The 56,589-nt window shown below is 73.2% G+C and carries 55 protein-coding genes (2 of these 55 only partly in view); 22 read left to right on the top strand and 33 right to left on the bottom strand.

Annotated elements, in window-relative coordinates; genetic code table 11:
- On the bottom strand, positions 1-90 hold the 5' portion of the coding sequence (locus tag ACXJKA_RS06200) for a hypothetical protein (RefSeq protein WP_456824305.1). Its footprint begins 513 nt before the window's first position; 90 of the gene's 603 nt are visible here — the first part of the coding sequence; the start codon lies at positions 88-90; the stop codon falls past the left edge of the window.
- Positions 91-262: 172 nt separating this feature from the next.
- Here ACXJKA_RS06200 and ACXJKA_RS06195 point away from each other — a divergent pair, with 172 nt between their 5' ends.
- Together ACXJKA_RS06195 and ACXJKA_RS06190 are read left to right on the top strand one after the other, a co-directional pair.
- Positions 263-922 (top strand): response regulator transcription factor, encoded by a 660-nt coding sequence (locus ACXJKA_RS06195; RefSeq protein WP_456824304.1) that lies wholly within the window; start codon positions 263-265, stop codon positions 920-922.
- Positions 919-2,043 (top strand): sensor histidine kinase, encoded by a 1,125-nt coding sequence (locus ACXJKA_RS06190; protein WP_456824303.1) that lies wholly within the window; start codon positions 919-921, stop codon positions 2,041-2,043. Before ACXJKA_RS06195 ends, ACXJKA_RS06190 begins: the two co-directional genes overlap by 4 nt.
- 33 nt (positions 2,044-2,076) lie before the next feature.
- Here ACXJKA_RS06190 and ACXJKA_RS06185 read toward each other — a convergent pair whose 3' ends face one another.
- Both ACXJKA_RS06185 and gndA read right to left on the bottom strand, forming a co-directional pair.
- On the bottom strand, positions 2,077-3,312 hold the full coding sequence (locus tag ACXJKA_RS06185) for a carboxylate--amine ligase (RefSeq protein ID WP_456824302.1): 1,236 nt from the start codon (positions 3,310-3,312) through the stop codon (positions 2,077-2,079).
- Positions 3,309-4,763, bottom strand: coding sequence for an NADP-dependent phosphogluconate dehydrogenase (gene gndA, locus ACXJKA_RS06180; RefSeq protein ID WP_456824301.1), 1,455 nt, complete (start codon positions 4,761-4,763; stop codon positions 3,309-3,311). The genes ACXJKA_RS06185 and gndA overlap by 4 nt, the downstream gene beginning before the upstream one ends.
- A gap of 246 nt (positions 4,764-5,009) precedes the next feature.
- Here gndA and ACXJKA_RS06175 point away from each other — a divergent pair, with 246 nt between their 5' ends.
- The 5 genes from ACXJKA_RS06175 to ACXJKA_RS06155 all read left to right on the top strand — a co-directional run bounded on the left by ACXJKA_RS06175 (position 5,010) and on the right by ACXJKA_RS06155 (position 11,094).
- Positions 5,010-5,594 (top strand): DUF3000 domain-containing protein, encoded by a 585-nt coding sequence (locus tag ACXJKA_RS06175; RefSeq protein ID WP_456824300.1) that lies wholly within the window; start codon positions 5,010-5,012, stop codon positions 5,592-5,594.
- Between the two features lie 71 nt (positions 5,595-5,665).
- Entirely contained in the window at positions 5,666-6,184 is a 519-nt protein-coding gene (locus ACXJKA_RS06170; protein ID WP_456824299.1) for a helix-turn-helix transcriptional regulator, read from the top strand.
- A 110-nt stretch (positions 6,185-6,294) separates the two neighbouring features.
- Positions 6,295-7,578, top strand: a complete 1,284-nt coding sequence (locus ACXJKA_RS06165; RefSeq protein ID WP_456824298.1) for an HRDC domain-containing protein — start codon at positions 6,295-6,297, stop codon at positions 7,576-7,578.
- Positions 7,579-7,702: 124 nt separating this feature from the next.
- Positions 7,703-8,968, top strand: coding sequence for a thiolase family protein (locus ACXJKA_RS06160; RefSeq protein WP_456824297.1), 1,266 nt, complete (start codon positions 7,703-7,705; stop codon positions 8,966-8,968).
- Positions 8,965-11,094, top strand: a complete 2,130-nt coding sequence (locus ACXJKA_RS06155) for a 3-hydroxyacyl-CoA dehydrogenase NAD-binding domain-containing protein (protein ID WP_456824296.1) — start codon at positions 8,965-8,967, stop codon at positions 11,092-11,094. Before ACXJKA_RS06160 ends, ACXJKA_RS06155 begins: the two co-directional genes overlap by 4 nt.
- Here the strand turns inward: ACXJKA_RS06155 and pflA are convergent.
- The 3 genes from pflA to dxs all read right to left on the bottom strand — a co-directional run bounded on the left by pflA (position 11,091) and on the right by dxs (position 16,202).
- A complete protein-coding gene (gene pflA / locus ACXJKA_RS06150; RefSeq protein ID WP_456824295.1) occupies positions 11,091-11,957 on the bottom strand; it encodes a pyruvate formate-lyase-activating protein in 867 nt (288 codons plus the stop codon). The two genes, ACXJKA_RS06155 and pflA, sit on opposite strands and share 4 nt — an antisense overlap.
- 5 nt (positions 11,958-11,962) lie before the next feature.
- On the bottom strand, positions 11,963-14,236 hold the full coding sequence (pflB, locus tag ACXJKA_RS06145; protein ID WP_456824294.1) for a formate C-acetyltransferase: 2,274 nt from the start codon (positions 14,234-14,236) through the stop codon (positions 11,963-11,965).
- Positions 14,237-14,318: 82 nt separating this feature from the next.
- Entirely contained in the window at positions 14,319-16,202 is a 1,884-nt protein-coding gene (gene dxs / locus ACXJKA_RS06140; protein ID WP_456824293.1) for a 1-deoxy-D-xylulose-5-phosphate synthase, read from the bottom strand.
- Between the two features lie 179 nt (positions 16,203-16,381).
- Here dxs and ACXJKA_RS06135 point away from each other — a divergent pair, with 179 nt between their 5' ends.
- Genes ACXJKA_RS06135 through ACXJKA_RS06110 form a run of 6 tightly spaced genes read left to right on the top strand, consistent with a single transcriptional unit; the run spans position 16,382 to position 21,181 of the window.
- Positions 16,382-17,836, top strand: a complete 1,455-nt coding sequence (locus ACXJKA_RS06135; protein WP_456824292.1) for a GuaB1 family IMP dehydrogenase-related protein — start codon at positions 16,382-16,384, stop codon at positions 17,834-17,836.
- 5 nt (positions 17,837-17,841) lie between these two features.
- Complete coding sequence (locus tag ACXJKA_RS06130; protein WP_456824291.1) at positions 17,842-18,534, top strand: type 1 glutamine amidotransferase; 693 nt, start codon at positions 17,842-17,844, stop codon at positions 18,532-18,534.
- Positions 18,531-19,217, top strand: a complete 687-nt coding sequence (locus tag ACXJKA_RS06125; RefSeq protein ID WP_456824290.1) for an NUDIX hydrolase — start codon at positions 18,531-18,533, stop codon at positions 19,215-19,217. Before ACXJKA_RS06130 ends, ACXJKA_RS06125 begins: the two co-directional genes overlap by 4 nt.
- A gap of 1 nt (position 19,218) precedes the next feature.
- Complete coding sequence (locus ACXJKA_RS06120) at positions 19,219-20,091, top strand: aminoglycoside phosphotransferase family protein (protein WP_456824289.1); 873 nt, start codon at positions 19,219-19,221, stop codon at positions 20,089-20,091.
- Between the two features lie 40 nt (positions 20,092-20,131).
- Positions 20,132-20,740 carry an isochorismatase family protein gene (locus ACXJKA_RS06115; RefSeq protein ID WP_456824288.1) on the top strand — a complete coding sequence of 203 codons (609 nt, stop codon included), beginning with the start codon at positions 20,132-20,134 and terminating at the stop codon, positions 20,738-20,740.
- Positions 20,741-20,743: 3 nt separating this feature from the next.
- Positions 20,744-21,181, top strand: coding sequence for a DUF1801 domain-containing protein (locus ACXJKA_RS06110; RefSeq protein ID WP_456824287.1), 438 nt, complete (start codon positions 20,744-20,746; stop codon positions 21,179-21,181).
- 7 nt (positions 21,182-21,188) lie between these two features.
- Here the strand turns inward: ACXJKA_RS06110 and ACXJKA_RS06105 are convergent, their stop codons facing one another.
- The 6 genes from ACXJKA_RS06105 to ACXJKA_RS06080 form a co-directional block, all read right to left on the bottom strand.
- The gene (locus ACXJKA_RS06105) at positions 21,189-22,037 is read right to left on the bottom strand and encodes a hypothetical protein (protein ID WP_456824286.1); all 849 of its coding nucleotides are present in this window, start codon (positions 22,035-22,037) and stop codon (positions 21,189-21,191) included.
- A gap of 39 nt (positions 22,038-22,076) precedes the next feature.
- On the bottom strand, positions 22,077-22,805 hold the full coding sequence (locus ACXJKA_RS06100; protein WP_456824285.1) for a HEAT repeat domain-containing protein: 729 nt from the start codon (positions 22,803-22,805) through the stop codon (positions 22,077-22,079).
- Positions 22,806-22,881: 76 nt separating this feature from the next.
- Positions 22,882-25,626, bottom strand: coding sequence for an aconitate hydratase AcnA (acnA, locus tag ACXJKA_RS06095; protein WP_456824284.1), 2,745 nt, complete (start codon positions 25,624-25,626; stop codon positions 22,882-22,884).
- Positions 25,627-25,823: 197 nt separating this feature from the next.
- Positions 25,824-25,994 (bottom strand): translation initiation factor 2, encoded by a 171-nt coding sequence (locus ACXJKA_RS06090; protein ID WP_456824283.1) that lies wholly within the window; start codon positions 25,992-25,994, stop codon positions 25,824-25,826.
- An 81-nt stretch (positions 25,995-26,075) separates the two neighbouring features.
- Complete coding sequence (locus tag ACXJKA_RS06085) at positions 26,076-27,344, bottom strand: class I SAM-dependent RNA methyltransferase (RefSeq protein ID WP_456824282.1); 1,269 nt, start codon at positions 27,342-27,344, stop codon at positions 26,076-26,078.
- Positions 27,334-29,337 (bottom strand): APC family permease, encoded by a 2,004-nt coding sequence (locus ACXJKA_RS06080; RefSeq protein WP_456824281.1) that lies wholly within the window; start codon positions 29,335-29,337, stop codon positions 27,334-27,336. Before ACXJKA_RS06080 ends, ACXJKA_RS06085 begins: the two co-directional genes overlap by 11 nt.
- A gap of 95 nt (positions 29,338-29,432) precedes the next feature.
- Here ACXJKA_RS06080 and ACXJKA_RS06075 point away from each other — a divergent pair, with 95 nt between their 5' ends.
- Both ACXJKA_RS06075 and ACXJKA_RS06070 read left to right on the top strand, forming a co-directional pair.
- A complete protein-coding gene (locus ACXJKA_RS06075; RefSeq protein ID WP_456824347.1) occupies positions 29,433-30,080 on the top strand; it encodes a potassium channel family protein in 648 nt (215 codons plus the stop codon).
- The gene (locus ACXJKA_RS06070; protein ID WP_456824280.1) at positions 30,077-30,751 is read left to right on the top strand and encodes a potassium channel family protein; all 675 of its coding nucleotides are present in this window, start codon (positions 30,077-30,079) and stop codon (positions 30,749-30,751) included. Before ACXJKA_RS06075 ends, ACXJKA_RS06070 begins: the two co-directional genes overlap by 4 nt.
- On the opposite strand, the gene ACXJKA_RS06065 is transcribed toward ACXJKA_RS06070, so the two are convergent.
- From ACXJKA_RS06065 to dut, 4 genes are all read right to left on the bottom strand, one after another.
- Complete coding sequence (locus ACXJKA_RS06065; protein WP_456824279.1) at positions 30,684-31,442, bottom strand: DUF3159 domain-containing protein; 759 nt, start codon at positions 31,440-31,442, stop codon at positions 30,684-30,686. The genes ACXJKA_RS06070 and ACXJKA_RS06065 overlap by 68 nt on opposite strands.
- The gene (locus tag ACXJKA_RS06060) at positions 31,435-31,803 is read right to left on the bottom strand and encodes an OB-fold nucleic acid binding domain-containing protein (protein WP_456824278.1); all 369 of its coding nucleotides are present in this window, start codon (positions 31,801-31,803) and stop codon (positions 31,435-31,437) included. The genes ACXJKA_RS06065 and ACXJKA_RS06060 overlap by 8 nt, the downstream gene beginning before the upstream one ends.
- A complete protein-coding gene (locus ACXJKA_RS06055; RefSeq protein WP_456824277.1) occupies positions 31,800-32,561 on the bottom strand; it encodes a DUF3710 domain-containing protein in 762 nt (253 codons plus the stop codon). Before ACXJKA_RS06055 ends, ACXJKA_RS06060 begins: the two co-directional genes overlap by 4 nt.
- A 64-nt stretch (positions 32,562-32,625) precedes the next feature.
- On the bottom strand, positions 32,626-33,096 hold the full coding sequence (gene dut, locus ACXJKA_RS06050) for a dUTP diphosphatase (protein WP_456824276.1): 471 nt from the start codon (positions 33,094-33,096) through the stop codon (positions 32,626-32,628).
- 38 nt (positions 33,097-33,134) lie between these two features.
- On the opposite strand from dut, the gene ACXJKA_RS06045 reads away from it, so the two are divergent.
- A complete protein-coding gene (locus ACXJKA_RS06045) occupies positions 33,135-33,623 on the top strand; it encodes a DUF3093 domain-containing protein (RefSeq protein WP_456824275.1) in 489 nt (162 codons plus the stop codon).
- Positions 33,624-33,710: 87 nt separating this feature from the next.
- Here the strand turns inward: ACXJKA_RS06045 and ACXJKA_RS06040 are convergent, their stop codons facing one another.
- The 3 genes from ACXJKA_RS06040 to ACXJKA_RS06030 all read right to left on the bottom strand — a co-directional run bounded on the left by ACXJKA_RS06040 (position 33,711) and on the right by ACXJKA_RS06030 (position 35,659).
- Complete coding sequence (locus tag ACXJKA_RS06040; RefSeq protein ID WP_056090713.1) at positions 33,711-34,010, bottom strand: DUF4193 domain-containing protein; 300 nt, start codon at positions 34,008-34,010, stop codon at positions 33,711-33,713.
- A gap of 160 nt (positions 34,011-34,170) precedes the next feature.
- Positions 34,171-35,010 (bottom strand): inositol monophosphatase family protein, encoded by an 840-nt coding sequence (locus tag ACXJKA_RS06035; protein ID WP_456824274.1) that lies wholly within the window; start codon positions 35,008-35,010, stop codon positions 34,171-34,173.
- Positions 35,011-35,014: 4 nt separating this feature from the next.
- Positions 35,015-35,659, bottom strand: a complete 645-nt coding sequence (locus tag ACXJKA_RS06030; RefSeq protein WP_456824273.1) for a trimeric intracellular cation channel family protein — start codon at positions 35,657-35,659, stop codon at positions 35,015-35,017.
- Positions 35,660-35,780: 121 nt separating this feature from the next.
- Between ACXJKA_RS06030 and sepH the strand changes: the two genes are divergently transcribed.
- Entirely contained in the window at positions 35,781-36,821 is a 1,041-nt protein-coding gene (sepH, locus tag ACXJKA_RS06025; protein WP_456824272.1) for a septation protein SepH, read from the top strand.
- Positions 36,822-36,831: 10 nt separating this feature from the next.
- Here sepH and ACXJKA_RS06020 read toward each other — a convergent pair whose 3' ends face one another.
- The 4 genes from ACXJKA_RS06020 to ACXJKA_RS06005 are packed head-to-tail and all read right to left on the bottom strand — an operon-like array spanning position 36,832 to position 42,056.
- Positions 36,832-37,494 carry a thymidine kinase gene (locus tag ACXJKA_RS06020; protein ID WP_456824271.1) on the bottom strand — a complete coding sequence of 221 codons (663 nt, stop codon included), beginning with the start codon at positions 37,492-37,494 and terminating at the stop codon, positions 36,832-36,834.
- Positions 37,494-38,693 carry an alkaline phosphatase family protein gene (locus ACXJKA_RS06015; protein ID WP_456824270.1) on the bottom strand — a complete coding sequence of 400 codons (1,200 nt, stop codon included), beginning with the start codon at positions 38,691-38,693 and terminating at the stop codon, positions 37,494-37,496. The genes ACXJKA_RS06020 and ACXJKA_RS06015 overlap by 1 nt, the downstream gene beginning before the upstream one ends.
- Positions 38,690-39,265, bottom strand: coding sequence for a DUF5998 family protein (locus ACXJKA_RS06010; RefSeq protein WP_370503395.1), 576 nt, complete (start codon positions 39,263-39,265; stop codon positions 38,690-38,692). The genes ACXJKA_RS06015 and ACXJKA_RS06010 overlap by 4 nt, the downstream gene beginning before the upstream one ends.
- Positions 39,266-39,314: 49 nt before the next feature.
- The gene (locus tag ACXJKA_RS06005; RefSeq protein WP_456824269.1) at positions 39,315-42,056 is read right to left on the bottom strand and encodes a bifunctional acetate--CoA ligase family protein/GNAT family N-acetyltransferase; all 2,742 of its coding nucleotides are present in this window, start codon (positions 42,054-42,056) and stop codon (positions 39,315-39,317) included.
- A 104-nt stretch (positions 42,057-42,160) separates the two neighbouring features.
- Here ACXJKA_RS06005 and ACXJKA_RS06000 point away from each other — a divergent pair, with 104 nt between their 5' ends.
- Entirely contained in the window at positions 42,161-44,635 is a 2,475-nt protein-coding gene (locus ACXJKA_RS06000; protein WP_456824268.1) for a DNA gyrase/topoisomerase IV subunit A, read from the top strand.
- 10 nt (positions 44,636-44,645) lie between these two features.
- Here the strand turns inward: ACXJKA_RS06000 and ACXJKA_RS05995 are convergent, their stop codons facing one another.
- Positions 44,646-45,392 carry a lysoplasmalogenase gene (locus tag ACXJKA_RS05995; protein WP_456824267.1) on the bottom strand — a complete coding sequence of 249 codons (747 nt, stop codon included), beginning with the start codon at positions 45,390-45,392 and terminating at the stop codon, positions 44,646-44,648.
- Positions 45,393-45,511: 119 nt separating this feature from the next.
- Positions 45,512-46,543: an N-acetyltransferase family protein gene (locus ACXJKA_RS05990; RefSeq protein WP_456824266.1), complete on the bottom strand. Its 1,032-nt coding sequence runs from the start codon at positions 46,541-46,543 to the stop codon at positions 45,512-45,514.
- A gap of 83 nt (positions 46,544-46,626) precedes the next feature.
- Here ACXJKA_RS05990 and ACXJKA_RS05985 point away from each other — a divergent pair, with 83 nt between their 5' ends.
- Positions 46,627-47,106, top strand: a complete 480-nt coding sequence (locus ACXJKA_RS05985; RefSeq protein WP_456824265.1) for an AAA family ATPase — start codon at positions 46,627-46,629, stop codon at positions 47,104-47,106.
- A gap of 15 nt (positions 47,107-47,121) precedes the next feature.
- Here ACXJKA_RS05985 and ACXJKA_RS05980 read toward each other — a convergent pair whose 3' ends face one another.
- Positions 47,122-49,248 carry a DNA gyrase/topoisomerase IV subunit B gene (locus ACXJKA_RS05980; protein WP_456824264.1) on the bottom strand — a complete coding sequence of 709 codons (2,127 nt, stop codon included), beginning with the start codon at positions 49,246-49,248 and terminating at the stop codon, positions 47,122-47,124.
- A 118-nt stretch (positions 49,249-49,366) separates the two neighbouring features.
- Here ACXJKA_RS05980 and ACXJKA_RS05975 point away from each other — a divergent pair, with 118 nt between their 5' ends.
- The gene (locus ACXJKA_RS05975) at positions 49,367-49,621 is read left to right on the top strand and encodes a DUF7455 domain-containing protein (protein ID WP_456824263.1); all 255 of its coding nucleotides are present in this window, start codon (positions 49,367-49,369) and stop codon (positions 49,619-49,621) included.
- A gap of 60 nt (positions 49,622-49,681) precedes the next feature.
- On the opposite strand, the gene ACXJKA_RS05970 is transcribed toward ACXJKA_RS05975, so the two are convergent.
- The 7 genes from ACXJKA_RS05970 to ACXJKA_RS05940 form a co-directional block, all read right to left on the bottom strand.
- On the bottom strand, positions 49,682-49,960 hold the full coding sequence (locus ACXJKA_RS05970; protein ID WP_456824262.1) for a YciI family protein: 279 nt from the start codon (positions 49,958-49,960) through the stop codon (positions 49,682-49,684).
- A complete protein-coding gene (locus tag ACXJKA_RS05965) occupies positions 49,957-50,451 on the bottom strand; it encodes an SRPBCC domain-containing protein (RefSeq protein WP_456824261.1) in 495 nt (164 codons plus the stop codon). The genes ACXJKA_RS05970 and ACXJKA_RS05965 overlap by 4 nt, the downstream gene beginning before the upstream one ends.
- Entirely contained in the window at positions 50,438-50,791 is a 354-nt protein-coding gene (locus tag ACXJKA_RS05960) for an ArsR/SmtB family transcription factor (RefSeq protein WP_456824260.1), read from the bottom strand. The genes ACXJKA_RS05965 and ACXJKA_RS05960 overlap by 14 nt, the downstream gene beginning before the upstream one ends.
- On the bottom strand, positions 50,788-51,147 hold the full coding sequence (locus ACXJKA_RS05955; protein ID WP_456824259.1) for a VOC family protein: 360 nt from the start codon (positions 51,145-51,147) through the stop codon (positions 50,788-50,790). Before ACXJKA_RS05955 ends, ACXJKA_RS05960 begins: the two co-directional genes overlap by 4 nt.
- A gap of 357 nt (positions 51,148-51,504) precedes the next feature.
- Positions 51,505-53,091, bottom strand: coding sequence for an RNA polymerase sigma factor (locus ACXJKA_RS05950; RefSeq protein WP_456824258.1), 1,587 nt, complete (start codon positions 53,089-53,091; stop codon positions 51,505-51,507).
- A 227-nt stretch (positions 53,092-53,318) separates the two neighbouring features.
- Positions 53,319-53,714: a universal stress protein gene (locus tag ACXJKA_RS05945; protein WP_456824257.1), complete on the bottom strand. Its 396-nt coding sequence runs from the start codon at positions 53,712-53,714 to the stop codon at positions 53,319-53,321.
- Between the two features lie 96 nt (positions 53,715-53,810).
- Positions 53,811-54,914 carry a DUF4192 domain-containing protein gene (locus ACXJKA_RS05940; protein ID WP_456824256.1) on the bottom strand — a complete coding sequence of 368 codons (1,104 nt, stop codon included), beginning with the start codon at positions 54,912-54,914 and terminating at the stop codon, positions 53,811-53,813.
- A 144-nt stretch (positions 54,915-55,058) separates the two neighbouring features.
- Here ACXJKA_RS05940 and ACXJKA_RS05935 point away from each other — a divergent pair, with 144 nt between their 5' ends.
- Together ACXJKA_RS05935 and ACXJKA_RS05930 are read left to right on the top strand one after the other, a co-directional pair.
- A complete protein-coding gene (locus ACXJKA_RS05935; protein ID WP_456824255.1) occupies positions 55,059-55,610 on the top strand; it encodes a hypothetical protein in 552 nt (183 codons plus the stop codon).
- A gap of 9 nt (positions 55,611-55,619) precedes the next feature.
- Positions 55,620-56,589 carry the 5' portion of a polyprenyl synthetase family protein gene (locus tag ACXJKA_RS05930; protein ID WP_456824254.1) on the top strand. It continues 152 nt past the right edge of the window, so only the first 970 of its 1,122 coding nucleotides appear in the window; its start codon is at positions 55,620-55,622; its stop codon lies beyond the right edge, outside the window.

Genomic DNA, 56,589 nt, shown 5'->3' with positions numbered 1-56,589 from the left:
CGACGTGCACGCGGTCAGGGCGCCGAGCAGGCACGCGCCCGCGAGCGCCGCCCGCCCGCGACGGTGCGGTGCGGATCGAAGGATGGACATCGTCGTGCTCCTCGTCGTCGGTCAGCGGACGTGACCAGACCACCGCGGCGGGCGTTCGGGCAGCGTTGGCTCCCGGACCCCGCATGGTCCCGGCCCTTACGCTGGCTGAACACGGTGGGGCCGATCCTGCGCGGGACGGCACCGGCGTGCGGGGCCGGGACGGAGGCGCGTCGTGCGGGTGCTCGTGGCCGAGGACGAGGAGGTCATGGCCGACGCGCTCGCGCGCGGTCTGCGCCGGGCGGGCTACGCCGCCGACGTCGCCATGGACGGCGGCACCGCCCTCGAGCTGGCGGCGCTCAACCCGTACGACGTCGTGCTCCTGGACCGGGACCTGCCCGTGGTGCACGGCGACGACGTGTGCCGGACGCTGGTGGCCGCCGGGTCGCCGGCACGGATCCTCATGCTCACCGCGGCCGGCGGCCTCCAGCAGAAGGTCGACGGCTTCGGGCTCGGCGCGGACGACTACCTCGCCAAGCCGTTCGCGTTCGCCGAGCTGCTCGCCCGAGTGCGAGCCCTCGCTCGTCGCACGGCGCCCGCCCAGCCTCCGGTGCTGCAGGCGGGCCCGCTGCGGGTGGACGTCGCACGCCGGGCCGTGACGCGCGCCGGCCGGCCGGTCGACCTCACGCTCAAGGAGTACGGCGTCCTCGTCGAGCTCGTGCGGGCCGAGGGCGCCGTCGTGTCGGCCGAAGCGCTGCTCGACCGGGTCTGGGACGAGAACGCCGACCCGTTCACCAACGCCGTCCGCGTCACCATGGTCGGGCTGCGCCGCAAGCTGGGCGACCCGCCGCTCGTGGAGACGCTCCGTGGCGCCGGATACCGGGTGATCGCGTGAGGCGGTCGCTGAGCGTGCGCTGGCGGCTGACGCTCTTCTACACGCTGATCGTGGCCGTCTCGGGCGCGGTCCTGCTCGCGCTCGTCTACGGCCTGGTCACGCAGGACCAGAACCGGTCCGTCAGCGTCACCAGCCACACGCTGCCTGGCGGCAACGTCCCGATGCCCGGGCCCGCGGTGGTCCAGTTCCGCGACGAGATCGTGGGCTCGACGATGGCGCAGCTCGTGCGCAACTCGTGGCTCGCGCTCCTCCTCGTGACGCTCGCGTCGGTGGGGATCGGCTGGCTGGTCGCGGGTCGCGTTCTCGCGCCGGTGCACACCATCACGGCGCGCGCGCAGCGCATCTCCGCGGACTCGCTCGACGAGCGCATCGCGCTCGGCGGGCCTCGCGACGAGCTGCGCGCCCTGGCCGACACGTTCGACGCCCTCCTCGCCCGCGTGCAGAGCACGGTGACCTCCGAGCGCAGGCTCGTCGCCACGATGTCGCACGAGCTACGCACTCCCTTGGCCAACCAGCAGGTAGCCCTCGACGTCGCTCTGGCCGACCCCGACGCCGACGCCGGCGAGCTGCGCGCCGCGGCGACGACGGCGCTGGAGCAGAGCCGTCGGGCGGCGCGGACCATCGACGCGCTGCTCGTGCTCGCCCGCGCGCAGTCGGGCGAGGCGACGGGGCCGCCGGTCCCTGTGGACCTGCGGGCGGCGGTCGCCGATGCCGTCGAGCAGGTGCGCGCCTCCGACGACGGGCTCACGTGGGACGTCCGTCTCGCGCCCGTGACCGTGCCGGGCGAGCCCGTGCTGCTCGGCCGCGCCGTGGCGAACCTCGTCGACAACGCAGCGCAGCACAACGTGCCGCACGGCCGGGTCGCGGTCCGGCTGACCGCCGAGCCGGCCGGCGCGCGGTTGGTCGTCGAGAACACCGGTCCGCCCGTGCCGCCCGAGTCCGCGGCGGACCTCGTCCTGCCGTTCCGACGGGCGGCCGCCGACCGGACCGCGACGGACGGCGGCGTCGGGCTCGGCCTCTCGGTGGTGCGGGCGGTCGCCGACCATCACGGCGGGACTCTGGTCCTCACCCCCCGACCGGACGGCGGGCTGGTGGCCGAGCTGTCCCTGCCGGCACGGTGACCGACCCGGCAGACGGTCGGTCACCGGGCATCGTCAGAACCCTGTCGACGTCACCTCGGGGTAGTACCGCCGGAACTTGCGCACCTGGTTGACAAGCGCCATCCAGACGTACAGCCGGCGGCGCGGCGACAGGTCCCCGCGGTACTCGAGCGGACGCGCCACGGCCTTCGCCTTGACCAGCCGACGGACCCACGCGGCGAGCTGCGGGTCGCGGACGTAGCGGAGCAGCAGGCGGTGGGGCACGACGGAGTAGAGGATCTCCTTCTCCACGACGACCGGCGGCACCGACCGACCCTCGACGGCGTCCTCGACCACGAAACGCATGGGGTTGGCCCCCGCCGCGGTCACGTAGTAGTTGTTCCGCCCGATTCTCGGGTTGACCTCGAAGAACCGGGACTGGCCGGTGCGCGGGTCCACCTTGACGTCGAAGTTGGCGAACCCGCGGTACCCGGTCGAGGCGAGGAACGTCCGCGCCTGCTCGAGCATGGCGTCGTCGCGCGTGGTGATCATGGCCGCCGGGTTCCCCAGCCCCGACGGCGTGTGCTCCTCGAGCAGCACGTGCGCCGAGCAGAGCAGGGTGATCTCGCCGTGCGTGTCGACGTACGCCGTGATCGACCGCATCTGCGTGTCGTCGCCCGGCACGAGCTCCTGGACGACGAACCGCCCGTGGAAGCCGGCCTCCCGCAGCGAGGTCCAGAGCCGCGCCAGCTCGTCGGGCGTCGCGATCTCGAAGACCTTCTTCTTGCCCTCGAACTCGATGTCCTGGTAGTCCGCGCTGCTGGCCGCCTTGGCGATCAGCGGGTAGTCGAGGTCGACCGGGGCGGCCTCCCAGGACGAGCCGCCGGAGAACTCCTGCACGATCGTGCGCGGCACCGAGATGCCGAGCTCGGTGCAGATCTCCGCGAACGTCGCCTTGTCGGAGATCCGGTCGAGCAGGTGCTCCGACAGGAACGGGACCACGTAGTACTGCTCGAGCAGCGCCCGGTGCTGCACGACGACGCGGACCAGCCAGTCCGAGTTCGCCATGAGCAGCAGACGCTTGTCGGGCATCCCCTGCGCGACCGCGACCAGCCGGTCCACGAGCTGGCGGGGGTCGTGCCCGTCGGCGACGATCTCGTGCCGCACGATCCGCGAGTGCGCGACCGGACCGAGCGCCGCGCCGGCCACGACGACGGACCTGACGCCGTAGGCCTCGTGGAACGACCGGGCCAGGGCGTACACGCCGATGTCGGCGCCGAGGATGACGGGCTGCAGCGGCGTCCCGCTCACGCGGGCTGCTCGGTACGGTCGCCCGACCACTGCGTGTGGAAGGTGCCGTCCTTGTCCGTGCGCCGGTAGGTGTGCGCGCCGAAGAAGTCGCGCTGCGCCTGGATCAGCGCGGCGGGCAGCCGCTCGGCGCGGACGCCGTCGTAGTACGACAGCGACGACGAGAACGCGGGCGTGGGCACGCCGTGCAGCGCGGCCCCCGCGACGATCCGGCGCCACGCCTCGACGCCGTTGCCGACCGCGCCCGTGAAGTACTCGTCGGCGAGCAGCAGCGGCAGGTGGGCGTCCCGCTCGTACGCCTCGGTGATGCGGTTGAGGAAGCGCGCGCGGATGATGCAGCCCCCGCGCCAGATGCGGGCCATGGCCCCGCGGTCGATGTCCCAGCCGAACTCGGCGCTCGCGGCGGCGATCTGGTCGAAGCCCTGCGAGTACGCGACCACCTTGGACGCGTACAGCGCGAGCCGGACGTCCTCGATGAAGCCGTCGCGGTCGGTCACGTCCCACGGGGTCGTGTGCGCCGGCAGGATGCCGAGGGCGGCGGTGCGCTGCGGGACCGAGCCGGACAGGGCGCGCGCGAACGTCGCCTCCGCGATCCCCGTGATGGGCACACCCAGGTCCAGCGCGTTCTGCACGGTCCAGCGGCCGGTGCCCTTCTGCTCCGCCTGGTCGAGCACGATGTCGACGAACGCCGAGCCCGTCTCGGCGTCGACGTGCTGCAGGACGTCCGCGGTGATCTCGATGAGGAACGACTCGAGGTCGCCCGTGTTCCACTCGGCGAAGATCTGGCCGATCTCCGCGGCCGAGGCACCCAGCCCCTGGCGCAGCAGGTCGTACGCCTCCGCGATGAGCTGCATGTCGGCGTACTCGATGCCGTTGTGCACCATCTTCACGAAGTGACCGGCACCGTCGGGCCCGATGTACGTGCAGCACGGCACGCCGTCGACCTTGGCCGAGATCTTCTCGAGGATGGGGCCGAGCGACTCGTACGACTCCTTGGTGCCGCCGGGCATGATCGACGGGCCGAGCAGCGCGCCCTCCTCGCCGCCCGAGACGCCGGAGCCGACGAAGTGCAGCCCCTTCTCGCGCAGGGCGGCCTCGCGCCGGATCGTGTCGGGGAAGTGCGCGTTACCGGCGTCGACGACGATGTCGCCCTCCTCCAGGAAGGGCACGAGCTCGTCGATGACCGCGTCGGTGGGGCCGCCGGCCTTGACCATGACGACGATCTTGCGGGGCTTGGCCAGCGACGCGACGAAGTCCTCGACCGACTCGGACGGCACGAACGCGCCCTCGTCGCCGTGGTCCGCCACGAGCGACTCGGTCTTCGCGTAGGAGCGGTTGTGGATGGCCACCGTGTAGCCGTTGCGCGCGAAGTTGCGGGCGAGGTTGCGGCCCATCACCGCCAACCCCGTGACGCCGATCTGCGCGGTTCCGGTGGCGGTTCCTGAGGCGACCATGCGGGGAGTGCTCCTTCTATCGACGGCCGGCACGCGCCGCGGCCGCGACGGCGACGAGCAGGTGCGGGGCACGTGCAGGCGCAGGTCGGGTGGGGCGACGTCCGGGGGTGCTGGGTGCGCGGGTCAGCCTAGTCCGGTGCGCCGCGGACCACAGAGGTGTGCCGGACGGCGAGACGGGCAGCCCCGCGCGTCGGCGGCGGCGTGCCGGACACCCGTTCAGCGACTGCCGTGCGTACGCTCCACTGCGTGACACCCGCTGGTCCTGAGGACGTCCCGGTCGAGTTCGTCAGTGCGCTGCGCTCGCTCCGCCGGGTGACCGTCCGCCCGGAGGTCATCCTCGACGAGGTGCCCGGTCCGGCGCGCATCGCACCCTTCTCGGCGGCACTCACCGCCGAGGTCCGGACGGCCCGACGCTCGGTGGCCGCGGAGGAGCTCGCGTCCGGCCGGTTCGTCGTCCTCTTCGACCCGGCGGGCCAGGAGGCCTGGGACGGCCACTTCCGCCTGGTCACGCTCGTGCGCGCGACGCTGGAGGCCGAGGTCGGTGCGGACCCGCTGCTCGCCGAGGTGGCGTGGACGTGGTTCACGGACGCCCTGGAGGAGTCCGGGCTGGACGCCCACGCGGCCGGCGGGACCGTGACCCGCGTGCTCTCCCAGTCCTTCGGCGCCCTCGAGCGGCGTTCTGAGCAGACCGAGCTCGAGATCCGCGCGTCCTGGACCGCGGCCGACGAGGATCTCGGGCCTCACCTGCAGGCCTGGGGCACGCTCCTGTGCACCGCGGCCGGCCTCGAACCCCTGCCCGACGGCGTCGTCGCCCTCGGGCCGAGGCGCTGACCGGAGGTCCGGGGGGGCCAGGTCGCAACTTCCACCTCAAGTCGACGCGCCACGATGCCGATGACTGGCACGTGACCATCGAGCCCCTGCGACGAGACGTGGCCCCGGTACGGCGGCCCGGGCTGCGGGCCGGTGTGCCGACCTCCCGGACGGTGTCGCCCCCGTCGACCCAGCAGATGTGCGTGGTCGTCACCGAGGTGGCCGACGGAGACGGCGCCCTGCTGGTCCGCAACCTGCGCCGTCGCGGTGCGCCGCGCGTCGTCGTGCTGACGCGTCGCGCCAGCCGTCCGGAGCTCAGCGTCCTCCTGCAGGGCGGGCTGCGCGGCGTCGTCGCCGGCGCCGTCGCGCAGAGCCTGCCGCGCACCGCCGTGGTCGCCGCCGCGCCGCCGCCCCTGCCCGAGCTCACCGCCCGGGAGATCAGCGTCCTGCGCCTGGTCGCGGACGGCCGCACGAACCGCCTCATCGGTGAGGACCTCGGCCTGTCCGCACTCACGGTCAAGAGCCACCTGGCCCGCATCTCCCGCAAGCTGGGCACGGGCGACCGCGCCGAGCTGGTCGCGATCTCGATCCGCGGCGGCGTCCTCGCCTGACGGGCCCGCCCGGCCTGGCACGGCGGGCGTACGGACGACCCCCCGACAGAAGTACGCGCCGCCCGCGCGGCCTGCGCAGATGCGTCCGGGTCGTCGCTTACCGTGGTCCCATGCGACCTGAGGCGACCCCCGGCGCCCCCGCCGGGGACACTGTGCCGCCGCCGACCCCCGAGGCCGACGCGGCCGCCGAGGTCGTCATGCTCACCGAGCCGGCCGACGGCATCCCGCCCGTGGTCGAGACCCCGGAGGCCCTCGCGGCCGTGGTCGCGGCGTTCGGCGCGGGCACCGGTCCGGTGGCCGTCGACGCCGAGCGGGCCTCCGGCTACCGCTACGGACAGCGCACGTACCTGGTCCAGATCCGGCGCGAGGGCGCCGGCACCGCGCTCATCGACCCCATCGCCGTCCCCGACCTCTCGTCGCTGTCCGACGCGCTGGTCGGCGTCGAGTGGGTGCTGCACGCCGCCTCGCAGGATCTGCCGGGGCTGGCGGAGCAAGGCATGAAGCCCAGCCGCGTGTTCGACACCGAGCTCGGCGCGCGCCTGCTCGGGCTCGAGCGGGTCGGGCTGGCTGCGGTCGTCGCGGACGCCCTCGGGCTCGGGCTCGCCAAGGAGCACTCGGCGGTCGACTGGTCCACGCGCCCGCTGCCCACCGAGTGGCTGCGCTACGCCGCGCTCGATGTCGAGGTGCTGGTCGAGCTGCGCGAGGTGCTGGCCGAGCGGCTTGCCGTCGCGGGCAAGGCCGAGTGGGCCGCGCAGGAGTTCGAGGCCGTGCGCACCGCCGCACCGCCCCCGCCCCGGGTCGAGCCCTGGCGCCGCGTCTCCGGACTGCACGCCATCCGCGACGCCCGCCGGCTGGCGGTGGTCCGCGAGCTGTGGCTCACGCGCGACCAGAACGCGCGCACCCGCGACATCTCCCCCGGCCGCGTGCTGCCGGACCACGCGATCGTCGCCGCCGCGCAGGCCCTGCCCGGGTCGCTGGCCGCGCTGACCGCCCTGCCCGCGTTCGCCGGCAAGGGCACCCGTCGCCGGGCCGCCCTCTGGCAGCAGGCGATCGACCGCGGCCTGGCGACGCCGGACGACCAGCTCCCTTCGGTACGCGGGCCCAAGAGCGACGCGCCGCCGCCGCCACGCGCCTGGGCGGAGAAGGACCCGGCCGCGGCCGCCCGCCTGGTCGCCGCCCGCGAGGTGGTCGCCGACCTGTCGAGCACCCACGACGTTCCCGCCGAGAACCTGCTGCAGCCCGACCTGCTGCGCCGGCTGTGCTGGACACCGCCCGAGGACCTGGACGCCGACGGGATCGCCGGATTCCTGCGCGCCGGCGGGGCCCGGCCGTGGCAGATCGAACTCGTCGCGCAGCGGCTGGCCGACACGTTCGAGGCCCTCCCGCGCGACTGAGCGCCGGTGTTACTCTTCGGTAACTTACGGCTGGCACCGCCCGGGCTCACCCGGGTAGCGTCGACCGTCGCGGGCCCGCTGCTGCGAGCTCGTCGGACACCGCCGTCCCGCCCCTGGAGGCTCGATGCCCACGAATTCGTTGCGGCCTGCCGCCCAATCCGCCCGGCCCGCCGCCCTCGTCCGGCGCGTCGTCTTCGTCGACGGGGTCCGCACCCCGTTCGGCCGCGCGCGCAAGGACGGGCTGTACGCCCACACGCGCGCCGACGACCTGTCGGTCAAGACCGTCCGCGAGCTCCTGCGCCGCCACCCCGAGCTCCCCCCGGAGCGCATCGACGAGGTCGCCATCGCCGCGACCACGCAGCAGGGCGACCAGGGCCTGACGCTCGGCCGCACGGTCGGCGTCCTGGCCGGGCTCCCCCGGTCCGTCCCCGGCTACGCGATCGACCGCATGTGCGCCGGCGCCATGACCGCGGTGACCAACACCGCCGCCGCGATCGGCGTCGGGGCGCAGGACGTCGCGCTCGCCGGCGGCGTCGAGCACATGGGCCACCACCCGATGGGCTTCGACGCCGACCCGAACCCCCGGTTCCTGTCCGAGCGCCTGGTGGCCAACGACGCCCTCAACATGGGTGTCACGGCCGAGAACCTGCACGACAAGTTCCCCGCGCTGACGCGCGAGCGGGCCGACGCGTACGGCGTCGCCAGCCAGGACAAGTACGCCGCCGCGCTGGCCGCCGGCAAGATCGAGCCCGACCTGGTCCCCGTGGCGCTGCGCGACCCGGAGAACGGCTGGGGCCTGGCGACGGCCGACGAGCCGCCGCGTCCCGGCACCACCGTCGAGGCGATCCGGAAGCTTCCGACGCCGTTCCGCGCGGGCGGTCGCGTGACCGCCGGCACCGCCGCGCCGCTCACCGACGGTGCCGCGTCCTGCCTGCTCGCCGCGGAGGACACGGCCGCCGAGCTGGGTCTGCCCACCCGCATGCGGATGGTGTCGTTCGCCTACGCCGGCGTGGAGCCGGAGATCATGGGCATCGGCCCGGTGCCGGCCACGGTCAAGGCGCTCGACCGCGCAGGCCTGTCCATCGAGGACATCGGCCTGTTCGAGATCAACGAGGCGTTCGCGGTCCAGGTGCTCTCCTTCCTCGACGCGTTCGGCATCGCCGACGACGACCCGCGCGTCAACCAGTACGGCGGCGCGATCGCCGTGGGCCACCCGCTGGCCTCCTCGGGCGTGCGCCTGATGACGCAGCTGGCCCGCCAGTTCGAGGAGAACCCGGACGTCCGCTACGGCCTGACCACCATGTGCGTGGGACTGGGCCAGGGCGGGACCGTCATCTGGGAGAACCCGCACCACGCCGACTACGAGGCCCTCGAGGGGGAGCGCAAGTGAGCACAAAGAGCACAGCGAGCACAGCCACCACCACGCGACCCGAGCGGGTCTCGCACGCGATCGCCCGCGACGTCACCCTGCCCGGCGGAGCCGGCACGCTCGCGCTCGTCACCATCGACAACGGTCTGGACCACACCAAGCCGACCACGTTCGGCGCGCAGGGCATCGCGGAGCTGACCGTGACGCTCACTGCCGTGCAGAAGCGCGTCGCGGCCGGCGAGATCGCCGCCGTCGCCGTCACCGGCAAGCCGTACTACCTGGCCGCCGGCGCCGACCTCACCCAGATCGGCACCATCGCCGGCCGCGACGTCGCCCTCGGCCTCGGCCGCGGCGGGCACGCGGCCTACGAGCTGCTGCACACGATGGGCGTCCCGACGTTCGCGTTCGTCAACGGCGTCGCCCTGGGCGGCGGCCTCGAGCTGGCGCTGAACTGCGACTACCGCACGGTCGCCTCCGACGTCCGCGCGCTCGCGCTGCCCGAGACCGGCCTCGGGCTGGTCCCGGGCTGGGGCGGCGCGTACATCGTGCCCCGGCTCGTCGGGGTCGAGAAGGCGCTCGACGTCATCCTCACGCGACCCGCGGCCAACAAGCCGTTCGCCGCCCAGGAGGCCGCCCAGATCGGCCTCATGGACGTCGTCCTCGACCCGGCCGACTTCCTCGAGGAGTCGATCCGTTGGGCCGCCCGCGTGGTGACCGGCGAGGTCGTCGTCGCGCGGCGCGAGCTCGACTCCGCCGAGGTCTGGGACGGCGTCGTCGCCGCCGCGCGCCAGCGCCTCGACGCGGTGATCAACCGCTCGCGTCCGGCGCCGTACCGCGCTCTCGACCTGGTGGCCGACGCCCGCACGGCGTCGCGCGCCGAGGCCTTCGCCGCCGAGGACGAGGCGCTCGCCGACCTCATCATGAGCGACGAGATGCGGGCGTCGATCTACGCGTTCGGCCTCGTCTCCGGCGGCAAGAAGCCTGTCGGGGCACCCGACCGGTCGCTCGCGCAGCCGGTCACGCGGGTCGGGATCGTCGGCGCCGGCCTCATGGCCGCGCAGATCGCGATGCTCTTCGCGCAGCGCCTGGGCGTGCCGGTCGTCATGCGCGACCTCGACCAGGAGCGCGTCGACAAGGGCCTGGCCGCCGTGCGGTCCTCCGTCGAACGCCTGACGTCGACGGGCCGGATGAGCGAGTCCGCCGCGTCCCGTCTGCTCGGGTCGATCCACGGCACGACGGACCTGGCCGAGTTCGCGTCGTGCGATCTCGTCATCGAGGCGGTCACGGAGATCCTCGACCTGAAGAAGAAGGTCTTCGCCGAGCTGGAGACGGTCATCTCCCCGACGGCCATCCTCGCGACGAACACCTCCGCCCTGTCTGTCTCAGCCATGGCCGCTGACCTGCAGCACCCCGAGCGCGTCGTCGGGCTGCACTTCTTCAACCCCGTGGCCGCGATGCCGCTGGTCGAGGTCGTGCAGGCCGAGCACACGTCTCTCGAGGCGCTGGCCACCGGATTCGCCGTCGCGGCCAAGCTGCGCAAGACGGCCGTGCTCGTGGCGGACCGCCCGGGCTTCGTCGTCAACCGCCTGCTCGTGCTGCTGCTCGGCGTGATCGTCGACGCGGTCGAGAAGGGCACACCGGTCGAGGTCGCGGACCGCGCGCTGCGCCCCCTCGGGCTGCCGATGCCGCCGTTCGAGCTGTTCGACCTGGTCGGTCCCGCCGTGGGCCTGCACGTGCTCACGTCGCTGCGCGAGGAGCTGGGCGATCGGTTCCCGCGCTCCCCCGGCCTGGAGAAGCTCGTGGCCGACGGCACGACCGTCGTGCTGCCCGCGAAGGCCAAGGGGCTGCCCAAGCCGGTCGACCCGGCCATCCAGGCCGTGTTCACCGAGGCGGCCGCAGGCACCCCGCTCGACGAGGCCGGCGTGCTCGACAGCGTGCTCACCGCCCTCACGGTCGAGGTCGGGCACATGCTGGAGGAGGGCGTCGTTGCCACCCCGCAGCAGATCGACCTCTGCATGATCCTGGGCGCGGGCTGGGGCTTCCACCTCGGTGGGCTCACGCCGTACCTCGACCGCACGGGCTACTCCGACCGCGTGCTGGGCCGTCGGATCCTGCCCGACGGCGTGGCGAACGTCCCGAGCGCCTAGTACACGGCCAGCCCCCGGTCCCGGAACGTCGCGCGCACGCGCTCGACGGCCTCCGGGGTCGGGGGTCTGGTGTCTCCCAGCTCGTAGCGCATCCCCAGGTCGTCCCACTTGTCCCGGCCCATCTGGTGGAACGGCAGGACCTCCAGGCGGTCGACGACGGGGCCCAGCGCCACGACGTGGTCAGCCACCGCCTCGACGTTCTCCGGGGCGTCGGTCAGGCCGGGCACCAGCACGAACCGCACCCACGTCCGGGTGCCGCGCTCGCGCAGCCGGCGGCCGAAGTCGAGCGTGGGCTGCAGCGCGCGCCCGGTGACCCGGCGGTAGGTGTCCGGCAGGCCGGACTTGATGTCGAGGAGCACGAGGTCGACGTCGTCGAGCATCTCGTCGGTGCACTGCGAGCCCAGGAACCCGGACGTGTCGATCGTGGTGTGCACGCCCATCGCCTTCGCGCCCCGCACCAGCGTCCGGACGAACGCCGGCTGCATCAAGGGCTCGCCGCCGGAGATCGTGAGCCCGCCGCCGGTCGCCGCGAACACCGTCCGGTACCGCGCGACGCGCGCCAGGATCTCGTTCGCGGTGACGTCGGTCCCCCGGCGCATCTGCATGGTGTCGGGGTTGTGGCAGTACAGGCACTGCAGCGGGCACCCGGCCAGGAAGACCGTGAGCCGCGTGCCCGGCCCGTCGACGGCCGTGACGAGCTCCCAGGAGTGGACCGAGCCGAGGGCGCCCGCCCGCACCGCGGCCATCTTGGCCGAGTGGTCGAGCTCGACCGTGGACAGGCCGTCCGTGCCGGCCCGCGCCCGGGGCAGGCCCAGGCGGACGGTCGGCATCGATGCCGGCACGTCCGCCTGGACCGTCGTCATCTCGCTCACACCGAGCCGTGGAACGTCCGCGAGAGCACGTCGAGCTGCTGCTCACGCGTGAGCCGCACGAAGTTCACGGCGTACCCCGACACCCGGATGGTGAGCTGCGGGTAGTCCTCCGGGTGCTCCATGGCGTCCTCGAGCGTCTCGCGGTTCAGCACGTTGACGTTGAGGTGGTACCCCGACGACATCGTGTAGGCATCGAGCAGCCCGACCAGGTTGGTCACCTGCTCCTCGCGGGTCCGTCCGAGCCCTGCCGGGACGACGGACGAGGTCAGCGAGATCCCGTCCATCGCCTCGGCGTAGGGCAGCTTCGCCACGGAGAGCGCCGAGGCGAGCATCCCGTGGGCGTCGCGCCCGTTCATGGGGTTGGCGCCAGGGGCGAACGGCTGCCCGGCCCGGCGTCCGTCGGGCGTCGACCCGGTGGACTTGCCGTAGACGACGTTGGAGGTGATGGTCAGCACGGACTGCGTGTGCAGCGCCTCGCGGTACGTCGGCGTCGTGCGGAGCTTGGCCATGAAGGTCTGCACCAGCCACACGGCGATGTCGTCGGCACGGTCGTCGTCGTTGCCGTAGGTCGGGAAGTCGCCCTCGACCTCGTACTCGGTGACGAGCCCGTCGACGGTCCGCACCGGGCGCACCTGGGCGTGCTTGATGGCCGAGAGCGAGTCGGCGACGACGGACAGGCCGGCGATGCCGCACGCCATCGTCCGCAGGATCTCGCGGTCGTGCAGGGCCATCTCGAGGCGCTCGTACGCGTACTTGTCGTGCATGAAGTGCACGCAGTTGAGCGCGTCGACGTACGTCTCCGCCAGCCAGTCGAGCGTCCCGTCCAGCTTGGCGACGACGTCGTCGTAGTCGAGCACGTCACCCACGACGGCCGCCGCCGGCGGGGCCACCTGCTTGCCCGTCAGCTCGTCGCGACCGCCGTTGATCGCGTAGAGGAGCGCCTTGGCCAGGTTGACCCGCGCGCCGAAGAACTGCATCTGCTTGCCCACCCGCATCGGGGAGACGCAGCAGGCGATCGCCGCGTCGTCACCCCACGAGTCGCGGATCAGGTCGTCCGACTCGTACTGCAGCGCGGACGTGTCGATCGAGACCTGCGTGCAGAAGCGCTTGAACCCGGCGGGCAGGCGGTCGCTCCAGAACACGGTGAGGTTCGGCTCGGGCGCCGGACCCAGGTTGTAGAGCGTCTGGAGGTAGCGGAACGAGTTCTTGGTGACCAGCGGCCGCCCGTCCTCACCCATCCCGCCGATGGCCTCGGTGACCCACGTCGGGTCGCCGGAGAACAGCTCGTCGTACTCGGGCGTGCGCAGGAAGCGCACGATGCGGAGCTTGATGACCAGGTCGTCGATGAGCTCCTGCGCGTCCTGCTCGGTGAGGGAGCCGGCTTCGAGGTCGCGCTGCAGGTAGACGTCGAGGAAGGTCGAGGTGCGGCCCAGCGACATCGCCGCGCCGTTCTGCTCCTTCACCGCGCCCAGGTAGGCGAAGTAGAGCCACTGGACGGCCTCGCGCGCCGTCGCCGCGGGACCCGAGATGTCGTAGCCGTAGGACGCGGCCATGACCTTGAGCTCCTGCAGGGCCCGGATCTGCTCGGCGTTCTCCTCGCGGTCCCGGATGACGTGCTCGGACGAGCGCTCGCGGTCCAGGTCGGCGCGGTCCTCGCGCTTGGCCGCGATGAGCGCGTCGACGCCGTACAGCGCGACGCGGCGGTAGTCGCCGATGATCCGGCCACGGCCGTAGGCGTCCGGCAGGCCCGTGATGAGGTGCGCGGAACGCGCTGCCCGGACGGCGGGCGGGTAGACGTCGAACACGCCGTCGTTGTGGGTCTTGCGGTACTTGGTGAAGATCTCGCCGACGATCGGGTCGGGCGCGACGCCATACGTCTCCAGCGCCTTCTCGACCATCCGGTAGCCACCGTTGGGCATGATCGCGCGCTTGAGCGGCGCGTCGGTCTGCAGGCCGACGATCAGCTCGTGGTGACGGTCGATGTAGCCGGGCTCGTGCGAGGTGATCGACGAGGGCGTGTGCGGGTCGATGTCGTAGACGCCGCGGGCACGCTCCGCCGGGAACATGGCCGTCAGCCGCCCCCAGAGAGCGGTCGTGCGGTCGGTCGGGCCAGAGAGGAAGTCCGCGTCACCGGTGTACGGCGTGTAGTTGCGCTGGATGAAGTCCCGCACGTCGATCCGGTCCGTCCACGGTCCCGTGGCGAAGCCGTACCACGCGGGGTTCGCGCCTGACTCGTGGCGCTGGCTGGCGGACAGGGTGCTGGTGGACATCTCGTGCTCCTCCGACGTAGTCGATACCTCGACGCTACGGAGGTGGAGAGGCCGGAGCACGGGACCTAAGGCCTCACGTGGGTCAGGGGGTGCGCCCGAGTGCGGCGATCGTGTCGCGAGCGATGTCCGCCGGGTGCAGCCGCAGCTCGGTCACCAGCTGCTCGCGGGTGGCGTGGTCGAGGAACGTGCGCGGGATCCCGACGGCCTGCACCGGCGTCCCGATGCCGGCCTCGCGGGCCCGCTGGGCGACGTGCGAGCCGAGGCCCCCGTCGACGATCCCGTCCTCGATGGTGACGACGTGGTCGTGGTCCCCCACCAGCTTGATGAGCGCGGCCGACACCGGCAGGGCCCACCGCGGGTCAGCGACGGTGACGCGCACGCCGTGGGCGGCGAGCAGCTCGGCCGTCTCCAGCGCTGTCGGCGCCATGGCTCCGTACCCGACGACCAGCACGTGCGGCGCGTCGGCGGGACCGTCGTGCCGGGCCAGGACGTCAACGCCGTCGAGGTGGTCGATCGCCGGCACGGGGTCGACCAGCGCACCCTTGGGGTAGCGCACGACCGTCGGGGCGTTGTCGACGTCGACCGCGGTGCGCAGCGCGTCCCGCAGCGTCTCCTCGTCGCGCGGGGCGGCCAGCCGGAGACCCGGCACCACCCCCAGCATCGCCATGTCCCACATGCCGTTGTGGCTCGCGCCGTCGGAGCCCGTGAGCCCCGCGCGGTCGAGCACGAACGTGACGCCGGCCTTGTGCAGCGCCACGTCCATGAGCACCTGGTCGAAGGCGCGGTTGAGGAACGTCGCGTAGACGGCCACGACGGGGTGCAGGCCGCCGAACGCCATGCCGGCGGCCGACGTCGCGGCGTGCTGCTCGGCGATGCCGACGTCGAACACGCGCTCCGGGAACTCGGCGGCGAACGGCGCGAGGCCGACGGGCTGGAGCATCGCGGCCGTGATGGCGACGACGTCCGGGCGGCGACGCCCGATCCGCAGCAGCTCGTCGGCGAACACGCTGGTCCACTCGAAACGCGACGGCGCCACAGGCAGCCCGGTCTCGGGGTGGATCTTGCCGACGGCGTGGAACCGGTCCGCGACGTCCTGCTCGGCCGGGACGTAGCCGCGGCCCTTCTCGGTGATGACGTGCACGATCACGGGACCGCCGAACGCCTTCGCGTTGCGCAGCGCCCGCTCGACCGCCTGCACGTCGTGCCCGTCGACCGGGCCGAGGTACTTGATGCCGAGGTCCTCGAACATGCCCTGCGGCACCAGGACGTCCTTGAGACCCTGCTTCATCCCGTGCAGCGCGTCGTACGTCATCCGTCCCGGCGTGCCCGACCTGCGCAGCGTGCGCTTGCCCCACGACAGGACGTTCTCGTAGCCCCGCGTGGTGCGCAGGGTGTCGAGGTGGTGGGCCAGGCCGCCGATGGTCGGGGCGTAGGAGCGGCCGTTGTCGTTGACGACGACCACGAGCCGGCGGTCCTGGCCGGCGGCGATGTTGTTGAGCGCCTCCCAGGCCATCCCACCCGTGAGGGCGCCGTCGCCGATCACAGCGACGACGTGGCGGTCGGCACGCCCCTGCAGCTGGTTGGCCTTCGCGATGCCGTCGGCCCAGCTGAGCGCGGTCGACGCGTGGGAGTTCTCGACCACGTCGTGCGTGGACTCGGCGCGGCTGGGGTAGCCCGACAGGCCGCCCTTGCTGCGCAGCCGGGAGAAGTCGCGGCGGCCCGTGAGCAGCTTGTGCACGTAGGCCTGGTGGCCCGTGTCGAACACCATCGTGTCCAGCGGCGACTCGAACACGCGGTGCATGGCGATGGTGAGCTCGACGACGCCGAGGTTCGGTCCGAGGTGCCCGCCGGTGCGCGAGACCTGGTCGACCAGGAAGGCGCGGATCTCGGCGGCGAGGTCGTCGGCCTGGCTCGCGGTGAGCCGGCGCACGTCGTCCGGGGAGCTGATGCGGTCGAGCTGACCCATGGTGGTGCCTCCTCCTCCGGTGTGCGGCGACGATGCCGCACCGTGCGGACGCCGAAAGCTGTGACCACACTGTAGGCCGACCGGGCATCTCACACCCTCTCGCGCAGGTCAGGCCGTTGTGGAGGCCCCGTGAAGACGGCCCGTGGAGCGACTACCATGGACCGGAAAGGGGTATACCCATGCGCTTCCTGCCCGGCCACGCGGCCACCTCCGACCTCACGTACGGCGACGTCTTCCTCGTCCCGTCACGTTCCGAGGTCGCCTCCCGCTTCGACGTCGACCTCACGGCCGTCGACGGGACCGGCACTACCGTCCCCATCGTCGTCGCCAACATGACGGCCGTCGCCGGCCGTCGGATGGCCGAGACGGTCGCCCGCCGCGGCGGCATCACCGTCCTCCCGCAGGACGTCCCCACCGACGTCGTCGCCGAGGTGGTCTCGTCCGTCAAGGCGCGCCACACGGTGATCGAGAGCGCCGTCGTCGTCAGCCCGCACGACACCGTGCACACGGCGCTGACGCTCATCGGCAAGCGCGCGCACGGCGCGGCCGTCGTCGTCGAGGACGGCAAGCCCGTCGGCGTGGTCACCGAGGCCGACTGCGGCGGCGTGGACCGCTTCACCCAGGTCTCCCAGGTGATGAGCTCCCAGCCCACCACCGTCGACCTGTCCGTCGTCGAGCAGGGCGGCCTGCGCGGCCTGGAGGCGGCGTTCGAGCAGCTGCACGCCTCGCGCCGCAAGTTCTCCCCCGTGGTGCGCGACGGCGAGCTGGTCGGCGTGCTGACGCAGGTCGGCGCGCTGCGCTCGTCGATCTACCAGCCGGCGGTCGACGCGGACGGGCGCCTGCGCGTCGCGGCGGCCGTCGGCATCAACGGCGACGTCAAGCAGAAGGCCCTCGAGCTGCTCGAGGCCGGGGTCGACGTGCTCGTCGTGGACACCGCACACGGCCACCAGCGCAAGATGCTCGACGCGCTCGGCGCCGTCCGCTCGCTCGACCCGCAGGTGCCGGTCGTCGCGGGCAACGTCGTCACCGCCGAGGGCACGCGCGACCTCATCGCCGCCGGGGCGGACATCGTCAAGGTCGGCGTCGGCCCGGGCGCCATGTGCACCACGCGCATGATGACCGCGGTGGGCCGCCCGCAGTTCTCCGCCGTGCTCGAGTGCGCGGCCGAGGCACGCCGCCTGGGCAAGCACGTGTGGGCCGACGGCGGCGTGCGGCACCCCCGCGACGTCGCCCTCGCGCTGGCCGCCGGCGCGTCGCAGGTCATGGTCGGCTCCTGGTTCGCGGGCACGCACGAGTCGCCCGGCGACCTGCACGAGGACGGCAACGGCCGCCTCTACAAGGAGTCCTTCGGCATGGCGTCCGCGCGGGCCGTGGCCGCCCGCACCCGCGGCGGCTCGGCGTTCGACCGGGCCCGCAAGGGGCTGTACGAGGAGGGAATCTCGTCCTCCCGCATGTTCCTGGACCCGCGCCGCCCGGGCGTCGAGGACCTCATCGACACCATCACCGCGGGCGTGCGCTCCGCGGCCACGTACGTCGGCGCCACGTCGATCGACGAGCTCCACGAGCGTGCGGTCGTCGGCATCCAGTCGGCCGCGGGCTACGAGGAGGGGCGCCCGCTGCCCGACGGGTGGTGACCGGCATGCGTCCCGTCCTGGTGATCACGCACGCGCCGCACGAGGGCCCCGGGCTCATCGCCCGCGGGCTCGACGCGCCGATCCGCGTGCGCACCGTCCTCGACCTCGACGACGCGCGCCTCCCCTCGCTCGACGAGGTCTCGGGCGTCGTCGTCATGGGCGGACCGATGGATGCCGACGACGTGCCCGGTCACCCCGGTCTGGCGGCCGAGCGCGCGCTGCTCGCGGCCGCGGTCGACGCCGACGTCCCCGTGCTGGGCGTGTGCCTCGGCATGCAGCTGCTCGCGCTCGCGCTGGGCGCCCGGCTGCACCTGCGCGCCGCCACCGAGATCGGCTTCGCGCCCGTCGACATCGATGTGGAGGACTCGCTGCTGGGCGCCCTCGGCACGCGACCGACGGTGCTGCACTGGCACTCCGACACCGTCGAGCTCCCCCCGGGCGCGACGCTCCTGGCCTCGACGGAGGCCACCCCGGTGCAGGCGTTCCGCGCGGGCAGCGCGCTCGGCCTGCAGTTCCACCCCGAGCTCGACGCCGGGATGCTCGACCTGTGGCTCACGACGCCCGACATGGTCGGCGGGCTGTCGCAGGACGAGATCGAGGAGATCCGCTCCGCCGGTGCCCGGCACCTGCCCGGCCTGATCCCCGCGGCCGAGAAGCTGTTCGCCGGCTTCGGGGAGCTCGTGCGGACGCGCGGATGACCGGACCGACCGAGGAGGTCCGTGGGGCGCGCGCGGAGCTGGTCGACCTCTGCGCGCGCGGCCTCGACTGGCGGGTCGACCCCGCGCGCGTGCTCGAGGACCCGTCGACGGCGCGCCCGGCGGCGGTGCTCGTGCTCTTCGGGGAGCTGGACGCCCTGCCCGCCCGGACCGCCGCGCCCGCGGTGGCCCGCGACCTCGACGTGCTGCTGCAGCGCCGCTCGGGCACCCTCGGTCACCACGCCGGCCAGATCGCGTTCCCGGGCGGCCGGCTCGAGCCGACCGACGCCGGGCCACGCGAGGCCGCCCTGCGCGAGGCGGTCGAGGAGGTCGGGCTGGACGCGTCCGGCGTCGAGGTCCTGGGCACCCTGCCGCCGCTCCCGGTCCCGGTGAGCAACCACCTGGTCACGCCCGTGCCGGCCTGGTGGACGCACCCGTCGGTGGTCGCCGCGGTGGACCACGCCGAGACCGTCGACGTGTTCCGTGTGCCCGTCGCCGACCTGCTCGACCCGGCGAACCGGGCCAGCGTGGAGCACTCGCGCTGGGGTCGCACGGTCCGCACCCCGGCCTTCACGGTGGACGGGACGCTGGTGTGGGGGTTCACAGGCATCGTCCTGGCCCGCATGTTCGACGCGCTCGGCTGGGCGGTGCCGTACGACGTCCGTCGCACCGTGTCGGCGCGCTGACGTGATCCACCCCGTTCCCGAGGTCGAGGTCACCGCGGACCTCGTCGGATCGCTCCTGGCCGAGCAGCACCCCGACCTGGCCGACCTGCCCCTGACGTGGGCAGGCACCGGCTGGGACAACGCCCTGTGGCGGGTGGGCGACCACCTGGCCGCCCGGTTCCCCGTGCGCGCGATGGCCGCACCCCTGGTCAGCCACGAGCAGCGGTGGCTGCCGGTGCTCGCCCCGCGCCTGCCCGTCGACGTACCCGTCCCGGTCCGCGTCGGCCTGCCGTCGGCGACCTATCCGTGGACGTGGAGCATCGTGCCGTGGTTCGACGCCGTCGCCGCTCACCGCACCCCGGTGCCGAGCCGGACCGCCTGGGCGTCGCACCTCGCGGACGTCTTCGTCGCGCTGCACCGCCCGGCTCCCGACGACGCCCCGGTCAACCCGTTCCGCGGCGTCCCGATCGCCCCGCGCGAGCCCGCGCTGCGCGAGCGCCTCGACTCCCTCGCGCTGCCCGACGGCGACCGCATCCTCGAGCGCTGGCGCGAGCTGGCCGGCGCGCCCGACTGGGACGGCCCCGCGCTCTGGCTGCACGGCGACCCCCACCCGGCGAACCTGCTGGTCCACGACGGAGAGCTGCGCGCGGTCATCGACTTCGGGGACGTGACCTCGGGCGACCCCGCATCCGACCTCTCGACCGCGTGGCTGACGTTCGACCCCGAGGGTCGCGCGGCGTTCCGGGACCGGCTGACGTACGACGACGCGACCTGGCGGCGGGCGCGGGCGTGGGCGCTGCACTTTGCCGTGACGCTGCAGATGCACCCCGTCGACCACCCCACGCTCGCTGAGATCGGCCGCCACGGGGTCCTGCAGGGGCTCGCGGACGACTGAACCGGCCTATCGTCGGATCGAGGGAACGGAGCCGGCCGTCATGAGCACCGCACTGATCGTCGTGGACGTGCAGAACGACTTCTGCGAGGGCGGGTCCCTCGCCGTCGCGGGCGGCTCGCGCGTCGCGGCCGACATCACCAGCCATCTCGCGGCGCACCCCGACGCGTACGACCTCGTCGTCGCCACCCGGGACTGGCACGCTCCCCTGCCCGACACCAACGACGGGCACTTCGCCGCGGACGGCAACCCCGACTACGTGCACACCTGGCCGGTGCACTGCGTCGCCGGTACCCCGGGCGCCGAGTACCACCCCGACCTGCACCTCCCGGCCGACCGCCTCGTCGAGGTGCTCAAGGGCGAGTCGCGCCAGGACTACTCGGGGTTCCAGGGCCGGTCGCTCGGCGCAGCCGCGGAACGGGCTGGCACCACGGACCTGGCCGAGACCTTGCGCAGCCGCGGGGTCGACCGTGTGGACGTCGCCGGGCTGGCCACCGACTACTGCGTGCGCGCGACCGCGCTGGACGCCCGCGATGCCGGGTTCGCGGTCCGCGTGCTGGCCGACCTGGTCGCCGGGGTGGCGCCGGCCTCGTCCGTCGCCGCGCTCGACGAGCTCGCCGTGGCCGGGGTCGATGTCGGACCGAGCGCCTGATCCATGGCCGGCGAGCAGAACAAGACGACCGCCACGGACGCCGACGTCGCCGCGTTCCTCGCGGCGGTCGAGCACCCGGTGCGCCGCCGCGACGCGGAGCGCCTGGTCGCGCTGATGACGCGCGTGACGGGCGAACCTCCGGTGATGTGGGGGCCGACCATCGTCGGCTTCGGCGCCTACCACTACCGCTACCCGTCGGGTCGCGAGGGCGAGATGGCCGCCACCGGCTTCTCGCCCCGCAAGGTCGCGACGACGATCTACTTCCCGGACGGCGTCGAGGCGCACGCCGACCTGCTGGCGACCCTGGGCACGCACACGCTCGGGAAGGCGTGCCTGTACATCAAGGATCTCGACGCCGTGGACCTGGCGGTCCTCGAGGAGCTCGTCCGCCGCTCGTACGCCACCGTCACGGCGGGCGTTGACGGCACCCGTCTCACCTGAAGAATCCCTACCCGAGCGTCACCGAGACGACGACGCTCTCGGCCCCGGCCACCACGCTGACGTCGGACACGGACACGCCCGCGGGGAGCAGAGCGGCGAGGTCGACCGTGCGCTCGCCCTGGGCCGCGATCCTCGACCGGAACGGCGCGAGGAGTCCGTCCACGAGCGGGTTGCTGCCCACGAGCCTCGCGTCGCTGATCGAGAGCACCAAGGCGTCGTCGATCGAGGCCGTGGCCGTCGCCGTGACGGCGGCGCGCATGACGCTCTTCTGCACCTTCGCGGTCGCGCGAAGAGACAGCGCGCGGGGTCCACGGTTCTCGAGCTCGATGTCGAGGGCCGTCAGCTTGAGCCCCTTCTCCCTGAGCGCCTCGCCGAGTGCCGTGCGCGCCGCACCTTCGATGTCCTTCCGTGGTGCGGAGATCCTGGCTGAGCCCACCACCGGCTCGTCGTCGGAGGTCGGCCGAACCTCGATGACGAGCTGGTTCTCCGCGGTGGTGCCCCAGGAGAAGTGCAGGTTGCTGGCGGCGACCTCGACGTCCACGGGAACGTCCGCGACGGACGCCGGGTGCGCGGCGAGCTCGAACGTGCGGACGACCCCGGGCTCGCGATGCGCGACATCGACCGAGGGGAGGCGCACCGGCTTCGATCGGGCGACCCCGAGGGCGACACCCGTGGCATCCACGACCAGGGACGAGAGGTCGGCGCCGTCCAGGTGCGCAGCGATGTCGACCTGGTCCAGACCGCGGACGTCAGGCGGACCGAAGGTCGAGAGGAGCTCTCGGACTCGAGCCACGATCTCGGCGTCGCTGGTGGGCCGTGGAGCGGGACCGAACGGGACGTGGCGCACAGTGGTCATGGCCCGAGGCTAGGCCGCGCCGTGCTGCCGTCACAAAGGTCACCGGCCGGGCGGCGCCGGCATCCGCTTCTTCTTCCCGTTCTCGCGGACGACCCACGCGACGTCGGGATCCGTCGACTCCGCCAGCGGGAGGAACGCCGCCAGACCGCGCTCGGGGTCTGCGGCCACGGCGACGCTCCAGCAGTAGCCGAGCGCCTGCCGCAGGGTGCGGACGTCCGGTGAACGACGCTCGTCGGCCGGTCGGGAGGCGAGGAAGTCGGTGGCGGCCGCACAGGCCGCGAGAGCGGCACCCGCCGTCGCCCCGTCCCGCAGGAGGCGCGGCTCGCACAGTGCCGCGACGGCGGCTCGCCGCACCAGCGCGGGCCCGTCGGACGCCCACCCGGGCAGGGTCGACCGCAGCAGCGCCGGGTCGTCGTCGCCCACCACCTGCCAGGCCATCGCGACGGCCTCCCGCACGCGCCACGACCCGTCCTGGGCTCGCACGCGCAGGACGTCGACGACCGCCGCCCGTTCGCCGGGGCGCGTCGCGGCACGCAGGCGGGGTGCCAGCGCGACCGTCGCGCACATGCGGCGGAACTCGTCGGGGTCGCCCAGCAGCTCGTCGACGAGCTGCGGTCGTGGGGTCCCGCAGACGTCCGCGAACGCCCGCACCAGCTCGAGGTCGGCGCGCGGTCCCGGCAGACCGCTGTGCACGTCGAGATAGGCCGTCACGGCGGCGTCGTCGAGGTCGTGCAACGCGGCGGCGTGCTGCGCTCGGCGGGTCGTCACGCCCTCATCCCACACCCGCACCCGAGCACACCGCGAGCCCGGCCCCACGCGGGGACCGGGCTCGCGGACGAGTGCGTCAGGCCTTGACGAGCGAGCGCAGCACGTACTGCAGGATGCCGCCGTTGCGGTAGTAGTCCGCCTCGCCGGGGGTGTCGATGCGCAGCACCGCGTCGAAAGCCACGACCGTGCCGTCGGCCTTGGTCGCTGTGACGGCCAGCGTGCTCGGCGTGGTGCCCTCGTTCAGCGCGGTGACGCCCGTGATGTCGAACGTCTCGGTGCCGTCCAGACCGAGCGAGTCGGCCGACTCCCCCTCCGGGAACTGCAGCGGCAGCACGCCCATCCCGATGAGGTTGGAGCGGTGGATCCGCTCGAAGCTCTCGGTGATGACGGCCTTCACGCCCAGCAGGCTGGTGCCCTTGGCGGCCCAGTCGCGCGACGACCCGGAGCCGTACTCCTTGCCACCGAGGACGACGAGCGGGATGCCGGCCTCCTGGTAGGCCTGCGCGGCGTCGTAGATCGACGACTGCTCGCCCGTGAGGAGGTTGGTGGTGAAGCCGCCCTCGACGCCGGGGACCAGCTGGTTGCGCAGCCGGATGTTGGCGAACGTGCCGCGGATCATGACCTCGTGGTTCCCGCGGCGCGAGCCGTAGGAGTTGAAGTCGCGACGCCCCACGCCGTGCTCGGCCAGGTACAGGCCGGCCGGGCTGTCGGCCTTGATCGAGCCGGCCGGGCTGATGTGGTCGGTGGTCACCGAGTCGCCCAGCTTGGCCAGCACCCGCGCGCCGTGGAAGTCCACGACCGGCGACGGCTCCGCCTGCATGCCGTCGAAGTACGGGGGCTTGCGCACGTAGGTCGACTCGGTGTCCCACTCGAACGTGTCGCCCTCGGGCGTCGGCAGCGCGCGCCACCGGTCGTCGCCGGTGAACACGTCGGCGTAGTCCTTGGTGAACATCGCGCGGTCGATCGACGCGTCGATCGTGGTCTGCACCTCGTCCGGCGTCGGCCAGATGTCCCGCAGGAAGATCGGCTGCCCGGCCTCGTCGCGGCCCAACGGGTCCGACTCGAAGTCGAAGTCCATGGTCCCGGCCAGCGCGTACGCGATGACCAGCGGCGGGGACGCCAGGTAGTTCATCTTGATGTCGGGGTTGATGCGCCCCTCGAAGTTGCGGTTGCCGGAGAGCACGGCGGCGACGGCCAGGTCGTGCTCCTGGATGGTCTCCGAGACCTGCTCGTCCAGCGGTCCCGAGTTGCCGATGCAGGTCGCGCAGCCGTAGCCGACCAGGTGGAAGCCCAGCTTCTCGAGGTACGGCCACAGGCCGGCCTTCTCGTAGTAGTTCGTCACCACCTGCGAGCCGGGCGCCATCGACGTCTTGACCCACGGCTTGGCGGTGAGCCCCTTCTCGACGGCCTTCTTGGCGACGAGCGCCGCGGCGATCATCACCGACGGGTTCGACGTGTTGGTGCAGCTCGTGATCGACGCGATCGCGACGGCGCCGTGGAACAGGTCGAACGACCGGCCCTGGGAGTCGACGGTCGGGTACACGCGCGTCGCCGACGAGGTGATCGCGGGCGAGTCGGACGCCGGGAACGACTCCTCCTCGGCCTCGTCGACACCGTTGGCGGCCTCGGGCGCATAGGTGGGCAGGTCGCGCTGGAACTGCTCCTTGGCCCGCGACAGCTCGATGCGGTCCTGCGGGCGCTTCGGGCCGGCGATCGACGGGACGACCGTGGACAGGTCGAGCTCGAGGTACTCGGAGAACACCGGCTGGACGTAGCTGTCCAGGGTCGGGTCCAGCCACATGCCCTGTTCCTTGGCGTACGCCTCGACGAGCGCGAGCTGCTCCTCGGAGCGCCCGGTCAGGCGCAGGTACTCGATCGTCACGGAGTCGATCGGGAAGATCGCCGCGGTCGAGCCGAACTCGGGGCTCATGTTGCCGATGGTGGCGCGGTTGGCCAGCGGCACGGCCGCGACGCCCTCGCCGTAGAACTCGACGAACTTGCCGACGACGCCGTGCTGGCGCAGCTTCTGCGTGATCGTGAGCACGATGTCGGTCGCGGTGACGCCCAGCGGGATGGTGCCCGTGAGCTTGAAGCCGACGACCCGCGGGATGAGCATCGAGACGGGCTGGCCCAGCATGGCCGCCTCGGCCTCGATGCCGCCGACGCCCCAGCCGAGCACGCCCAGGCCGTTGACCATCGTGGTGTGGGAGTCGGTGCCCACGCAGGTGTCGGGGTAGGCACGCCCGTCGCGCACCATCACGACGCGGGCCAGGTACTCGATGTTGACCTGGTGCACGATGCCGGTGCCCGGCGGGACGACCTTGAAGTCGTCGAACGCGGTCTGGCCCCAGCGCAGGAACTGGTAGCGCTCACGGTTGCGCTCGTACTCCAGCGCCACGTTGCGCTCGAACGCGTCGGCGCGGCCGGCCACGTCGATCTGCACGGAGTGGTCGATGACCAGTTCGGCCGGGGCGAGCGGGTTGATGCGGCTGGCGTCGCCACCCAGGTCGACCACGGCCTCGCGCATGGTGGCCAGGTCGACCACGCAGGGCACGCCGGTGAAGTCCTGCATGATCACCCGGGCGGGCGTGAACTGGATCTCGGTGTCGGGCTGGGCGTCCGGGTCCCACTCGGCGAGCGCGCGCACGTGGTCGGCCGTGATGTTGGCGCCGTCCTCGGTGCGCAGGAGGTTCTCCGCGAGCACCTTGAGGCTGAACGGGAGCTTCTCCACGCCCGGCACGGCCGAGAGTCGGAACACCTCGTACGAGGCGTCACCGACCTCGAGTGTTCCCTTCGAACCGAAGCTGTCGACGCTGCTCACGGGGGCTCCTTCGCTGGCGAGTCTGCCGGTGGTGCTGCCGGGGATGGGTAGTCACCCGGACCGCTGGGGTGTGCGACCTCTCAGCCTAGGTGGCCGCGGGTCGCGATTTATCTCGACATCAAGATACATGCTCGCGGGCCCTCGCGCACGCGCGTCCACCTCGGCGTGGCGCGTGCGCAGGGGCCCGCGGGCGGAGCTCAGCTCTGGGCGGCCCGCTCGGCGTCGACGGCGTCCTGCGCCTTGCGCTCGGCCTCGATCGCGCGCTGGTGCGAGCGCGGGTCGTAGTCGGGCGTGCCCTGCTTGTGCAGCTCCTGGGTGACCAGCCGCTTGGCCTCCGCCAGCCGGCTCACCGCGTCCTTGTCGCTCACCGTGCCGCTCCCCTCTGCCGGGCCGCTCCGGGTCCGGCTACGCGTTCCACGCTAGCCCGGAGCCAACACCCACGCACCCACTCAGCGGGTCAGGACCGCGACCGCCTCGAGGTGGTGGGTCATCGGGAACAGGTCGTAGGCCTGCAGGTCCGCCAGGGCGTATCCCGCGTCGGCGAACAGGGCGATGTCGCGCGCCAGCGCCGCCGGGTCGCACGCCACGTAGACCACGCGCTCGGGGCGCAGCTCGGTGATCCCGGCGACGACCTTGCGCCCGGCGCCCGTGCGCGGCGGGTCGAGGACGACGGCGTCGGCGTGCACGACGTCGGAGTCGGCGTCCACCCGGCCGGAGAGCACCTGGGCGACGTCGCCGGAGTGCAGCTCGACGTTCGAGCGCGAGTGCAGGTTGCGCCGCGCGTCCTTGACGGCCCGGGCGTCCCCCTCCACCGAGACGACCTCGCCGGTCTCGCCCACGGCGTCGGACAGGGGTGCGGTGAACAGCCCCGCGCCGGAGTAGAGGTCGAGCACGGCCGCACCCTCGACGTCCCCGAGCCCGGCCAGCACCGCGCCGACCAGCAGCTCCGGGGCCTCGCGGTGCACCTGCCAGAACCCGGCGCCGGCCACACGGAAGTCGTAGCCGACCTCACCGCGCTGCACGTGCTCCTTGACGGCCGTGCGGGCGTTGGTACGGCCGTCCATGCGGCCGCGGCCGAGGTCGAACGGGGCACCGTCGACGAGGACGAGCGGGGCGTCGCCGCTGGACGGCGCGATCGCCTCGACACGCGCGCCACCGGTCCAGCGCCGACCGAAGAGGTCGAGCGCCGCGATCGCCTCGTTGGCCAGCGGCATGGAGTCGAGCAGGTGGATGTCGTGCGACCGGAAGCCGTGCATGCCCGCGCGCCCCTCGGCGTCGGTCACCAGCTCGATCCGGGTGCGCCAGCCGAGGCCGCCGCGCTCGTCGTCACCGGGCGCCGCCTGCACCGGCACGTCGAGGTCGAGCTTGGCCAGCCGGCGCAGCTGCTCGGCCAGCACCGAGGCCTTCCACGCGCGCTGCGCGGGCAGTGCGACGTGCGCGAGCTCTCCCCCGCCGACGCCGCCGGGACCCGCGGCCGGCCACGCCGACTCCACCCGGTCCGGGGACGCCTCGAGGATCTCCACCGCGTCCGCGCGCCAGAACTTGGCCGTGTCGCCCGCGTCGGTGAGCCGCGCCCGGACCCGCTCGCCGGGCAGCGTGTGCCGGACGAAGATCACGCGTCCGTCGTGCCGAGCCACGCAGTGCCCGCCGTGGGCCACCGGCCCGATCTCGAGCTCGACGAGGTCGAGCGAGCGGTCGTCTGCAGTCTCAGTAGCCACGCGGAACGGTACCCCGGACCGGCTCCTCGAGCCCCGTCTGGCCCTCGGAGGACGCCAGCTGCCACGGCACGGAGGCCACGACGACGCCCGGCGTGAACAGCAGGCGGCCCTTGAGCCGCAGCGCGCTCTGGTTGTGCAGCAGCTGCTCCCACCAGTGCCCGACCACGTACTCGGGGATGTAGACGACCACGAGGTCCCGCGGGCTGTCCCGGCGGATCGAGCGGACGTACGTCAGCACCGGTCGCGTGATCTCGCGGAACGGCGAGTCGAGCACGCGCAGCGGCACCGGGATGCTGAGCGCCTCCCACTGCTCGCGCAGCGCGACGACATCCTCCGGGTCGACGCCGACCGTCACCGCCTCGAGCACCTGCGGCCGCGACGCGCGGGCGTAGGCCAGCGCTCGCATGGTCGGCCGGTGCAGGTGCGAGACCAGCACGATCGCGTGCACCCGGCTGGGCAGCGCCCGGGCCGACTCGGCGTCGGCGCCGAGCGCGAGCTCCTCGCGCACCCGGGCGTAGTGCCGGTGGATCGACTGCATGAGCACGAACACGACGACCATGGCCAGGATCGCGATGTAGGCGCCGTGCGTGAACTTGGTGATGAGGACGACGATGAGGACCGTCGCGGTCATCGCCAGGCCGACCGAGTTGATGATGCGCGAACGCTTCATCTGCGCGCGCGTCGCGGGGTCCGGCTCGGTCCGCAGGTGCCGGGTCCAGTGCCGCACCATGCCCAGCTGGCTCACCGTGAACGACACGAACACGCCGACGATGTACAGCTGGATCAGACGGGTGACCTCCGCGTCGAACGCGATGATCAGCACGATCGCGACCAGCGCGAGGGTGACGATGCCGTTGGAGTACGCCAGCCGGTCGCCGCGGGTGTGCAGCTGCCGGGGCAGGTACCCGTCGCGCGCCAGGATCGAGCCCAGCACCGGGAAGCCGTTGAACGCCGTGTTGGCCGCGAGCACGAGGATGAGGCCCGTGACGATGGCGACGAACACGGCCATCCACGGCGCACTGTGGAACACGGTGGACGAGAGCTGGCTGATCACGGGGTGCTGGACGTAGGACTCGCCCACGGGCACGCCGTTCTCCAGCAGCTGGGTCTGCGGGTCGTCGGCGAACATCACGCCCGTCGCGCGGGCGAGCAGCAGGATCGCCATGATCATCGTGATCGACAGCCCACCGAGCAGCGCCAGCGTGGTGGCGGCGTTCTTGGACTTGGGCTTCTTGAACGCGGGAACGCCGTTGCTGATCGCCTCGACACCGGTCAGGGCGGCACAGCCCGACGCGAACGCGCGCAGGATGAGGAAGAAGCCGGCCAGGCCCGTGAGCCCCTGGTCGAAGGCCGCGGACGGCTCCAGCTCGAACTTCGCGCTCTCCGCCATCCCCAGGTTGCCCGTGAGCATCTGGATCGCGCCGACCACGGCGACGGCGCCGATCGCGAACATGAAGAGGTAGACCGGGACCGCGAAGAGGCTCCCCGACTCCTTCACCCCGCGCAGGTTGGCGACCGTCAGCAGGACGACCAGCCCCACCGCGAACGCCGCCTCGTGCCCTCGTAGGGGCGGGAAGGCCGTGGCGGCGTACTGGGCACCCGACGAGATCGACACGGCCACCGTGAGCACGTAGTCGACCAGCAGCGCGCTGGCCACCGTGACGCCGGCGTTGGGCCCGAGGTTGGTCGTCGCGACCTCGTAGTCACCGCCGCCGGAGGGGTAGGCGTGCACGTTCTGCCGGTACGACGCGACGACGACCACCATGACGAAGACCACCGCGAGACCGACCCACGGCGAGACGACGAGGGCGGCCGCACCGGCCAGCGAGAGCGTCAGCAGGATCTCGTCGGGCGCGTACGCCACCGAGGAGAGTGCGTCCGACGCGAACACCGGCAGCGCGATGCGCTTCGGCAGGAGAGTGTGGCCGAGCAGGTCGCTGCGGACGGGACGTCCGAGCAACAGGCGTTTGGCGGCATCCGAGAGGTCCGACACGATGCGCAATGCTAGGCCCGCCGGGGGCCCATCACACGACAGGCACCGGCGAGCCCCGCCACGGTATAGCGTGCCGCACTGTGCACTTCGTGATCATGGGATGCGGCCGGGTCGGGGCGACCCTCGCCAAGAGCCTCGAGGACAACGGACACTCCGTCTCGGTCATCGACCAGAACCCCGACGCGTTCCGGCGCCTGGTCGACTTCGGCGGCAACAAGGTCACCGGCCTCGGCTTCGACCGCGACACGCTCACGCAGGCCGGCATCGAGGACGCGTTCGCGTTCGCCGCGGTCTCCGACGGCGACAACTCGAACATCCTGGCCGCCCGGGTGGTGCGCGAGACGTTCGGCATCGAGAACGTCGTCGCGCGCATCTACGACCCCCACCGCGCCGAGATCTACCAGCGGCTCGGCATCCCCACGGTGGCGACCGTGACCTGGACCGCCCACCAGGTCCTGCGCCGGCTGCTGCCCATGGGCACCTCCGACGAGTACCGCGACGCGTCCGGCCAGATCCAGCTCTCGCAGATCGACGTCCACGAGGGCTGGGTGGGCAAGCCGCTGCGTGCCCTCGAAGAGTCCAGCGGCGCCCGCGTCGCGTACGTCACCCGCTACGGCGACGGCATCCTGCCGACGTCCACCACCGTCCTGCAGGAGAACGACACCGTGCACGTGCTCATGCGGGCGGACGCGTCCGCCCAGGTCGAACGCATCCTCACCACGCCGCCGGTGGTGGAGGCGTGAGGGTCGTCATCGCGGGCGCCGGCTCGGTCGGCCGCTCGATCGCGCGGGAGCTGCTCGGGCACGGCCACGAGGTCACGCTCATCGACCGGCAGCCGTCCGCCATGCGGGTCTCGCAGGTCGCCGACGCCGACTGGCTGCTCGCGGACGCGTGCGAGCTCCCCACGCTGCGCCAGGTCAAGGCCGACGAGGCCGACGTGGTCGTCGCGGCGACCGGGGACGACAAGGCGAACCTCGTCATCTCGCTGCTGGCCAAGACCGAGTTCGGCGTCCCCCGCACGGTCGCCCGCGTGAACAACCCGAAGAACGAGTGGATGTTCGACGAGGCCTGGGGCGTGGACGTCGCCGTGTCGACGCCGCGGATCATGACGGCAATGGTCGAGGAGGCCGTGACCGTCGGCGACCTGGTGCGGATCTTCACGTTCCACCAGTCCCGCGCGGACATCCTCGAGCTCACGCTGCCCGAGGACTCGCCCCTGGCGGGCGTCCGCGTCGGTCAGATCGAGTGGCCGGCCGACACCGTGCTCGCGTGCATCGTGCGCGACGCGCGACCGATCGCGCCCAGCCCCGACGACACGCTCGAGGGGCGGGACGAGCTGCTGTTCGTCACGGCTCGGGAAGCGGACGAGGCCGAGCTGGAAGTGCTGCTGACCCGCGGACCAGCGACCAGCTGAGCCACAGCGTCAGCGCCGTGAGCGGCAGACCCATCGCGAGCTTTGCCGTGCCGAGCCACGCGACCTCGTCGGCCAGGTAGAGCGGGACCTGCACGACCAGCCGCAGCGCGAACATCGCCACCCACGGCCAGGTCGCCAGCGCGTACCGACGACGCAGCACGGGATCGGCACGCCACGCGACGGCGGCGCCCCACGAGCCGTTGCTCGACAGGGGACCCTCGGGCCGGAAGAGCCCCATCACGAGGCCGACGAGCGGCCAGCCGACGAGGATCGAGGCCAGGGTGCCGACGAGGTAGATCACGTTGACCCAGAGCCCGTAGGCGAAGTAGTTCGAGGCGTCCCCGGACCGCCAGGCCCAGACCACCCCGATGCCCACGCCCAGCAGTCCCGAGAACGCCTGGGTCACGGGCGTGCGCTGCACCAGCCGGACGATCACCGCGACGACCGCCGCGCCCGACGCCGCGATCAGCGCCGGGGCCAGGCTCTGGCCGGACGCGATGAACACGACGACGAACAGCAGGCCGGGCGCGACGGACTCGACGACGCCCCGGACGCCGCCGACCGCGTCGGCGGCGGAGAACTGCTCGGCCGTGAGCGCGCGCATCCCGCGCAGGCCGCCCTCCTCGGGCGGGACGACGTCGTCGATGGCGTCGAGGGGTCCGGCCTCGGATCCCTGGTCCGGCTCACTCACCGGGACGCGGCCGCAGCTCGTAGCGCGGGTTGAACACGGTGCGCCGACCGTCGATCAGGCACACGAGGCCCTCGATCTTCAGGCGCCGGCCCGGGGTGACGCCGCCGATCTCGCGGCGCCCCAGCCAGACGAGGTCGAGCGAGCCGCTGCCGTCGTAGAGCTCCGCCTCGAGCGCGGGAACGCCCTCGCGCGGGCGCAGCGTGACCGACCGGATGACGCCCGACACGCTCGCGCGCGAGCGGTCCGTCAGCTGGTCGACGGGCGTGCACCCGACCGACCGGTGGGCGTCGGCGCGCTCCTCGTCGGCCTCGATCTCGGCCTGGGACGCGACGGCCTTCTTCAGCCGTTCCTTGAGGCTCATCGGGTCTCCGTGATCTCGGGCCCACGGGTCAGGGGGTCGAAGTCGGGGGTGGCCGGCGGCTCCTCGACGGGCTCGGCCTCCTCGAGGTTCGGCGTGCCCGGGCCGGGCAGCCGCAGCGTCAGCAGGTCGCGGGGCGGGCGCGCGTCGGTGCCGCGCACCACGACGATGCCGGCGAAGAGCTGCTCGAGGGCGGTCGCGGCCGCCGGATCCACCGCGGCGCGGCCCGTCATCACGCCGCGCACGAACCAGCGCGGCCCGTCGGCGCCGATGAACCGGGCGGGTCGGTGACCCGTGCGCCCCTCGGGAGTCCGGACGGGCAGGCGGGCCAGCAGCTCGCGTCCGAACGGACCGGGCAGGTCGTCGGCCGACCCACCCTGCTGCGTGACCGACTCCGCGATCTCCGCCCGGATCTCGTCCCAGATGCCCTCGGTGCGCGGCGCGGCGAAGGCCTGCACCTGCAGCGACGACCCGTCGAGCAGGATCGACGCCGCGGACACGACCTCCGTCGCCTTGTCGATCTCCATCCGAAGCTCCATGCCCTGCACACCCGGCAGCAGGATCGCGCCGAGGTCCACGCGCGGCACGTCGTCGTCGACCTGCGAGGCGTCCCACGGGCCACCGGTCCGCGCGACCACCACCGGGGCCGCGACCTCGGGCTCGTCGGTGCTCACCCCGTCGACCGTCACGTCGCTCGCGGTCTCGTTCTCCACCGCGTCATCGGAGGCGGGATCCTTCCCACCACGCCGGAACAGCGCCACGTGCTCACTCCTCTTCGACGCGCTCGCGCGCATCAGTTGCCTACCAGTCGACAGTAGTCCCGACCTATGCGCTCGGTGCAGCCTTCCAGCCGCCGCTGGAGCCGAAGCCACCCTCGCCGCGGTGCGACCCGGGCAGGTGCTCGACCTCCACGAAGCGCACCCGCTCGACGCGCTGCACCACCAGCTGCGCGATCCGGTCGCCCCGGTGCAGCTCGAGCGCGTGCTCGACGTCCGTGTTCAGCAGCGTCACCGCGATCTCGCCGCGGTAGCCGGCGTCGACGGTGCCCGGCGCGTTGACGATGGTGAGCCCGTGCCGCATCGCAAGCCCGGACCGCGGGTGCACGAACGCCGCGAACCCGTCCGGCAGGGCGATGGCCACGCCCGTGGGTACCGTCACACGGCCATGCGGCGGGATGACGACGTCGATCCTGGAGACCAGGTCGGCGCCGGCGTCGCCCGGGTGCGCGTACGCGGGAGCGGGCAGGTCGGGGTCGAGGCGCAGCAGGAGCACCTCGGTGCTGGGGTCGGCCGTCACGGGGCCAGACCCTACCCGCCGGATGGGATGCTGGGTGCATGCCCGACGCTCCGCACAGCTCCCGGCTGCCCACCCCCGCCGACGGGCACGCCCCGGCCACCCCGTACGCCGAGCGGCTCTGGCTCGGCCCGCTCGGCTGGGTGCTGCTGGTGGTCTTCGCCGTGATGATGTCGATCGCGTTCGTCCCCGTCGACGTCCGCCTCGCCGCGGCGGTCGGTCTGGTCGTCGTCGTCGCCGGCGCGGCGGTCCTGGTGGTGGCCGCGCCCCGGATCGACGTGCGGGACGGCACGTTCCGCGCGGGCGGCGCCCACATCCCCCTGGCCCTGCTCGGTGCCGTCGTGGCGCTGGACGCCGCGGAGACGAAGGCCGAGCTCGGGCCGCGGCTCGACGCGCGGGCCCACCTCGTGCTGCGCGGCTGGATCCACACGGCGGTCCGGGTCGAGCTGCGCGACCCGCAGGACCCGACGCCGTACTGGGTGGTCTCGACCCGCCACCCGGCCGAGCTCGCCGCTGCCCTCACGGCCTGAGCGCCGCGCGCGCCGACGCCGGAGGGCCGGTCACCCCGGGTTGCGGGGTGATCGGCCCTCAGGTCGGTCGTGGTGCGGGGAACGCGCTCAGGCGGCGCACTCCGAGCACACGGGGCGGCCGTCGCGCTCGTAGGCGAGCTGGCTGCGGTGGTGCACCAGGAAACAGCTCGAGCAAGTGAACTCGTCCGCCTGCCGAGGCAGTACGCGCACGGAGAGCTCCTCGCCGGACAGGTCCGCGCCCGGGAGCTCGAACCCTTCGGCGGCCTCGGTCTCGTCCTCGTCCACCACGCCCGAGTTCTTGTCGGAGCGCCGAGCCTGGAGCTCCTGGAGCGAGTCCTCGCTCAGGTCCTCCTCGGTCTTGCGCGGGGCGTCGTAGTCGGTAGCCATGTGTGGCGTCACACTCCGTGGTCTGGATGGAATCTCGTACGCGGGATCAATGCACTCGACGTGCTTTTTGTTCCCGCGCGCGGTGGATTCTGCACCACTTTCGATCCCTGAGCGAACCGGACGCGCGACCATTTTCGTCACACCGCCCGTGGGAGCGTTTTCAGCCGTCGGAATCGGCTCCGAGGCCCTCCAGCAGGGCGATCAGCTCGGTCACCCGTTCGGCCGAACCGGCCACGGTCATCGCCTCCTGCGCCGGCTGCCCCCGCAGGCCTGTGACCTGCGCACCCGCCTCCTGGGCGACGAGCGCGCCCGCGGCCAGGTCCCACGGCTGCAGGCCGCGCTCGTAGTAGAGGTCGAGGCCGCCTGCGGCGAGCGTGCACAGGTCCAGAGCGGCCGATCCGACGCGACGAATATCACGTACCCGCGGCAACAGTTCTGCCACGATCCGCGCCTGTGACGTGCGCCGGGACGCGGTGTATCCGAAGCCCGTGCCCACCAGGGAGTCGATCAACGTTCGCGCCGCGTTCACCTGCAGCACGCGCCCGTCGAGCCGCGCGCCCAGCCCGCGTCCCGCGGTGTACGTCCGGCCGTCCTCCGGGGCGAAGACGCACCCGGCCAGCGCGGTCCACGTCGCCGGCTGGGGAGGACCGACGACCGCGGCGACCGACACCGCGTACGCCGGGAGCCCGTAGAGGTAGTTGACGGTCCCGTCGATCGGGTCGACCACCCACGTGATCCCGGACGTGCCCGCCTGGAAACCCTCCTCCTCCCCCAGGATCCCGTCGTCGGGCCGCAGCTCGGCCAGCCGTCGCCGCAGCAGCGCCTCCGAGGCGAGGTCCATCGCCGTCACCACGTCCTGTGCGCTGGACTTCGTCGCCGCGACGGACACGTGCCGCCGCCGGCCGTCGAGGATCAGCGCCCCCGCCTCGCGGGCCAGTGCCTCGGCCACGTCGACGAGCGTGCGGATCTGGTCGGGCGTGTCGGGGTTCACGGCGCCCATCCTGTCAGCGGACGCTGCCGCGCCACGGACCGGGGGCCTTGAGCTGGTAGCGCAGCGCGAGGACGCGCAGCCCGAACACGGCGAGCACGACTGCGACGCTGGCGGCCGGCGTCACGGCGCCGAGCCACCACAGGAGGGCGGTCACGCTCGACCCCAGCACGGCAGGGATGGCGTACAGCTGCCTGTGGTGCAGCACCACGGGCACCTCACCCGACAGCAGGTCGCGCAGCACGCCACCGCCCACGCCGGTCATCACGCCGACCACGACGGCGGCGGTCAGGGTCGTCCCGTACTCGAGCCCCTTGGTGGTGCCCACGACGCTGAACAGCGCCAGAGCACCGGCGTCCAGCACGACGATGAACCGTCGCGCGCGCTCGAGGCGCGGGTGGAAGAAGTAGATGAGGGTCGCGCCCGCCACCGCCGTGACGATGAACCGCCAGTTCGAGATGCCGACCGGCGGGACCGCGCCGATGAGCACGTCGCGCAGGATGCCGCCGCCCAGGCCGGCAGCCCAGCCGAGCACGAGGATGCCGAACACGTCGAACTGCTTGCGCACCGCGGCCAGGGCGCCGGACATCGCGCCGACGAAGACGCCGATGAGCTCGAGCACGGGTTCGAGGGGGATGTCCGTGTCCACGCGGGCGATCATGGCAGCGTCCTGCGGGCACCCGGCGCACCTTCGCGGTGCGCCGTTCCGCGGCGCACCGACCCGGGTGCGCGCCGTGGCGACCGATCGGTGGCAGGCTCGTGCCGAGTTACCGGGAGGTCGCATGGGTGAGCTGGAGCTGGTGGGTCTGCACGAGGACGGGGAGCATCTCGTTCTGGTGGCCCCGGACGGGGCGCGTTTTCGCCTGCGCATCGACGAACCGCTGCGCGCGGCCGTGCGCCGGGACCGCCCGCAGCTCGAGCAGCTGCGCGCGGAGAGCGCGGGGACACTGAGCCCCCGCGAGATCCAGGCCCGCATCCGCGCGGGCGCGACGACGCAGGAGGTCGCGGACGACGCGGGCCTTCCCGTCGAGCGCGTCCGCCGGTACGAGGGCCCGGTGCTGGCCGAGCGCGAGCACATCGCCGAGCAGGCCCGCGGCACGCGGGTCGGCCGCGACGTCGGTGCGCCGACCCTGGGCGACCTGGTCACCGACCGGCTCGCTGCCCGGGGTGTCGATCACGCCTCGCTCGCGTGGGACGCCGCCCGCGACGCGTCCGGTCCCTGGGTCGTGCTGGCCCGGTTCGCCGTCGACGACGTCGAGCGCGAGGCCCGCTGGACGTTCGACCCGGCGAAGCGCACCGTGGTCGCCGACGAGGACGAGGCGCGCTGGCTGTCGGAGACCGAGATCGCGGACGAGCCGGTGTCCCGGCGGCACCTCGCAGCCGTCCGTGACGTCGTGTTCGACTTCCAGGGCGGCGACGGGCCCACGCTGCGCGCCGACGACGCCGCTGTGGAGGCCGACGAGCCGACGCCGGACCCGCACGAGCAGACCGCGTCCCTGCTCGACGACCTGCGCAGCCGCCGCGGCGTGCGGCAGGCGGTCGAGCTGGGCGACGAGGACGACGACACCGAGGCGTTCGAGGGCTTCGGCCCGCAGCACGCCTTCGACTTCGGTCGGCTGGACGCGTCGGCTCCCGGCGCCCACCCCGCCGACGCGCAGGAGGAGGCCGTCGTCTATCCCCCGCCGGCCGCCGTGCCCGAGCCCGTCACCACGCCCGCGGCCTCGGCGGCCGAGCACGACGACGACGAGCGCCCTCGAGCGCGGCGCGGGCGGGCGAAGGTGCCCAGCTGGGACGAGATCGTGTTCGGGGCCAAACCGGAGTAGGTCTCCGCAGCTACAGACTCAGCTCGTCGACCGACGTCGTCAGGGTCTGCGCGGTCACCGAGGACGCGCGGGCGGCCGACGCCGTCATCCGGCGCATGTGGTGCCGACGGCACAGCACCTCGTAGGCGACCTCGTCGGCACCGGCCTGGACGTCGCCCACCACCACCTGCGCGCCCTCGACCACCATCGCGCCGCCGATCGTGCGGGCGTTGTGGGTGGCGCGGGCGCCGCACCAGCACAGCGCGCGGACCTGCAGGACCTCGACACGGTCGGCCAGCTCCACAAGCCGGGCGGCGCCCGGGAAGAGCCGGGCGCGGAAGTCCGTGGAGATGCCGAAGACGAAGACGTCGACGCCGAGCTCGTCGACCACCCGGGCCAGCTGCTCGACCTGCTCCGCGGTGTAGAACTGCGCCTCGTCGCCGATGAGGTAGTCGACGGGCCGGCCGTGCGTGCGGCGCGAGATGACGTCGGCCCAGAAGTCGGTGGAGTCGTCCACCTCGTGCGCGCGCTGCGTGAGCCCGAGCCGGGAGGAGATGGTCGCCGACCCGGCCCGGTCGTGGCGCGTGAACAGCACCCCGTCCCGACCGCGCGCCGCGTGGTTGTGGTGCATCTGCAGCGCGAGCGTCGACTTGCCGCTGTCCATGGTGCCCGAGAAGAAGACCAGCTCGGCCATCAGGCGACCACCACGCACGGCACGAGCATCTCGTGGCGCGTCAGGGAGCCGTGGACGCCGACCAGGTCGAGGGACGCCGGGCTCTGGGTGCGCGAGTCGACCACCGTCGCCCGGCCGGTCATCGCGACCACGACGTCGCCGATGACGGGCAGCACGTGCTCCGAGATCTCGCCGAACCACGAGTCCGCCGCCGCCTCGTCGCGCGTCGCGACGACCGCGGACCCACCCAGGACGTCGCGCCACCGGTCCGCGACCGCGGTCGCCTCGACGCCGGCCGAGAGATGCAGGTGCAGTGCCCGCGGCTCCCCCGCGACCAGCTCGACACCGCTGCCGAGCGCCGGGTCGGTCGCCACGTCCCAGCGCGCCGCTCGGTCGACGTCGACCATGCCGTGGTCGGCGGTGATCACCAGGACGGTGTCGCGCGGCAGCATCCGCGCGAGGCGGCCGAGCTCGGAGTCGAGCTCGGCCAGGGCGTCGCCCCACTGCCAGGAGCCCCAGCCGTGGTGGTGCCCGGCCTTGTCGACCTCACCCCAGTACAGGTACCCGACGCCCGGCTTGCGCAGCGCGTCGACCGTCGCGTCCACCCGGGCAGCGAGCGACTCGGCCGCCCGGTACGTCGGGCCGCGCAGGGCGGCCTCGGTGAGCCCGGACCCGGAGAACCGGGCGGGCCCGATGCTGGTGACGGTCGTGCCGGCGGCGACGAGCTGCTCGAACACGGTCGTCTCCCGCTGCCACTCGCGGGCGGGCGGCAACCCGGTCCAGCTGACGAGGTTGCCCAGCTCGCCCGTCGCCGGATCGCGGACGGTGTAGCCCAGCATCCCCGTGCGCCCGGGCGGCATCGCGACCCCGAAGGTACCCATCGCGGTCGCGGTCGTGGACGGGAAGGTGCTGGTCAACGGCGTGGAGTCGCCGAGCCGACGCCGCAGGAACGGCGCGTGCCCCGCGCGCTCGGCGAGGTTGGTGTGGCCGAGCCCGTCGACCAGCACGACGCAGACGCGCGAGGCCGAGGGCAGCCCGAGCAGCTCCTGGGACAGCCCCGCCTCGGCCACGTCGTCGACGCCGATCGCGCCGGCGATCGCGGGCAGGACCCGACCGAGGCACGGGTACTCCGAGCTCGGCGCGACCAGGTCCGCGGCCTCGAACGCGGCGCGTGCCCGCGCGGACGTCGGCAGGGCGGTCGGCACCTCGAGGTCGGTCATCGGACCCGCGCGCTCGCCGCCGACAGCTGCCGCGCGAACGCGGTGGCGGCGCGGACCGAGTCGACGCCCTCGGCTGCCGAGCTGACCCGCACGACGACGTCGTCGGGCGCCAGCGTCCCGGTCAGGCCGTGGTCGGCGTCGCAGCTGGGGTCGCCGCAGGTGGCCGGCTCGAGGTCGACCCGAGAGACGGCACCCCAGCCGATGACGAGCGTCAGCTCCTGCGCCGGCTGGCCGGGCACGTGCTTCTCGGGCAGCGGCACCACGTGGGTGAGCGCGACCGAGGTCAGCTCCGCCAGCGGCACGGCCTCGGTGGTCGCCGACGCGGATGCCGACGGGTGCTCGGAGTCCGCCGGGTGGTCGTCGACGTGGGCGACGACCAGGCGCGTGGGGGTCAGCACCAGGACGGTGACGTGGCGGCGCACCTCGGCGGCGTCGAACGTCGTCTCGGGGTGGACCAGGTGAGCCACGACCTCCTCGTCGGCGAGGGCTACGTCGAGCACGTCGACGACGAGCTCCGGGTAGTAGCCGGCACGGTGGAGGTCATGGTGCAGGGCGGGAGCAGCAGCGGGCACCCGCCTATCCTCCCACCCCGAGGGTCGTGTCCTGCGAGCGCGCACGTCCTCACACCCTCGACAGCCGCCGGGTCGCGTCGGCCCGGTCCGCGCGGGAGACCGCCACACGCGCGCCGAGCACGACCGCGCCGTGCTCGGAGACCACGACCGGGTTGAGCTCGAGCGAGCGCAGCTCGGGCAGGTCGTCCGCGAGCACCGACACCCGCGCGACGAGGTCCTCGAGGGCCGCGACGTCGAGCGCAGGCAGCCCGCGGTACCCGAACAGCCGCGGCGCCGCCCGCGCCGAGCGGATCAGCTCGGCGACGTCGACGTCGGTCAGCGGGGGGACGCCGTAGGCGACGTCACCGAGCAGGTCCGAGGCGTCGCCCGCGAGCCCGAAGCTGATGATCGGGCCGAACAGCGGGTCCTCCACCGACCGCACCACGCACGCCGAGCCGTGCGGAGCCATCGCCTGTACCTCGAGCGGCTCGTCGCCGTCCGCCGACTCCTGCCCGGCCGCCAGCTCGAGCACCTGGGCCACGTCCGCGCGCAGCTCGGCCTCGTCGGCGACGTCGAGCCGAACCCCGCCCAGGTCCGCGCGGTGCCGCAGGGCTGCCACGGTGGTCTTGAGGGCGACGGGCCAGCCGATCCGCTCCGCGGCCGCCACGGCGTCGTCGGCGTCGCGCACGCGCGTCGAGGGCAGCACCGCCACGCCGACGGTGGCGAGCAGCTCCGCGGTCCGCGTGCTGTCGAGAGCCAGCGCGGACTCGCCCGACGCCTCCGCGGCGAGCCAACCGGCGACGAGGCGGCGCGCGGCCCTCGTCTGGGCACCGACCGGGTGCAGCGGGCGGCCGCGGTCACCGGCGCGCCACTGGGCGTAGCGCGCGGCGTGCCCGAGCGCGAGCGCCGCGTCCTCCGGCGTGCTGTAGGCGGGCACGGTCCACTGCCGGCCCTCCGGGTCGTCGGCCGAGAGCTCCGTGGTGATCCCGTGCAGGTCGTAGATGCAGGCCACCGTGGTCCGTCCCGACCTGGCGGCGGCCTCCGCCACGGCCCGCTGCAGCGCGACGTCCGGCCCGCCGACCGTCGGGATGCGCACGACGACCACGACGTCGCTGTCCGGGTCGGCATAGAGCTCGTCGACGGCGGCGCGGACCCGCTCGGGCGCTGCGTCCTCCGGCAGCAGCTGCACGTGCCCGCTGACCACGAGGCCCGCGGCCGCCGAGGCCTCGGCGACCAGCGCCGCGACCGAGGCGGAGCTGGCCAGGATGGCGGTGCGCCGGCCGGCGGGCAGCGGCTGGTGCGCGAGCACCTGCGCGACGTCGAGCAGCTGGTGGGTGTTCTCCACACGGACGACGCCCGACTGGCGCAGCATCTCCGCGAGCGTGCGGGGCGGGGCGTGGGTAGGCCGGACCGCGTGGCCGGGCGGCACCACCTGACCGGACCGGCCGGCGGTCACCACGATCACCGGCTTGATCAGCGACAGGCGCCGCGCGACGCGCGAGAACTTGCGCGGGTTGCCCAACGACTCCAGGTAGAGCCCGACCACGTCCGTGCCCTCGTCGTCGGCCCAGAACTGCATGAGGTCGTTCCCGGACACGTCCGCCCGGTGCCCGGCGGAGACGAACTGCGAGAGCCCGAGCCCCCGGCGCCGCACCGCGCCCAGGACGGCCACCGCGAGAGGGGCGGACTGGCAGAAGAGGCCCACGCGCCCCGGCGGGGGTGGCGTGCGCGCCAGTGAGGCGTTGAGCTGCAGCCCGCCGGGTCTCGTCGAGATGATCCCGTAGGAGCTCGGTCCTACGACGCGCATCCCGGCGCCGTGGGCCGCCCGCAGCAGCGCGCGCTGGCGGTCCAGCCCGTCGGGACCCTGCTCGGCGAACCCCGCGCTGAGCAGCACGACCCCGCGCACGCCGAGCCGGGACAGCTCGCGCACCACGTCGGTCGCCTCACCCGCCGGCACCGCGACGACCGCGAGCTCGACCGGCCCGGGCACGTCCGCCAGCCGAAGGTCCTGCGCCGTGCCGGGCACCCCGACGGCGTGAACGACGACGGACGGGTCGCCCGCGAGCAGGTCCGCGAGCACGCTCGCGGCCAACAGCCCGGCGAGGGTCCCCTCGGGCTCCGTGCCCGGTCCGACGACCACCACCGAGCTCGCGTGCAAGAGGTCCCGCATCGAGCGCGCCTCGGCGCGATGCTCGCGGTCCGCCATCACAGCGAGCGACCGGTCCGTCGGGTCGATGTCGAACCCGACCGCGACGATGCCGTCCTCGGTCACCTGCCGCACCGCGTACCCGGCGTCGCGGAACACCGAGATCATCCGGCCGTTCTGCGGCAGCACCTCGGCGACGAACCGGCGCACCCCCCGCTCGCGCGCGGCCGCGGCGAGGTGCTCGAGCAGCACCGACCCGAGCCCGCGCCCCTGGTGCGCGTCGGCGATGTTGAACGCCACCTCGGCCTCGTCGTCGCCGATCCGGTCGTAGCGCGCCACCCCGATGATCTGCTCCACGGCGTCCTGGTCTGCGCCGCCAGCGGGCGGGCGGCTCGCGACCGCGACCAGGGCGACCCGGTCGACATGGTCGACCGTGACCAGCCTCTCGAGGTCGCGCTCCGGCAGGCGTTCGAGCGAGGCGAAGAACCGCAGGTACGTCGACCGCTCGGACTGTCCGACGTGGAACGCCTGGAGCGCTTCGGCGTCCTGCGGCCGGATCGGTCGCACGTGCGTCGTGGATCCGTCGTGCAGCACGACGTCGGCCTCCCACGAGGCCGGGTACGCCGGCACCGGTCGTGGGAGGTCGTCAGCCGTGACGTCCACCATTCCGCCACGGTAGTGCGGCGTGCCGCGCGCCGCGGCCCGGTAGGACTCCCGCACGGTCCACAATGGTCGCCGCACCGCAGACCGGCCCCCGAGGAGCAGCACCCATGGCGCGTCGCCCCGCGACCCCCGACCTCCCGCCCGAGGATCTCGTCGAGCGCATCGTCGACATCGACGTCGCCGCCGAGATGGAGGGCTCGTTCCTCGAGTACGCCTACTCGGTCATCTACTCGCGCGCCCTGCCCGACGCCCGCGACGGCCTCAAGCCCGTCCAGCGCCGCATCCTCTTCCAGATGTCCGACATGGGCCTGCGCCCGGACCGCCCGTACGTGAAGTCGGCGCGCGTCGTCGGCGAGGTCATGGGCAAGCTGCACCCGCACGGCGACGCGGCGATCTACGACGCGATGGTCCGTCTGGCCCAGCCGTTCTCCCTGCGGCTGCCGCTGGTCGACGGCCACGGCAACTTCGGCTCGCTCGACGACGGCCCCGCCGCCCCCCGGTACACCGAGGCGCGCATGGCGCCGGCCGCACTGGCCATGACGACGGGGCTCGACGAGGACGTCGTCGACTTCGTCCCCAACTACGACAACAAGCTGACCCAGCCCGAGGTCCTGCCCGCAGCGATCCCGAACCTGCTGGTCAACGGCGCGGCCGGCATCGCCGTGGGCATGGCGACCAACATGGCGCCGCACAACCTGGTCGAGGTCGTCGCGGCCGCCCGGCACCTGGTCATGCACCCGGACGCCACGCTCGAGGACCTGCTGCGGTTCGTGCCGGGACCCGACCTGCCGTCCGGGGGCAAGATTGTCGGCCTCGACGGCGTGCGCGAGGCGTACCGCACGGGTCGCGGCGCGTTCCGCACCCGGGCGACCGCGCGGATCGAGAACGTCACGCCCAAGCGCAAGGGCATCGTCATCACCGAGCTGCCGTACACGGTCGGCCCGGAGAAGGTCATCGAGAAGATCAAGGAGGGCGTCCAGAACAAGAAGCTCTCCGGCATCTCGGACGCCGTCGACCTCACCGACCGCCAGCACGGCCTGCGCCTGGTCATCGAGATCAAGACGGGCTTCCACCCCGAGGCCGTGCTCGAGCAGCTCTACCGCTACACGCCGCTCGAGGACTCGTTCTCCATCAACAACGTCGCGCTCGTCGACGGCCAGCCCCGCACGCTCGGCCTGCGCGAGCTGCTCGTCGTGTGGGTCGAGCACCGCCTGGTCGTGGTCCGCCGCCGCTCCGAGTACCGGCTGGCCAAGCGGCTCGAGCGCCTGCACCTGGTCGAGGGCCTGCTCGTCGCGATCGTCGACATCGACGAGGTCATCCAGGTCATCCGCACGTCCGACGACGCGGACGCGGCCCGCGCCCGCCTGCGCAGCGTGTTCGACCTGTCCGAGCCGCAGGCCGAGTACATCCTCGAGCTCCGGCTGCGCCGCCTGACCAAGTTCTCGCGGATCGAGCTGGAGAAGGAGCAGCAGCAGCTGGCCGAGGAGATCGCGGAGCTGCGCGAGATCCTGGCTGACGACGCCCGGCTGCGCGCGCTGGTCTCCGACGAGATGGCCGAGGTGGCCGCGACCTACGGCACGCCGCGCCGCACGATCCTGCTCGAGTCGGCCGGCGGCACATCGATCACCGGAGCCCCCGCCGCCCGCGGCGCCGCCGCTCCGCTCGAGATCGCCGACACCCCTTGCTGGGTCCTCTTGTCCGGCACGGGCCTGCTGGCGCGGACGGCGTCGGCGGACCTGCCGCCCCGCGTCGAGGGTGCCCGCCGCGCCAAGCACGACGTCGTCTCGGCGGCGGTGGCCGCGACCGCGCGCGCCGAGATCGGCATGGTGACCTCCCAGGGCCGCATCGTGCGCGTCTCGGTGCTGGACCTGCCGGGCCTGCCCCCCACCGACGGTGCGCCGTCGCTGTCCGGCGGCGTGCCCCTCGGCGAGGTGGTGACCCTGCTGCCCCGCGAGCGCGTCGTCGGGCTCACCTCGCTCGCAGCGGACGCCCCGACGCTGGCCCTCGCCACCGTGCAGGGCACCGTCAAGCGGGTCTCGTCGGGCGACGTGCCCGGCAACCGCGACGCGTGGGAGGCGATCTCTCTCAAGGACGGCGACGAGGTGGTCGGCGTCGCCGCCGTCACCGACACCGACGAGCTGGTGCTGGTCGCCTCCGACGCCTCCCTGCTGCACTTCCCCGCGTCCGCCGTGCGGCCGCAGGGCCGGGCCGCGGGCGGCATGGCGGGCATCAAGCTCGCCGCCGGCCAGCGAGTGGTGGCCTTCGGCGCCGTCCGGGCCGACCAGCTGACGAGCGCGGTCGTCGTCACCGTCGCCGGTGCCTCCGGGGCCTTGCCCGGCACCCAGGCGGGCTCGGCCAAGGTCACCCCGTTCGAGGTCTACCCCGGCAAGGGGCGCGCGACGGGCGGGGTCCGGGCCCACCGGTTCCTGCGCAACGAGGACGCGCTCATCCTCGCGTGGGTAGGTGCGGCACCGGCGTGGGCGACCGGCACCGCCGGACAGCCGGTCGAGCTGCCACCCCTCGACCCTCGTCGGGACATGTCCGGCACCGCGCTGGCGGCACCGGTGCACGCGATCGGCTGAGGCCGCCGCGTCAGACCAGGGCGACCACGTTGTCCGGCACCGGCGGCCGCTGGACGTAGGTGCGGACCGGCCGCGGTGCCGGCGCGCGGCGCTCGGCGGCGTTCCGGACGATCACCGCTGACGCCAGCAGGCCCTGACCGACGACGTACGTCAGCATCACCCAGAAGCCCTGCTCCGCGAGGTCCCACGACGGCACGAACGCGTCGAGGGCGATGAGGCTGTCGCTGAGCAGGAAGATCGCTCCGCCGACCGTCGCGAGGCGGCCGAGCCCCGTGGCGAGCACGGCCATGGCCGTCAGCACGCCGCCGTAGATCGCGACCGGCACCAGCAGGCTCCCGGCGCCGGGCGCGCAGGCGGCGACGAGCCCGACGAGCACCGCCGCGTACGACAGCAGCAGGAGCGGGCGGCGGTAGATCACGGAGCGCCGGACGTGCGGGGCGAACGCCACGACGTAGGCCACCTGCGCGAGCAGGAAGAAGCCGACCATCACGAGGAACGCGGCATCGTCGGCGACCAGGGACGGCACCAGGTCCCCGAGCCACGAGAACCCGAGCGCGACCAGCACCCACGTCACGAGGTGACCCCGGGGCCAGCGGGTTGCGGAGGCCACCACCGCGGCGAGCGCGGGCATCAGCAGCCACTGGGCGACCCGGGCGACATCCTGCGCCCCCGTCCACTCGGCGGTGAGCTGCACGAGCACCAGCACGACGAAGACCGCGACCCACGTGCGCGCGGCCATGGACAACGAGCGTCCCACGGCGACCTCCTCGAGGCCGGACGTCCTCGTCCGGCGAAGAAAACGGCCGGACCTCGTCGTCCCGCCGCGCCGATGCTAACCCGCGCGGGCGCCCAGGCGAGACGGTTCGGCGCGCGTGCTCAGAGCTCGATCGAGAACATCGTCGAGCTGTGGAAGACGGCGTACCCCAGGCCCTCGTACAACCGGTGCGCCCCGGACTGGTTCGCGGTGTCGACGCCGAGCTCGGCCATGTCCATGCCGTCGGCCCGATACGCCGCCATCACGGTGGCCAGCAGCGCCGGCGCGAGCCGCCTGCCCCGCCACGCGCGCCGCACGCCGAGCAGCTCGGTGTAGCCGGCCTTGTAGCCGATCACCGGCCAGTCGTGCTCGTACCGACCCGACACGAGGTACCCGGCCACCTCGCCCGTCGCGTCGTCGACCGCCACGAAGCTCCACGCCGGGGCGAACATGCTGCGCCCCTGCGCCCAGTCCTGCGCCGTGCGCGGCTCGCTCCCCCAGTGGTCGGCGAACGCCTCGTTGTGCGCGAGCCGCACCGGGTCGTCCAGCTCCGCGCTCCACGGCACGATGCTCAGCCCGTCGGGCACCTCGATCACGGGGAGCTCGACGTCCAGGGGGCGCCGCATCTCGGCGTAGAACCGTGCCGCCGTGAACCCGCCCGCCCGCAGCAGCCGGACGGTCGCCTCGGCCCCGTCGTCGGTGAACGCCGCGAGGCGTCCCGGGAGCTCCTTGCCCGACGCGGCGAGCAGCTGACGACCCCGCGCGACCTCCCAGGCGAGCACCTGGCGCCCGATCCCCTGCCCGCGCCACAGCGGGTCGACGGCGCCGTCGAGGAAGGCCCGGACGACCCGCACGTCGCCCGGCGGCTGGTTCGCGCGCGCGTAGGCCCGGATGACGCCGTCGGCGTCGACCCCCGCGAGCGTGTCGCGCGCGGGGTCCTTCCAGTCGCCGTCGAACTCCTCGTCGATCTCCTCGGCGGAGGTCCGGTACGGCGCGCCGTCGGCCTCCTCGACCGCCCCGAGGAGCCTGGTGAGTGCCGCCACGTCGTCCCGCGTGAGCGGACGCCACGTGAGGCCGGGCGTGCCGGTCGGAAGGGGTGCGTCGGCGGGCGCGGCGGCGCGCACGGCGATGGGCGCGAGATCGGTGGTGGTCACGACGACCACCATCCCCGCGGCGCCCCCGTGACGGCAACCGAAAAGACGGTTCTCCGCCCGCCGGAACGGGCACGATGGCTCGCGTGTCGACGTCCCCTGCCCGCCTCGTGCTGATCTGTGGACTGCCGGCGTCGGGCAAGTCCACGCTCGCCCGTCGGCTGGCCGCCCAGCTGCCCGCGATCCGGCTCGACAAGGACACCTGGGTAACCCGACTCGGCGGCGACGTGTGGGACGACGACCTTCGCGTGCGTGTCGAGGCCTTGTTGTGGGACCTCACGCAGGAGCTGCTCCGGCAGGGTCAGAGCGTCGTCCTGGAGTGGGGGCACTGGGCCCGGGCAGAGAGGGACGAGAAGCGGCTCGGGTCGCGCGCCCTCGGAGCCGAGGTGGAGCTGCACTACCTCTCCGCGCCGATCGACGAGCTCGTCCGGCGAGCCGACGCGCGCACCGCCGCGGGCGAGTGGAGCGCCGCACCGATCACGCGCGAGCACCTCGAGACGTGGGCGTCGCTCTTCCAGCCTCCCGACGAGGAGGAGCTGCGGTTGTTCGACGACCCGGCGGTCTGAGGCGACCGTCCCGACTCACGCGTCGATGCGGCTGCGGTCCAGTCCCTCGGCGCCGGCCACGATGAAGTCCTTGCGCGGCGCGACGTCCGAGCCCATGAGCAGCTCGAAGATCTCCTCGGCCCGCTGGGCCCCCTCGACCGTCACCCGGCGCAGCGTGCGCTGCCGCGGGTCCATGGTCGTCTCCGCCAGCTGGTCGGCGTCCATCTCGCCCAGGCCCTTGTAGCGCTGGATGTCGTCCTTGTAGCGCTTGCCCGCCCGGTCGAGCTTCTTCAGCGTCGCCGCCAGCTCGGCCTCGGAGTACGTGTAGACGTACTCGTTCTTGCGCCCGCCACCGCCGATGACCTCGATGCGGTGCAGCGGCGGCACGGCTGCGTAGACCCGACCGGCCTCCACCAGCGGGCGCATGTACCGGAACAGCAGCGTGAGCAGCAGGGTGCGGATGTGCGCGCCGTCCACGTCGGCGTCCGTCATCAGCACGATCTTCCCGTAGCGCGCGGCCTCCAGGTCGAACGAGCGACCCGACCCGGCACCGACCACCTGGATGATCGCGGCGCACTCGGCGTTCTTCAGCATGTCCGTGATGGACGCCTTCTGGACGTTGAGGATCTTGCCGCGGATGGGCAGCAGCGCCTGGAAGTCCGAGCTGCGGGCCAGCTTGGCCGTGCCGAGCGCGCTGTCGCCCTCGACGATGAACAGCTCGCTGCGCTCGACGTCGTCGCTGCGGCAGTCGGCCAGCTTGGCGGGCAGCGAGGACGTCTCGAGCGCGTTCTTGCGCCGCGAGATCTCCTTCTGCTTGCGCGCGGAGAGCCGGGCGCGCATCTCCCCGACGACCTTGTCGAGCAACAGCGACGAGTGCGCCTTGTGGTCGCGCTTCGGCGAGACGAAGATCGCGCCGAGCTCGGTGTCGAGCACCCTGGCGACGATGGCGCGGACCGGTCCGGTGCCCAGCACCTCCTTCGTCTGGCCCTCGAACTGCGGCTCGGCCAGCCGGACGGTGACCACCGCCGTCATCCCGGCGAGCACGTCCTCCTTCTCGATCCGCTCCGAGGTGTCGCGCGCCGAGATCTTGAGCCTCCGGGCGTTCGCGTCGACCGCCTTGCGCATCGTGCGCAGCAGACCCGCCTCGAACCCGGCCAGGTGCGTGCCGCCCTTGGGCGTCGAGATGATGTTGACGAAGCTGCGCACCTCGGTGTCGTAGCCGGTACCCCACCGCATCGCGATGTCAACCTCGCAGGTCCGAGACACCTCCTGCGCGGTCATGTGCCCGCGGTCGTCGAGCACCGGCACCGTCTCGGTGAACGTGCCCGACCCGGTGAGGTGCCAGGTGTCCGTCACGGCCGTGTCCGGCGCCAGGTGGTCGACGAAGTCGACGACACCGCCGCTGTGCAGGAACGTCTCCTCGTGCGGCCCGTCGGCGCCCGGGGTGCCCGCGATGCCGCGCTCGTCCCGGACCACCAGCGTCAGGCCGGGGACCAGGAAGCTCGTCTGGCGGGCGCGCGTGACCAGCTCGTCGTATCCGAACACGGCCGTCTTGGGGAAGATCTGCGGGTCCGCCCAGTAGCGGACGCGCGTGCCGGTGCGGGCGCGGGCGACCTTGGCGCCCACGGCCAGCTCGGAGCCCGACACGAACGGTTCGAAGGGGCTGTCCGGTCCGATGCCGCCGCGGTCGTCGAACGTCCCCGGCTCACCGCGCCGGAACGTCATGGTGTGCGTGCGGCCGTTGCGGTCGACCTCGACGTCGAGCCGGGCGGACAGGGCGTTCACGACGGAGGCACCGACACCGTGCAGGCCGCCCGACGCACCGTAGGAGCCGCCACCGAACTTCCCGCCCGCGTGCAGCTTGGTGTACACGACCTCGACGCCGGTCAGGCCCGTCTTGGGCTCGACGTCGACCGGCACACCGCGGCCGTTGTCGCGCACCTCGACGGAACCGTCGGCGTGCAGCACGATCTCGATGCGGTCACCGTGGCCGCCGAGGGCCTCGTCGACCGAGTTGTCGATGATCTCCCACAGGCAGTGCATCAGACCGCGGCTGTCGGTCGTGCCGATGTACATGCCCGGGCGCTTGCGCACCGCCTCGAGCCCTTCCAGCACGGACAGGTGCCGGGCGGTGTAGCCGGACTGCGAGGAGGTCGTCGTCACGGCCCTGATGGTAGTCGTCGGGCCTGACAGCCCGGCGGCACCATGCCGCCGGCAACGGCCGTGTTGCGGGCCGGTTACAGTCCGCTACGCGGTGAGCGAACCACCCTCTCCGGGTGCGATGGATCCGCGGCCGGGATGGTTCTATGTATTCGTGACCGGGACCATGACGCATCCACTGACCGCGGCCGACCGCTGCGACCGCTGCGGCGCACAGGCCTATGTCCGAGTTGTCCTCCCGGTGGGAGAGCTCCTCTTCTGCGCGCACCACGCGCGCGAGCACGCGCCGAAGTTCGCCGAGCTGGCGACCCACGTGCAGGACGAGACCGACCGCCTGCTGGCCGAGCACGGAGCAGGTGCGGGCGCCGCGAGCTGACGCCACGGCACCACCCACGACGGCGAAGAGGCCCGGACCTGATGGTCCGGGCCTCGTCCGTCAGGCCAGCACGTCCTTCCAGGCGAGCACGCGGTACGACCGCACCACGCCGTTGACGACGAACGGGTCCGTCGCGGCGAACTGCTCCGCGGCCTCGCGGCTGACCAGCACGCACATCGACCCGTTCGCCTCGGGCCGCTCGAACGTGCCGATCGCCGTGAGCAGACCCCGCGTGGCGAAGTCCAGGTAATGCGCCGTGTGGGCCTCCATGTGCACGGGAGCCAGCGAGAGTACTTCGGGTCCGGACTCGTAGAGGACGACGTACTTGACCTCGCTCACGACGACCCCGCGTCGACGTGCGCGACCAGCCGGTCGAAGATCATGCCCCAGCCGCGCACGTAGGAGCCGCCGCGGTACCCCTCCGGCAGCGCGCACGCGCCGCCGAGCTGCTCCTCGGTCATCCGTTCCCACCCCCGGTGCTCCACCGAGACGCGGGTGAGCGCGGCGCCGAGGGCCCGGAAGCTCAGCTCGACCTCCGTCGGCTCGGGGGTGAGCAACCACGACATGGTGAAGCCGTGCGGCGGGTCCCACGCGACGAGCCGGCCCCATTCGCGCGTGGTCCCGTCGTCCCAGGTCTCGACGACGCTCCCCCCGAGGCGCTGCTCCATCGTCACGTCCCGCACCCGGTCGCCGCCGGAGGAGAACGGCTCGACCGGCCACCAGACCCCGATCTCGCGGACGAAGACGTCGAAGGTCCTGGCCACGTCGGCGCGCACCGTCGTGGCCTGGTGCACCGGCGGGGCGGCGAGGGCGAGCTCAGGCCGTCGCACGGTCGTCTCTCTCGGTACCGTCGGGGTCGAGGACGCCGACCTCGACCTCGACGAGCCGCCGCGCCACGTCGAGCGACGCCGCCCACGTCTCGTCGAGATAGGACCGCAGCCCGGCCAGCCCCTCGGGCCGCGACCGGTAGAAGTTGCGCGTGCCCGCGCTGCGGCGCGTCACGAGTCCCGCGTCCTCGAGCACCTTGAGGTGCTGGCTCACGGCGGAGCGGGTCACGTCGAAGGCCTCCGCGAGCCGGCCCACGGGGAGCTCGTCGTGGGCCAGCAGCGTGAGCATCTCGCGGCGCCGCGGCTCGGCGAGCGCGCGCAGGACCGTGTCTGTCTGGCTCACGCCCACAGTCCTACCGCATGCCCCTCCGGGTCGGCGAGCACCGCGATGCTTCCGTTGTCCGCGGGGAGCTCGGTCGGCGGCGTCAGCGTCGATCCGCCCAGCTCCTCCGCCCTGGCCAGGGTCGCACCGAGGTCCTCGACCCGGACGTACAGCAGGATCCCCGGCGGGAGGCCGTCCGGGTCCGCGGCGCCGATGCCGCCACCGACCGTCTCGGCGGGCGCGCCCGTGTCGATGAGCGTGTACCCGCCGAGCTCGGGCGGCGCCTCCCCCGTCCAGCCGAACAGCTGCGTGTAGAACGTGCGCGCACGGTCGGGATCCTTGCTCGTGATCTCGAACCACATGACGGGACTGCCCATGATCCACCTCCGGTCGGTCGGACTGACCCTCCTATCGTCAGCCGCGACTAACCGTTAGTCAATACTTACGGATTGTTTCTACGAGGCCGCCCGCAGCGTCTCGACCCGGTCGGACGTGAGCCCGCCCAGTCGGCGCGCATCGCCAGCGCACGGGCCCGGTCGACCGCACCCGCCAGGGCCGCCTCGCGCAGGGTCGGGGACGCGTCCGTCGGCTGCGCGCTCACGAACTCGACGTCGGTGGTGCCGATGAAGCCGAAGATCGCACGCAGGTACGGCTCCTGGGGCGTGGGTGAACACCTCGCGGACGCGGGTACGACGAAGGCCCGGACCTTCCGGTCCGGGCCTTCGTGGTGCCTGTCAGTCCAGGTAGTCGCGCAGGACCTGCGAGCGCGACGGGTGGCGCAGCTTCGACATGGTCTTCGACTCGATCTGCCGGATCCGCTCGCGCGTGACCCCGTAGACCTTGCCGATCTCGTCGAGCGTCTTGGGCTGCCCGTCCGTCAGGCCGAACCGCATCGACACCACGCCCGCCTCGCGCTCCGAGAGCGTGTCGAGTACCTGGTGCAGCTGCTCCTGCAGGAGCGTGAAGCTCACGGCGTCCGCGGGCACGACGGCCTCGGAGTCCTCGATGAGGTCGCCGAACTCGCTGTCGCCGTCCTCACCGAGCGGCGTGTGCAGCGAGATGGGCTCGCGACCGTACTTCTGGACCTCGACGACCTTCTCGGGGGTCATGTCGAGCTCCTTGGCGAGTTCCTCGGGCGTGGGCTCGCGGCCCAGGTCCTGGAGCATCTGCCGCTGGACGCGGGCGAGCTTGTTGATGACCTCGACCATGTGCACCGGGATGCGGATGGTGCGGGCCTGGTCGGCCATGGCGCGCGTGATGGCCTGACGGATCCACCACGTCGCGTACGTCGAGAACTTGTAGCCCTTGGTGTAGTCGAACTTCTCGACGGCGCGGATCAGACCGAGGTTGCCCTCCTGGATCAGGTCCAGGAACAGCATGCCGCGGCCCGTGTAGCGCTTGGCCAGGGAGACGACGAGGCGCAGGTTGGCCTCGAGCAGGTGGTTCTTGGCCCGACGACCGTCGTTCGCGATCCACTCGAGCTCGCGCTTGATCTTGGGCTCCATCGTGATGCCCGCGTTCAGCCGCTCCTCGGCGAACAGGCCGGCCTCGATCCGCTTGGCGAGGTCCACCTCCTGCTCGGCGTTCAGCAGCGCGACCTTGCCGATCTGCTTGAGGTAGTCCTTGACGGGGTCCGCGGTGGCGCCGGCCGTGACGACCTGCTGCGCCGGAGCGTCGTCGTCGTCCGCGTCGGAGTAGACGAAGCCGCTGTCCTCGGACTCCTCCTCCTTGGCCGCCGGCTTCTTCTCGTCGCCGTCCTCGGAGTCGTCGTCGTCGGCGTCCGCTGCGGTGTCCTCGACAACCTCGACGGCCTCGACGACGACCTCCTCGATCGCCTCGATGTCGATCTCCTCGCCCTCGACGACCTCGTCCTCGGCGGGCTCTGCTCCGGCGGCCGTGGCGCCGGCCTTCTTGGCGGCGGCCGTCTTCGCGACGGCAGTCTTCGCCGCGGCGGGCTTGGCGGCGGCCGTCGTCTTGGCAGCGGTCGTCTTGGCTGCCGCGGCGCGCGGGGCCTTGGCGGGTGCCGCCGGCGCCTCGTCGGCGCTCGCGACGGCCTTGGCCGATGAGCGGGTGACGGCGGCGGCGACGGCGCGAGCGGGTGCGGCGGCGGCGGCCGGCTCACGCACGCCGATGCCGGCGGTCGCGAGCCCACGGACCACGGCGCGCAGACGCTTGGCGTCCTGCACGTCTGCCTGCTCGCACGCGGTGCGCAGCTCCTCGGCGCCCACGGTGCCGTGGGTGCGCCCACGCAGGACGAGGTCCTGGAGAGCAGGGTGCTCGAACTCACGCGGAAGAGCGGGATGCGGGGTCTGGGACGACACGAACGACCTTTCGGCAGCGCGACACCCGGAACGGGGCCGGGAGGTAGATAGACATTGTAACGACCCCGTGGACCGCTCGGCGCGATCATGGGCACGACGACATGCCCGTCAGGGACGGCTCTCAGGGGGTCCTCGTGCTCAACGAACGGGAGGGACCAGAGATTCCCGCGCGCTCGAACGGCCGCACGACGAGACTGCAGCGACCATCATGCAGACGTGGAGGGCCGTCAGGCGGGACCAGGCTTGACCGTGAGCACCGGGCACGGGGCGTCGAAGAGCACACGCTGCGCGTTCGCGCCGAGGATCAGCTTGCCCACCGGGCTCCGCCGGCGCAGGCCCAGGACGACCAGCTGCGCACCGACCTCCTCCGCCGTCGCGATGAGGTCGTCCGCGACGTCTCCGCCGCTCAGCAGCCGGACCTCGTGGTCCACCCCCGCCGAGGCGAGGTTCCCACGGACCCGGTCGAGCTCCTCCTCGACCGCACGTCGCTGCTCCTCCGGCTCGTCGGGTCGCGCGCTCACGACGACCACTACCCGGACGTCACGCTGCCGCGCCTCCTTGATCGCCGCCTCGAGGGCCGCCCGACCTTCCGGAGTGGCCAGATAGCCGACCACGATGCCCATCGGTCCTCCCCTCGTCCCGCGGCAACGCCGCCGTGACCGTGACGCTACCGGAGGGCGGGGGCCGCGACGAGCGCACCGGGGGGATCTCGTCGCAGGTCAGTCGACGTGGCGGACCCAACCGGGCGGGATCGCGGCCCGCAGCGCGTCGTCGAGCAGCTCGGCCAGCCGGTAGTCGGGCTCGGCGTCGAGGGACCCGTCGACCAGCACGCGAGCGCGCGCGCCGTCCCCGCGCCACCACGCGAGCAGCGCCAGCAGAGTCAGGGCCGGCGCCTGGGCTCCGGCGCGCCCGCGAGCGACCACGGCCTCGAGGACCGCCTCGTGGACCGCGGTCGCCCGTTCCGGAGGAACCACGCCGCGGCGCGGGTCGATGATCAGGGACATGGCGCCCCCGAGCTCGGCGTCGAGCTCCGGCGACGGCCCCTGACCCCGGACGCACCGCTCGGCGAGGTCCCGCGTCCCGGGGACGAGGGTCACCAGGACGCCGTCGCGCACCCGCGTGTCGGCGAGGCCTGCCTCCAGGCGGCCCCACGGTGCGCCACCGGACCCGGGCCCGTCAGCCGTCACCAGGGCCACGGCAGTCCGCCAGGCGACGAGCGAGTCCTGCCGCCAGCGCGTGACCTCGTCCGGCCCGGCGACGAGCGCGTCGGCCCTGCGCCGCTCCCAGCGGCGCCGCACCCGGGCGACCGACCGGCGGACCTCGCCGTGCACGGGACGGATCCGGGCGATGTCCTCCCTCGAGTCGGCGACGGCCGAGCCGGCGAGCACGAGCGTGGCGCCGACCTGAGTCGCGTCGAGGTCACGCAGGGGCCGTCCACCGGGCGGGCAGCAGTCGTCCGAGCAGTCGAGGGCGAGATAGCCCTCCGGTGTCACGACCCAGACGAGGACCTCGCCGAACGGCGCCGCCGCGGCCTCGCGAAAGTGGCGCGCGGCGCGCTGGGCAGCACCGTCCTCACCGCGCGGGTCCCGGTCGGCGTAGATGACGAGGATGGCGTGACCCGCGGCATCCCGGTCGAGGACCGAGACGAGCGCGCGTGCCAGCGCCGGCCCGTCGGTGCTGTCCGCGAGGTGCGGCAGGTCGACGCGGACGACCAGCCCCACCACGCCTCGTGGTGGTCGAAGGCTCACCACGACGGCGCTGTCCCGCGGCCGGAAGCCGAGCCGGTGCGGCACGAGCGCGAGGATCTCCTGAGGTTCGCTCACCCGGAGCGTCGTCGTCTGCATGGCGTCAGCCCACCCGACCGGCGTAGCGCCCGGGACGTGCACCCTCGGTTCTGTGCACGGGAGGGCCGGCCGCGGGGCATGTGGTCGGCTCGAGGCGCTGCGCCGGACGGCTAACCTGACCCGATGCCTCGCCCAGCGCCCTCCCGCGCGCGCGCCCGATCCGGCGTCGCCGCCGTCGTCGTCGCACTCGTCGTCGGCGCGTCGGCCGCTGCGTGCACGACCAGCGAGCCCGGCCGGGAGACGCCCTCGGGCAGCGCGGTCGCCCTCGCCACCCCGGCCCCGACGCCGACCGAGACGCTGCTGACCGACGACGACAGCACGCACTCGGCCGTCGGCGAGCTGGCCCCCGGGTTCCCCGCCGCGCTGGTGCCGGTGCCCGACGGTGCGGTGGTGCTCGTGTCCTCGGCGGAACCGGTCGAGGGCACGGACCTCACGGAGATCAGCCTCAACCTGCGGACGGGCCAGGACGCCGCGGGCCTGCTCGCCGCCGTCCGGGCGCCGCTGATCGTCGCCGGGTTCGCCGAGGCCACGCCGCCCGCACCGGAACCCGGCCTCGCCGCGCAGTCGACGTTCTCGCGCGGCGACGGCTCCGAGCTCCTCGTCGTCGGCATCCTCGACCGGGACGACGAGCGCACCCTGACGCTCGGCGGGCGGGTGCGAGCAGCGGCGCCGTAGGCTGCCCGCGTGAGCGCCGCGACCCCCGCCCTCGTCGACGTCGAGGACGTCCGACCCCGCATCGACGCGCTGCTGACCAGCCACGTCGCTCAGCTGCGCACCGTGCTCGCCGCGGCGAGCGACGACGCGGACGTGCTCGCCGACGCCGTCGCCCAGATCCTCACGGGCGGCAAGCGCCTGCGCGCGGCCTTCTGCTACTGGTCGTGGCGGGCGCACGGCGGCGTGCCGGGGACGCAGGAGGCCGATGCCGTGCTGCGCGTCGGGGCGGCGCTGGAGCTCTTCCAGGCCGCGGCGCTCTTCCACGACGACGTGATGGACGACTCCGACACCCGGCGCGGCTTTCCCGCCGCGCACCGCGCGTTCGCCGGCCTGCACGCCCGCCACGGGCTGACCGGGGATGCCGACCGGTTCGGCATGTCCGCCGCCATCCTGCTCGGCGACCTCACGCTCATCGCCAGCGAGCAGGAGTTCGCGGGCGCCCTCGCGCTGCAGCCGCTCGCCCGCGCCGAGCGTGCTCGGGTCGTGTTCGACCTCATGCGGACCGAGGTCACCGTGGGGCAGTACCTCGACGTCCTGGCACAGGCCCTGCCGTGGGGCGACGATCCGGCGAGCGACGAGGCGCGCGCCCGCGAGGTCATCCGCGCCAAGGCCGCGCGCTACAGCGTCGAGCACCCGATCGTCCTCGGCGCGGCGCTCGCCGACGCGGGCGAGGCGGAGCTCGAGAGCTGCCGGTCGCTCGGCCTGCCGCTGGGCGAGGCGTTCCAGCTCCGCGACGACCTGCTCGGGGTGTTCGGTGACCCGGCGACCACCGGCAAGCCGGCCGGGGACGACCTGCGCGAGGGGAAGCGGACCGTGCTCACCGCGCGGGCGGTCGCCGGGGCCCGCGGGCGCTCCGACGACGCCACCGTGAAGCTGCTGCGCGACCGCCTCGGCGACCGCTCACTCACGGAGTCCGACGTCGCCGTCCTCGCCGACGCGA

The organism is Cellulomonas sp. P5_E12 (genome assembly GCF_054049315.1).
Note: the sequence above shows the minus strand (reverse complement) of the source record. Positions and strands in the feature narration are given on the sequence as shown.

Bases quoted from the DNA above. Each gene is read 5' to 3' on its own strand.
- sepH (WP_456824272.1), top strand. From the start codon at position 35,781: ATGGGTGAGCTGGAGCTGGTGGGTCTGCACGAGGACGGGGAGCATCTC.
- ACXJKA_RS05945 (WP_456824257.1), bottom strand. From the start codon at position 53,714: ATGGGCATCGTGGTCGGCTATCTGGCCACTCCGGAAGGTCGGGCGGCC.
- pflA (WP_456824295.1), bottom strand. From the start codon at position 11,957: ATGACGACGGTCCAGGCGGACGTGCCGGCATCGATGCCGACCGTCCGC.
- ACXJKA_RS05955 (WP_456824259.1), bottom strand. From the start codon at position 51,147: ATGGGCAGTCCCGTCATGTGGTTCGAGATCACGAGCAAGGATCCCGAC.
- ACXJKA_RS06045 (WP_456824275.1), top strand. From the start codon at position 33,135: ATGCCCGACGCTCCGCACAGCTCCCGGCTGCCCACCCCCGCCGACGGG.
- ACXJKA_RS05935 (WP_456824255.1), top strand. From the start codon at position 55,059: ATGCCTCGCCCAGCGCCCTCCCGCGCGCGCGCCCGATCCGGCGTCGCC.
- ACXJKA_RS06115 (WP_456824288.1), top strand. From the start codon at position 20,132: ATGAGCACCGCACTGATCGTCGTGGACGTGCAGAACGACTTCTGCGAG.
- ACXJKA_RS06130 (WP_456824291.1), top strand. From the start codon at position 17,842: ATGCGTCCCGTCCTGGTGATCACGCACGCGCCGCACGAGGGCCCCGGG.
- ACXJKA_RS06040 (WP_056090713.1), bottom strand. From the start codon at position 34,010: ATGGCTACCGACTACGACGCCCCGCGCAAGACCGAGGAGGACCTGAGC.
- pflB (WP_456824294.1), bottom strand. From the start codon at position 14,236: ATGTCCACCAGCACCCTGTCCGCCAGCCAGCGCCACGAGTCAGGCGCG.
- ACXJKA_RS05975 (WP_456824263.1), top strand. From the start codon at position 49,367: ATGGATCCGCGGCCGGGATGGTTCTATGTATTCGTGACCGGGACCATG.
- ACXJKA_RS06020 (WP_456824271.1), bottom strand. From the start codon at position 37,494: ATGGCCGAGCTGGTCTTCTTCTCGGGCACCATGGACAGCGGCAAGTCG.
- dxs (WP_456824293.1), bottom strand. From the start codon at position 16,202: ATGGGTCAGCTCGACCGCATCAGCTCCCCGGACGACGTGCGCCGGCTC.
- ACXJKA_RS06110 (WP_456824287.1), top strand. From the start codon at position 20,744: ATGGCCGGCGAGCAGAACAAGACGACCGCCACGGACGCCGACGTCGCC.
- ACXJKA_RS06165 (WP_456824298.1), top strand. From the start codon at position 6,295: ATGCGACCTGAGGCGACCCCCGGCGCCCCCGCCGGGGACACTGTGCCG.
- ACXJKA_RS06075 (WP_456824347.1), top strand. From the start codon at position 29,433: ATGGGATGCGGCCGGGTCGGGGCGACCCTCGCCAAGAGCCTCGAGGAC.
- ACXJKA_RS06105 (WP_456824286.1), bottom strand. From the start codon at position 22,037: ATGACCACTGTGCGCCACGTCCCGTTCGGTCCCGCTCCACGGCCCACC.
- ACXJKA_RS06000 (WP_456824268.1), top strand. From the start codon at position 42,161: ATGGCGCGTCGCCCCGCGACCCCCGACCTCCCGCCCGAGGATCTCGTC.
- gndA (WP_456824301.1), bottom strand. From the start codon at position 4,763: ATGGTCGCCTCAGGAACCGCCACCGGAACCGCGCAGATCGGCGTCACG.
- ACXJKA_RS06035 (WP_456824274.1), bottom strand. From the start codon at position 35,010: ATGGGCGCCGTGAACCCCGACACGCCCGACCAGATCCGCACGCTCGTC.
- ACXJKA_RS06030 (WP_456824273.1), bottom strand. From the start codon at position 35,659: ATGATCGCCCGCGTGGACACGGACATCCCCCTCGAACCCGTGCTCGAG.
- ACXJKA_RS06160 (WP_456824297.1), top strand. From the start codon at position 7,703: ATGCCCACGAATTCGTTGCGGCCTGCCGCCCAATCCGCCCGGCCCGCC.
- ACXJKA_RS06060 (WP_456824278.1), bottom strand. From the start codon at position 31,803: ATGAGCCTCAAGGAACGGCTGAAGAAGGCCGTCGCGTCCCAGGCCGAG.
- ACXJKA_RS06135 (WP_456824292.1), top strand. From the start codon at position 16,382: ATGCGCTTCCTGCCCGGCCACGCGGCCACCTCCGACCTCACGTACGGC.
- ACXJKA_RS06015 (WP_456824270.1), bottom strand. From the start codon at position 38,693: ATGACCGACCTCGAGGTGCCGACCGCCCTGCCGACGTCCGCGCGGGCA.
- ACXJKA_RS06125 (WP_456824290.1), top strand. From the start codon at position 18,531: ATGACCGGACCGACCGAGGAGGTCCGTGGGGCGCGCGCGGAGCTGGTC.
- ACXJKA_RS06005 (WP_456824269.1), bottom strand. From the start codon at position 42,056: ATGGTGGACGTCACGGCTGACGACCTCCCACGACCGGTGCCGGCGTAC.